This window comes from Aromatoleum sp. (assembly GCF_036675785.1).
Lineage (GTDB): Bacteria > Pseudomonadota > Gammaproteobacteria > Burkholderiales > Rhodocyclaceae > Aromatoleum.
On the sequence record NZ_JAKFEF010000059.1, the window covers coordinates 1 to 55,025 of the forward strand.

Below are 55,025 nucleotides of genomic sequence, written 5' to 3' on the forward strand. Positions count from 1 at the left end.
GGTATCGAAAGTCAAGGCCAGCAACAGCAGGAAGAAAAATACCGTCCCGCCGTAGAAGATGTTGCGAGCCATCGCCTTTGTGAAGGTGCCGCTCATGGTTTTCCCCTCATTGTTTTGTCATGCTTCCGAGTAGTTGATGGATAACCCGAAGGTTAGGCGCATTCTGAGGAGCACATACAGGGGGCTCCATGATTTGAATCAATTTCGAGGAAATGCCGGCCGCACGGCGGGTAAGCGATTTCCCTTGTGCTATCAAGGGCTTTCGCTCGATGCCGGGATCGCGGGTGGTGGCGGCGCCTACGGTGGCTGCCGTTTCTGCGCGCGGCGGGCCACGACTTTCGGATGATGACCTTCCATTCTCAGAGGTTATTCTTACGCCGTCCGGTTCGGTTGGCCGAGCCCGCGAAGATCATCGTCATGGAAGGGCGCGGGGGCCGAAGCCGCCGGAAGTCGCCCGGCAACCGCCCCCGCGTGCAGCGCAGCTCAGCTCAGTAGCGCCGGCTGAAGATCAGGCCGCTGCCCCAGTCCGGGCTCGCGTGGCTGAATCCCTTCACGGCGTAGAACTGCAGTTTCCACGACGGGTCGAGAGTCTGGCTGACGAACAGCGCCATCTCGCTGATTTCGTCGCCGCGCGACGTGACCTTCTGGCGCCAGTCGTAGGCGGCGCCGATCGTTGTCGCGGGCGCGAGCTTCGCCGCGAGTCCGACCGAGCCGTAGATCGGGTTGCGGAAGCTCGCCCCCGACGGATCGCCGAATTTCTTCCAGCCGAGCGTGCCGAAGGCCGTCACGCCGCCCAAGGCCTTGGCCGCGTCGAGCTGGATCGCATAGTCCGTCTTGCCGGTGCCGAGGCACTCGTCCTCGTCGGCCGTCGGCAGCTTGACCTTGCCGACGACGTCGAGCAGCATGGCGCCGCCCCCGGTTCCGTCGAGCAGCGCGTAGCTCGCGGCGCCGACGACGTCGCCGAGGCCGCTTTCGGTCTTGCGGCTTGGCACGGTCGCGTTGCCGCAGGGCAGCGGCTCGCCGTCGGGCCCCACGGACGGGTTCGTGATCCGCAGGTATGGGACCGTCAGCTTCAGTCCGAGCCGCCCATCCTCGTACTTGCCGACCACCGGCACGTACCACGTCTCGCTCGTTTCGTTCGTGCCATAGTCGCCGCTCGAGTAGTCCATCCCGACCGACGCGCCGAATTCGCCGGCGGCGGCGGGAAGCGCGAGCGCGAGCGCGGCGAGAAGGGCGACAGGCAGCGCTTCGATCTTCTTCATCCATGCCTCCCTGATTGTTGCAGCGCGAATTCTTCCGCTCTCACCGGCGCTTCGCTACGGCCCGGCCGCTCGACTTTTTCGGGACGCTCGACTTTCTCCGGTCGCTCGACTTTCTCCGGTCGCTCGACCTTCTCCGGTCGCTCGACCTTCTCAGGCCGATCCACCTTTTCCGGCCGTTCCACCTTCTCCGGCCGTTCCACTTTCTCGGGGCGCTCCAGTTTCTCGGGGCGCTCGACGCGCTCGACTTTGTCCGGCCGCTCAATCCTCTCCGCCCGCTCGACCCTCTCCGGTCGCACGATCGTTTCCGGCCGCTCAACCTTGTCGACGCGCTCGACCTTCTCCGGGCGCACCACGGGTTCCGGCCGGTGCTCGCGGTCCGGCGGGGCGACCCGGTCGGCGCCTCCGCCCGTCTCGCCCCGGCCGGTCTTCCCGCCGGCATCGTCGCGAGCGCGCTTGTCATGCCCGCCGGACCGTCTTCCGTCCTGCGGCCGCTCGTTCCCGCCACCCGGTCCGCTGCCCGGCGTGTTGTCGCTGCCGGACGCGTCAGGTGGTGACGACCGGCGCTGCGCGGCCTTGTCGTCACCCGGGGCGCTGTCGCCCGGATCGCTGCCGCCCATCCCGCGGCGGTCTCCGGCGTTGCCGCCGTCGAGCCTGTCGGAAACGAATTCGACGCGCGTCGCCTCGACTGCGCGCGCGCCGGCGAATGTGCCGGTGATGCGCACGCGCTGGTCCGGTGCGAGATCGGGCGCCTGCCCGCCGGTGAAGCGTGCGCCGGGCGCGAGCGTCACCGAAAAGCCGCCGACGGCGAGGCGGTTGCCCCGTCGCTCCGAGACGAGGCCTTCGACGATCACGTCGCGGACGCGGCCGGCGAACGGAAGGTCCGGATCCGGCCGAAGGGTCGTGACGTCGAGCGTCGAGCCGGTCCAGCGGCCGCGCACGAGGACGACCTTCCCGCGCGCATTCGAAAGCATCGGACCGCTGCCGGCGAGCGCGAGCGCGTGCAGCGACCCGCTTTGCCCGAGCGTGCCGACCGCGCTGGCCGACGTGAGACCGGCCGCTCGTTCGACGCGCGTCGCAACGACTTCGCCCTGCGCGTCGCGCAGGCCGCTCACGCTTACGCTGTCTCCCTCGCGCAAGCCGTCGTCGACGCGGGCGCCGGGTGCGAGCCGCACGGTTTGCCCCATCACGCGCAGCGACCCCGAGCCGGGCGCCTGCGTCAGCGGTCCTTCGTAGGCGTGCAGGATATCGACACTGCGTGCTTCGAAGCCGCGCGCCGAGCGGCCCGCCTCGATCGCGACGACCTGGCCGACGGCGAGCCGTGCGACGTCGGCCCGAATGCCGTTTTCCGCGAGCGGCACCGCGTCGTCGTAATGCACTTCGACGCCGTTCACGCACACGGAGGCGAAACCGGTAATTGTGCCGACGATTCCCGTTCCGCCGATCCCGCCTTCGCCGCCCGGGGCCCCCGTCCCGCCGACGCCTCCGCGCGCGGCATTACCCGTGCCGCCAACGCCGCCCTCCAGTCGGCTGATCCGCGTCGCCGCAGCGGTTCCGGGGGCGACCGACGACCGGCCGGTTGCGTCGGGCGCCGCGCGGCCGAAAGCACCCGGGACTCCTCCGCGCGCCGGCTCGCGGAGGGCGCTGCCGGTCCCGCCGATGCCGCCTATCTCCAGCCCGCGGCCGGTGCCGCCGACCCCGCCGTCCTGCGGCGTCCCGGCGTCGTTCGGGTTCGCCTCGACGCAGACTTGCGCGGCGGCGGCGAGCGCAGCGGGCGCGGCGAGCCCGAGCGCGAGCGACAACCCGAGGCCGCGAAGCGCGTGGAGCAGGCGGCCGGGGACGAGGGCGCGGATCATCAGCGTTCGCTTGCCGTGACGGCCGCCTCGCGCGCCGGCTCGGTGTAGAAGAAAAGCCCGATCGTGACGCGCTGGCGCGCAGACGGCGCCGTCGTGTCGCGGGCTTCGAGCGCGGACGCGAGCTCGTTGAAGCGCATCAGCGCTTCCATTCCTTCCGTCGCGACGACCGCGCGGATCTCGTCGACGCCGGCGGGCGAGAGCCCGTCGTAATGCACGCTGCGTTCGAAAAAGGGCGGCCCGTCGACGGTCAGGTTGTGGACCGCCGCGCAGGCGTGGTCGTGAATGTTGTGGCCGAAATACGCCGCCTTTTCGTCGAAGCCCTTCTGCGGGACGAACGCTCTCGTCTGCAGATGCACGCGGTCCTGGTCGTCCATGCGCACGACGCCGAGGCGCAGCCACTCGTCGAGTACGACGCGGGCGCGGATGTCCTTGCTTGCGCTGGCGACCAGCGTGTCGAAGGACCGCTCGCCGCCGACGCTCGCGAGGCGGGGCAGCGGCGCGGGACGGCCCGGACTGTCGCAGAACGGGGCGCGGTTCATCCACATGCTGACCAGATGCGCGCCGAGCGTGAGCGCCTCCGGCAGCGCAAGGGCGAGGTCGGGGGCGGCCTCGCGCAGGCGGCGCACGTCCTTGCGATGGACGCCGGTGATCAGGCTGATGCGGCTGTCGGTCGGCGGCTTGTCGTCGAGCCGGAATTCACCGGTCGCGACCTCGACGAATACGCCCTTCATCATGTCGGAGAAATACGTGTACGTCACGCCCTTCCTGAGCATCAGGCGCACCAGCGGCCGCATCACGCGCCGGAGCGCCTGAAGCAGGGACGCGGGTGGGGTCGGCGAGTGCATTTGTCGGAATCCTTTCGGCCGCAATGTTCATACTATCGCCGCACCGTGAAGAATTCCACGCCGGCGCTCGCTGCCTTCGCAGACATCACGCCCGCTCAGCCCGTCAACCGCTCCCCGCGCGCTCGGCCCGTCATTTTCATAGCGTTCTCCCCGGTCGTTGGCGGGAAAAGTTCCCACGACGATCGAGCCTAGGTTCGCGCAATACGAGGATCAAGCGGGTTTTCGGGCGACTTTGTTTCCGCATGTAGGGCCGCTCGACGGTCGCGGCAGCGGCTCGGGCCGGCGCCTCTCGCGCCCGGTGCCTCCCGCGCCGGAAAACAGCGGTCTTGCGCAATGGCGGCGCATAAAGAAAGAGCCCGGCCGGCTTTCCCGGTCGGGCTCTCGAGGATGTCGAGTTCGCGCGTCAGTCGACGGCGACTGGGATCCCGCCGATCTTCGCCTGCCACTCCTTCGGGCCGGTCTCATGCACGCTCGTGCCGTTCGAGTCGACGGCGACGGTGACCGGCATGTCCTGCACGTCGAACTCGTAGATCGCTTCCATGCCGAGATCGGCGAAGCCGACGACCTTCGCGGTCTTGATCGCTTTCGCGACGAGGTAGGCCGCGCCCCCGACCGCCATCAGGTAGGCCGACTTGTTGTCGCGGATCGCGTCGATCGCCGCCGGGCCGCGCTCGGCCTTGCCGACCATCGAGATCAGCCCGGTCTGCTCGAGCATCATGCGCGTGAACTTGTCCATCCGCGTCGCGGTGGTCGGGCCGGCGGGGCCGACGACTTCGTCGCGCACCGGGTCGACCGGGCCGACGTAGTAGATCACGCGGTTGGTGAAGTCGACCGGCAACTTCTCGCCCTTCGCGAGCATGTCCTGGATGCGCTTGTGCGCGGCGTCGCGGCCGGTCAGCATCTTGCCGTTCAGGAGCAGCACCTGCCCCGGCTTCCACGACGCGACTTCTTCCTTCGTCAGCGTGTCGAGGTTCACGCGTGTCGCGACCTTCGTGTCGGCCTGCCAGGTCACGTCCGGCCAGTCCTCGAGCTTCGGCGGCTCGAGCTTCGCCGGGCCGGACCCGTCGAGTTCAAAATGGACGTGACGCGTCGCTGCGCAGTTCGGGATCATCGCGACCGGCAGGCTCGCGGCGTGCGTCGGGTAGTCGAGGATCTTGACGTCTAGCACCGTCGTGAGGCCGCCAAGGCCCTGCGCGCCGATGCCGAGCGCGTTGACCTTGTCCATCAGTTCGAGGCGCAGTTCCTCGACGCGCGTGAGCGCGGCGCCGGAGGAGGCTTTTGCGCGCAGCTCTTGGATGTCGACCGGCGCCATCAGCGATTCCTTCGCGAGCAGCATCGCCTTCTCCGGCGTGCCGCCGATACCGATGCCGAGGATGCCCGGCGGACACCAGCCCGCGCCCATCGTCGGCAGCGTCTTCAGCACCCAGTCGACGATCGAGTCGGACGGGTTCAGCGCGTAGAACTTCGACTTGTTCTCCGAGCCGCCGCCCTTGGCCGCACAGGTGACTTCGACGTGGTCGCCCGGGACGATCTCGTAATGCACGACCGCCGGGGTGTTGTCCTTCGAATTCTGGCGCTTGCCGGCCGGGTCGAGCAGAACGGACGCGCGCAGCTTGTTGTCGACGTTCGTGTAGGCGCGGCGCACGCCCTCGTTGACCATCTCCTGGACGCTCATCTTTGCGTCCCACTGCACGTTCATGCCGACCTTGAGGAACACCACGGCGATGCCGGTGTCCTGGCAGATGGGGCGGTGGCCTTCGGCGCACATGCGCGAGTTCGTCAGGATCTGCGCGATCGCGTCCTTCGCCGCCGGGTTTTCCTCGCGCTCCCACGCTTCGCCCAGAGCCTTGATGTAGTCGAGCGGATGGTAGCAGCTGATGTACTGGAAGGCATCCGCGACGGACTGGATCAGGTCTTCTTCGCGAATCACGGTCATGGGGCTTCTCCAAGGTTGGGCGGAACAATGGGGCGTAATTCTAGCAGCCGCCGCCCGTCGCCGCTGCCCCGCGGCGCGTCGGGCGGTCCTTCCTCCGTGCGCCCGATGCTGCGAGGGCCGCTGTAAGTCGTGTGTAAGATAGCTATCCTTAAATGCACACCCGGATCGCGAACCCCTTCGCGAATGAAAAACAGGCTGGAACCAACCGGCCGCCCGCGACGGGCAGCTTCAATTCAGAACAGTTGAGGAGAGGTCAGTATGTCGAACGAGCAACAGCAAACCCGCATGTACATGCCGTCGGAAGAGATGGTCAAGAACGCCGCGGTGTCCGGGATGGATGCCTACCGCGCGCTGTGCAAGGAAGCGGAAGACGACTACGCGGGCTACTGGGCGCGCAACGCCCGCGAATTGATCGAATGGAAGAAGCCCTTCACCCAGGTTCTCGACGAAAGCAATGCGCCGTTCTTCAAGTGGTTCGCCGACGGCCAGCTCAACGTCTCGTACAACTGCCTCGATCGCAACGTCAATAACGGCCTCGGCGACAAGGTCGCGATCATCTTCGAAGCCGACAACGGCGAAGTCACCCGCGTCACGTACAAGGATCTGCTGGCGCGCGTCAGCAAGTTCGCGAACGCGCTGCGCGGCATGGGCGTCAGGAAGGGCGACCGCATCGTCATCTACCTGCCGATGTCGATCGAAGGCGTCGTCGCGATGCAGGCCTGCGCCCGCATCGGCGCGACCCACTCGATCGTGTTCGGCGGCTTCTCGGCGCAGGCGCTGCGCGACCGCATCAACGACGCGGGCGCCGTCGCGCTGATCACCTCCGACGGCCAGCACCGCGGCGGCAAGGCGCTGCCGCTAAAGCCGATCGCCGACGAGGCGCTTGCGATGGGCGGCTGCGACTCGATCAAGAACGTCATCGTCGTCAAGCGCACCGGCGCGGCGACCGCGATGGAGCAGGGCCGCGACCAGTGGTTCCACGACGTCTGCGCGAACCAGTCCGAGACCTGCGAGCCGGAATGGGTCGACGCCGAGCACCCGCTGTTCCTCCTCTACACCTCGGGTTCGACCGGCAAGCCGAAAGGCGTCCAGCACTCGACCGGCGGCTACCTGCTGCACGCGATCATGTCGATGAAGTACACCTTCGACATCAAGCCGGACGACATCTTCTGGTGCACCGCCGACATCGGCTGGGTGACCGGCCACACCTACATCACTTACGGCCCGCTCGCCTGCGGCACGACCGAGATCGTGTTCGAAGGCGTGCCGACCTACCCCGATGCCGGCCGCTTCTGGAAGATGATCCAGGACCACAAGGTCACCGTGTTCTACACGGCGCCGACGGCGATCCGCTCGCTGATCAAGGCCGCGGACAACAAGCCGGAGGTGCATCCGAAGCAGTACGACCTGTCGTCGCTGCGCATCCTCGGTTCGGTCGGCGAGCCGATCAACCCGGCAGCGTGGGAGTGGTACTACGAGAACGTCGGCGGCGGGCGTTGCCCGATCGTCGATACCTTCTGGCAGACCGAAACCGGCGCGCACATGATCACCCCGCTGCCGGGCGCGACGCCGCTCGTGCCGGGCTCCTGCACGCTGCCGTTCCCCGGCATCATCGCCGCCGTCGTCGATGAAACCGGGACCGAAGTGCCGAACGGCCAGGGCGGCATCCTCGTCGTCAAGCGCCCGTGGCCGTCGATGATCCGCACCATCTGGGGCGACCCGGAGCGCTTCAAGAAGTCGTACTACCCGGACGACTTCAAGGGCAAGCTGTATCTCGCCGGCGACGGCGCGATCCGCGATAAGGACAGCGGCTACTTCACGATCACCGGCCGTATCGACGACGTGCTGAACGTCTCCGGCCACCGGATGGGCACGATGGAGATCGAGTCGGCGCTGGTCGCGCACGAGAAGGTCGCGGAGGCCGCGGTCGTCGGCCGTCCCGACGACGTGACCGGCGAGGCGATCGTCGCGTTCGTGGTGCTGAAGGGTGAGCGCCCGACCGGCGAGGACGCGAAGGCCATCATCAAGGAACTGCAGAACTGGGTCGGCCGCGAAATCGGGCCGATTGCGAAGCCCAAGGACATCCGCTTCGGCGAGAACCTGCCGAAGACCCGTTCGGGCAAGATCATGCGCCGGCTGCTGCGTCAGCTGGCGAAGGGGGAGGAGATCACCCAGGACACGTCGACCCTCGAGAATCCGGCGATCCTGGACCAACTCGGCCAAGCGGCGAGCTGACCCCTTTCGGGGCACGGAGCCCGCAGAGGCTCCGGCTCCGAGCAGTACAAACGGAGCGAGGCACGGCTTTGCCGACAGACGGGAGGAGGAGAAGGCGCACGCGAGTGCGCCTTCTTTTTTTGCCCGTGCCGCGAAGCGGCGGCGGCACAGGGCCGGCGGGCGGGGTCGCTATAATCCTTTCCCCTGTCATCCTCGGGAGCGCGTGATGCGCAAGGGACTTGCCGCGCAGCGCTTGGTCGCCGTGTTTCTGACGGGCGTGCTGCTGTTCAACTATCCGGTGCTATCGCTGTTCGACCGGCCCGCAGGCTGGTTCGGACTGCCGATGCTGTGGGTGTTCCTGTTCGTGACCTGGGCCGCGTTGCTTGCCGTCGTCGCGTGGATCGTCGAACGTGGCGCGCGCTGAGGACGTCGAATGCTGACTGGCCCGCTCGTCGTCGGTGTTTCGTTCGCGTACCTGCTGCTGCTGTTCGCCGTCGCGTATTTCGCCGACCGACGGGCCGAAGCGGGTCGCTCGGTGATCGCGAACCCGTGGACCTACGCGCTTTCGATGGCGGTCTATTGCACCGCGTGGACGTATTTCGGCAGTGTCGGGCGCGCGGCATCCGGCGGCGTGTGGTTCCTGCCGATTTACCTCGGGCCGACGCTCGCTATGACGTTGTCGTGGGTCGTGATGCTGAAGATGATCCGCATCGCGAAGACCTACCGCATCACGTCGATTGCCGACTTCATCGCCAGCCGCTACGGCAAGAGCCATCTTCTCGGCGGCCTCGTCACCGTCATCGCGGTGATCGGGATGGTGCCGTACATCGCGCTGCAGCTGAAGGCGGTGTCGAGCGGCTACGCGGTGCTGACGGGCGACCGCGATGAAGGTTTCTTCCCGATGCCGGCGGACAATTGGGTGCAGGACGGCACGCTCTACGTCGCGCTGACGCTCGCGGTGTTCACCGTGCTGTTCGGCACGCGCCACCTCGACGCGACCGAGCGGCATGAAGGGATGGTCGCCGCGATCGCGTTCGAGTCCGTGGTCAAGCTCGTCGCGTTCCTCGTCGTCGGCGCGTTCGTCACGTGGGGCGTGTATGGCGGCTTCGGCGACCTGTTCGCGCGCGCGTCCGCCGATCCGGATCTCGCCGGGCTGCTCCGGATCGGCAGCGCGAGCAGCGCCGGCTACGGCGGCTGGTTCGCGCTGACGCTGCTCGCGATGCTGTCGGTGATCTTCCTGCCGCGCCAGTTCCAGGTCACGGTCGTCGAGAACGTGAACGAGCAGCACCTGCGCCGCGCGACCTGGCTGTTCCCGGCGTACCTGCTGCTGATCAACATCTTCGTGCTGCCGATCGCGCTCGGCGGACTGCTGTATTTCGGCCGCGGCGCGGTCGACCCCGACACCTTCGTGCTGTCGCTGCCGCTCGCGCAGGGACAGACGGGACTCGCGCTGCTCGCGTTCGTCGGCGGATTGTCCGCAGCCACCGGCATGGTCATCGTCGAGACGATCGCGGTGTCGACGATGGTCTGCAACGACCTCGTGATGCCGGTGCTGCTGCATAGCCGCTGGTTCACGCGGCGCGCCCACCCTGATCTCACCGGACTGCTGCTCGGCATCCGGCGCGGCGCGATCGTCGGCGTGCTGCTGCTCGGCTACCTGTATTTCCGCCTCGCGGGCGAAGCCTACGCGCTCGCAAGCATCGGGCTGATCAGCTTCGCGGCGGTCGCGCAGTTCGCGCCGGCGATGCTCGGCGGCATGTACTGGCGCGGCGGCACGCGCGACGGTGCGCTCGCCGGGCTCCTCGCCGGCTTCGTCGTCTGGGCCTACACGCTGATGCTGCCGTCGGTCGCGAAATCCGGCTGGCTCGACGCGGCCTTTCTCGAACACGGGCTCTTCGGCATTGCGCTGCTGAAGCCCGAGCAGCTTTTCGGCCTCGCCGGCCTCGACAACATCAGCCACGCGCTGTTCTGGAGCCTCGCGGCGAACATCGGCTGTTACGTCTTCGTCTCGCTGCTGCGCGCGCCGACCGGGCAGGAGGCGAGTCAGGCGACGCTGTTCGTCGACGTGTTCCGGCGCGGGCGGACGGCGCCGGCGACGTTCTGGCGCGGCTCCGTGGAAGTCCGCGACCTGCTGCCGCTCGTCGCGCGTTTCCTCGGCGCGGCCCGCGCCGAACGGGCCTTCGCCGAGTTCGCGCGCGAGCGGGGCGTCGCCCGCGTCGAAGACCTGAAGGGCGACGCCGGCCTCGTGCAGTTCGCCGAGACCCAGCTCGCCGGCGCGATCGGCAGCGCGTCGGCGCGGGTGATGGTCGCGTCCGTCGCGCAGGAGGAGCCGCTCGGGCTCGACGAGGTCATGAACATCCTCGACGAGGCATCGCAGGTCCGCGCGTATTCGCACGAACTCGAGGAAAAATCGCGCGCGCTCGAAGCGGCGACCGCCGAACTGCGCGCGGCGAACGAGCGCCTGACGGAGCTCGACCGGCTCAAGGACGACTTCATGTCGTCGGTGTCGCATGAACTGCGCACGCCGCTGACGTCGATCCGCGCGTTCTCCGAAATGCTGCTCGATGATCCAAAGATCGACCTTGCGGACCGCTCCCGCTTTCTCGGCATCGTCGTGTCCGAAACCGAGCGGCTGACGCGGCTCGTCAACCAGGTGCTGGATCTCGCGAAGATCGAATCGGGCCACGCCGAATGGCACAACACCGATATCGACCTGCGGGCACTCGTGGAGCACGCGGTCGACACGACGGCGCAGCTCTTCCGCGACCGCGGGGCGACGGTCGAGCTCGTGCTGCCCGCCGAGGCGCCGCACGTGCTGGCGGACCACGACCGCCTCGTTCAGGTCGTGCTCAACCTGCTATCGAACGCGGCGAAATTCGTTCCCGGGAGCGGCGGGCGGGTAAAGGTCGTTCTGAGCCGCGACGCCGATCAGGCGCGCGTCGACGTGACCGACAACGGCCCGGGCATCGACGCCGCGCTGCATGCGGTGATTTTCGAGAAGTTCCGCCAGGGCGGCGACGAGCGTTCGCGGCCGCAGGGCACCGGCCTCGGTCTGCCGATCAGCCGCCAGATCATCGAGCATTTCGGCGGTCGGCTGTGGGTGACGTCGACCCCCGGCGCGGGGGCGACATTTTCCTTCATTCTGCCGCTCCCCACGGCCGAAACGCGGCGCCAATGACGGGCGCCCGATGACTTAGAATGTCGGGGGAGAGAGGAAAGCATGACCAAAAAAATATTGATCGCCGACGATGAGCAAAACATCGTCATTTCGCTCGAGTTCCTGATGAAACGGGAGGGGTATTCGGTTTCGATCGCGAACGACGGCGAGGAAGCGGTCGCGATGATCCGTTCGGAACAACCGGACCTCGTGCTGCTCGACGTGATGATGCCGAAGAAGAGCGGCTTCGAGGTGTGCCAGGAAATCAAGGCCGATCCGCGGCTGCAATCGGTTCGGATCCTCATGTTGACTGCGAAGGGTCGCGACACCGAGGTGGCGAAGGGGCTTGCGCTCGGTGCCGACGGCTACATGACGAAGCCGTTTTCGACGAAGGAGCTCGTGGAGCGGGTCCGCAACATGCTGGCAGCGGAGTGATCGATGGTCGCTCGCACCCGTTTCGTGCTCGCGGTGATCGTTCTCGGCCTGCTGATGACGGGGCCGTTCGTCGTCACCGCGTTGCTCGTGTGGCTAGAAGCCAAGGGGCCGACGCACGCGCTGCTGATCGAGGCCGTCGCGCCGCACTTGCCGCTCGGCGCGCTGATGACGCTGCTGGGCTTCGCGGTCGGCGTGGCGATCGTGCGCAACCTGTTCCGCCAGTACGTGCAGGGTTTGCTGCGCATGGCGGAGAACCTCAGCCTGATGCTGGTCGCGAACCGCGAGTTCCGCGTCAAGGAGAGCGGTCCGCCGGAGGTGCGCGCGCTCGCCCGCCACGCCAACGCACTTGCCGAGCAGCGGGACGCGCTGCTGCAGGACGTCGAGGCACAGATCGCGCGTGCGAAGGACTCGGTCGAGGAGGAGAAAAACCGGCTCGCGGCCCTGATGTCCGAACTCACGCAAAGCGTCGTCGTCTGCAATCTGGACGGGCGCATCCTGCTCTACAACCACCGGGCGCGCGCGCAGTTCCGCGCGCTGTCCGACGCACCGGGGGTCGCCGACGGCGGCGAGCTGATCGGTCTGGGCCGGTCGATCTACGGCGTGTTCGAGCGCAACCTGATCGCGCACGCGCTCGAGACCATCGAACATCGCCTGCAGCGCAGCAAAACGCAGGCGGTCGCGAACTTCGTGACGACGACGCGCGCCGGCCAGTTGCTGCGCGTGCAGATGGCGCCGGTGCTGTCGGTCGGCCAGGAGGGCGGGGGCGCACGCAGCGTCACCGGCTTCATCCTGATGCTGGACAACATCACGCGCACGTTCGAAACCGAATCGCGCCGCGACCAGATGCTGCATTCGCTCACCGAGGGCAACCGCGCCGCGCTCGCGAACGTCCGTGCCGCCGCGGAGATGCTCGAATACCCCGACCTGCAGGACGAATTGCGCGCCCGCTTCCGCAAGGTGATCCGCGACGACGTCGCCGCAATGAGCGTCCGGCTTGACCGGACCGCAAGCGAATTCGCCGATTCGCTGAAGGCGCGCTGGCCGCTCGAGGAAATGCTCGGCGCCGACCTTATCGCCGCAGCGCAACGCCGCATCGAACAGGTCGTGAGGTTGCCGACGAAGCTCGAGGACGTCGACGAATCCCTGTGGGTGAAGGTCGACAGCTTCTCGCTGATGCAGGCGCTCACCTATCTCGCGAACCGCCTGTCGGACGAGTTCGAGGTGCGCGAGGTGCGCTTCCGGCTGACGGGCGCGGGGCGTCTCGTGCATCTGGATCTGATCTGGTCCGGACAGGCGATGAGCACCGAAACGGTGATGAGCTGGGAGCTGGAGCCGATGCGCATCGGCGACGAGAACAGCCCGCTGACGGTGCGCGATGTCATCGAGCGCCACGACGGCGAGATGTGGCTCGAGCGCGAGAAGGTCCGGCATCGCGCGTTCTTCCGCATCCTGCTGCCGGCGGCCGTACCGCGGGAGCCGGCCGAGGCGCCGCTCCCGGTCGAGGGCGAGGGGCGGCCCGAGTATTACGATTTCGACCTTTTCAAATGGTCGGAGAGGTCGCACCCGCTCGACGAGCGCCTGCTCAGCGAGCTCGCCTACACCGTTTTCGACACCGAGACGACGGGGCTCAACCCGTCGAACGGCGACGAGATCATCCAGATCGGGGCGACGCGCATCGTCAATGGCAAGTTGCGGCGCCAGGAGTCCTTCGAGCAGCTCGTCGATCCGCGGCGGCATCTGCCGGAGGAGTCGATCCGCATCCACGGGATCACGCCCGACATGCTGTCCGGTCAGCCGCCGATCGCGAAAGTGCTGCCCGCCTTCCATGCGTTCGCGGCCGACACCGTGCTGATCGCGCACAATGCCGCGTTCGACATGCGCTTCCTGCAACTGAAGGAAGATCTCACCGGCATCCGCTTCGACCAGCCGGTGCTCGACACCCTGCTGCTGTCGGCGGTGATCCATCCGAACCAGGAGTCGCACCGGCTCGAGGCGATCGCCGAACGGCTGAACGTCCCCGTGCAAGGCCGCCACACCGCGCTCGGCGATGCGACCGTCACCGCCGAAGTGTTCCTGAAACTGATCCCGCTGCTCGCCGAGAAGGGCATCCGCACCCTGCGCGACGCTCGCCAGGCGGCCGAGAAGTCGTACTACGCGCGGGTGAATTATTGAGACCGGCGGCGATTTCGAGGCGCGGCGTTCTTCGGTCGGGCCGGCGTCCGGGAAGCCGATGAAATGACGACTCCCGCGCTGTTCTCGCGCCGCCTGCGCCGCTATTACTCGTGGTATACGGTCGGCTTCATGATCTTCGTCGGGCTGCTCGCGCTCGGCGAACACTTCGGCCTGTCCGCGGGGGTGATCGGCCACATCTTCCTGTTCGCGACGATCGCGATCTACGCCGGCATCGGCGTGATGAGCCGCACGTCGGACGTGTCGGAGTATTACGTCGCCGGGCGGCGCGTGCCGGCGGTGTTCAACGGCATGGCGACCGCGGCCGACTGGATGAGCGCCGCGTCGTACATCGGCCTCGCCGGGACGCTGTATTTCGCCGGCTTCGAAGGGCTCGCGTTCGTGACCGGCTGGACCGGCGGCTTCGTCCTCGTCGCGCTGCTGCTCGCGCCATACCTGCGCAAGTTCGGCCAATACACGATCCCGGATTTCCTCGGCGCGCGCTACGAGGGGAACGTCGCGCGGCTCGTCGGCCTCGGCGCGACCGTGCTCGCGAGCTTCGTCTATCTTGTCGCGCAGATCTACGGCGTCGGCCTGATCACGAGCCGCTTCGTCAGCGTCGAGTTCGAGATCGGGCTCTTCGTCGGCCTCGCGGGCATCCTCGTGTGCTCGTTCCTCGGCGGCATGCGCGCGGTCACCTGGACGCAGGTCGCCCAGTACGTGATCCTGATCTTCGCGTACCTCGTTCCGGTCGTGATCCTGTCGTACAAGGTCACCGGCGTGCCGATCCCGCCCGCGGTCTACGGCAGCGTGCTCGACAAGCTGTCGGAGAAGGAAGCGGATCTTTTCGTCGAGCCGAGGGAAGTCCAGGCGCGCGCGCTATTCGCCCAGCGCGCGTTCGAATACGAGCGGAAGATCGCGGCGCTCCCCGATTCGCTCGACGCGGAACGGCGCATCCTGGTCGAGCGCCTCAACGACCTGCGGCTCGGCAACGCGCCGGCGCGCGACATCGCACACCTGGAACGTGCGCTTCGCGATCTGCCGAAAACGCCGCGGCAGGCGAGGGAAGTGTGGGAGCGCGCGCGCGTCGCCGCGATCGAACGCTCGCGCGCGCCCCCCCGCCACGCCGAAGCGCACCCCGGCGAGACGCCCGAGGCGCGCCGCGACGCGCGGAACAACTTCCTGACGCTCGTGTTCGTCCTGATGGTCGGCACCGCCGCGCTGCCGCACATCCTCGTGCGTTACTACACGACGCCGACCGTCGTCGAGGCGCGCAAGTCGGTGTTCTGGTCGCTATTCTTCATCTTCCTGCTCTACGTCACCGCGCCGGCTTACGCGGTCTTCGCGAAATGGGAGGTGTACAACAACGTCATCGGCTCGAGCCTTTCGTACCTGCCCGACTGGGTCGCGTCCTGGGGCAAGGTCGGCATGGTCGCGATCGAGGACATCAACAGCGACGGCTTCCTGCAACTGGCCGAGCTGAGCCTCAACACCGACGTCATCCTGCTGGCGACGCCGGAAATCGCCGGTCTGCCGTACGTCGTCTCCGGCCTCGTCGCTGCCGGCGGGCTCGCGGCCGCGCTGTCGACCGCCGACGGATTGCTGCTCACGATCTCGAATGCGCTGTCGCACGACTTCTACTACAAGGTCATCAACCCGAGCGCCTCGACGCAACGCCGGCTGGTGATCTCGAAGTCGCAACTGCTCGTCGTCGCGGTCGTCGCCGCGTGGGTCGCATCGATGCGCCCGGACAACATCCTGTTCATGGTCGGCCTCGCGTTCTCGATCGCCGCCGCGGCGTTCTTCCCCGCGCTCGTGCTCGGCATCTTCTGGAAACGCGCGAACCGCCCCGGCGCCGTCGCCGGCATGCTGATCGGCCTCGGCGTCACCGTCTATTACGCGGTCCGCACCCACCCCTTCTTCGGCGGATCGATGGAGCAGGCGTGGTTCGGCATCAACCCGATCTCGAGCGGCGTCTTCGGCGTGCCGCTCGGATTCGCGACGATCGTCGTCGTCAGCCTCCTCACCCGGCCGCCGCCGCAGGAGATCCAGGACCTCGTCGACTTCGTCCGCTACCCGCGGCTACCCGCCGACGAAGCCGCACTACCCTCCGGGTCGTCGGCCCCGGGGGCGTGAACGCAGCGGGCGGCAGTGGGGTGGAACACCGGCGAGAACGGGCGCCCGCAGTCGGCGCGCCGACCCCCGCGCAGGTCGTGCAGCGTCCGAAAGCCGCAGCGGAAGCCGGGGCAGCGGAAGCCGGGGCTTCCGCGATCAACCCTTTCTGCTACAATGCGCGGCTTCCACGGAGAGGTGGATGAGTGGTTTAAGTCGCACGCCTGGAAAGCGTGTTCAGGGTAATACCCTGACGCGGGTTCGAATCCCGCCCTCTCCGCCAGACACCTGAAAAGGCCATACCCACGAGTCGAAACAGCGACTTGACGGATATGGCCTTTTTCTCATTTATCACAGCTCTTACCACACGTGCTCGCTAAGCTTCGGCCGGAAAACTTGGCAAAAATGCGAGAGATATTCCCCCCGTGATCATTGCGCCTCCGATCCCCGCGAAGCGTTTACGCTGAGGGGGATCGACTTTTTTCGCCGCTCACGGGACATGGATCTTCGACGCAGCGCGAAACCGGCTCCTGCTGCAGGCAAGAATGGCATCCGGCGCGCCGCTTTCCCCACGCCACGGCGTCAAGACATCGGGTAGCATTCCGAATGGTTGGCCGTCGTCGGGTGGCGAGTCGCGGCGGCCGCGCGCAGGGAGATGACCCATGGCGACACCGCAGCAGCAAACCCAAGGCATGCTGGACGTGCTGATCCGGGCCGGCCTGATCGCCGTGTTGGCTGTTTTCTGTTACCGGGTGTTCCGCCCCTTTCTCGACCTGATGCTGTGGTCGCTGATCCTGGCCGTCACCCTCTATCCGCTGCACCGCCGCCTGAAGGCGTACATGGGGGGCAGCGATGCGCGCGCCGCCACGCTGTTGGTGCTGATCGCCCTGGTGCTGCTGCTGGTGCCCATCTTCATGTTCGCCGAGTCGTTGGCCGAGTCCGCCCGGAACAGCATCGCCGCGGTCAGGAGCGGCGCCTGGCGCGTGCCGCCGCCGGTCGAATCGGTGGCGAGCTGGCCCGTGATCGGCAACGCGGTGTATGGCTTCTGGGAGCAGGCGGCGACCAACCTCACCGGCGCGCTGCAGAAGTTCGCGCCGGATTTGAAGGAGATGTCGCTGAACCTGCTCGCGAAGCTGGCCAGCATGGGCGCCAGCATGCTGATCTTCTTCGGCGCCATCATCGTCGCCGGCATCATAATGGCCTACGGCGAGGCCGGCAGCCGGAATGCGGTGCTCATCGCCACGCGGCTCGCCGGCCCGGACAGGGGTGCTGGGCTCGCCGCGCTGTGTACCGCCACCATCCGCGCGGTGGCCCAGGGGGTGGTCGGCATCGCCTTCATCCAGATGCTGCTGATCGGGATCGGCTTCATCGCCATGGGGATTCCCGGTGCCGGCCTGCTGGCGCTGGCGGTGCTGCTGCTGGGCATCATGCAGTTGCCGGTGACGCTGATCACGCTGCCGGTGATCGGCGTCGTCTTCGCCACCCGAGGCGTCACCTCCGCCACCATCACCTTCGCCATCTACAGCCTCATCGCCGGCCTGTCCGACAACGTCCTCAAGCCCTTGCTGCTCGGCCGCGGCGTCGATGTGCCGATGCCGGTGGTGCTGATCGGCGCCCTCGGCGGCATGGTAGTCAGCGGGATCATCGGCCTGTTCATCGGCCCGGTGCTGCTGGCGGTCGGCTACAACCTGTTCTGGCAGTGGGTGGACGACCAGCCGCTGCCGCCCGTGGACGACCACCCGCACGACGCCTGACGGGGGTGGCATGCCGCAGCTGATGCGCCAGGCGCTGATGCTCGCCGCGATCGGGCTGGTCGGCTGCGTGCGCCTGGGGCCGGAATTCGAATCGCCACGCGAGGCCTGGGTCGAGGAGTGGCGCAGCGCGGCGCTGGAGCAGCTCGGCGAGCTGCGGCCGCAACCGGACAGTCGGCGGTGGTGGCGCCTGTTCGACGACCCGGTGCTCGACCGCCTGATCGCCGAGGCCGACGCCGGCAACCCCGCCTTGCGGATCGCCGGCCTGCGCGTGCTCGAAGCGCGCGCCCAGCTCGGCATCGCCTACAGCGGTCGCTATCCGCAACTGCAGCAGGCCACTGCCGATGCCTTCTATCTGGATCGCAACGAGTCGGGCGGCGACCGCCCGCTCGACCGCCACCTGTGGCAGTACAGCGCCGGCTTCGACATCGGCTGGGAACTGGACTTCTGGGGACGCTTCAGCCGCGCGATCGAGGCGGCCGACGCCAGTTACTTTGCCGCCCGGGCCAATTACGCGGACGCCCTGGTGCTGCTGCGCTCGCAGATGGCGGAAACCTATTTCGCGCTGCGCACCACCGAGGCGCGCCTGCGCATCGCCCGCGACAACGCACGCCGGCAGCAGCGCAGCTACGAGATCACCGAGCGCCTGTTCCGCAGCGGCAACAGCGACGAGCTTGACCTGCAGCAGGCCAAGACCCAGTACCTCGGCACCCTCGGCAGCATCCCTGAACTCGAGAGCCTTGTGCGGCGCACGCGTAATGCGCTGGCCGTGCTGCTCGGCCGCCCGCCGGAGCCGTTGCTGGAACTGGCCGAGACCGATGGCCCGATCCCGCTGCTGGATCAAGCCCTGCTCGAGGACGTGCCCGCCAACCTGCTTCTGCGCCGCCCCGACGTGCGCGCCGCCGAACTGCAGGTGGCGGCCCAGTCGGCGCGGGTCGGCGTGGCGGTGACCGACCTCTACCCTGCGATCAGCCTGCTCGGCAGCATCGTCTGGTCGGGCAGTTCGGTGGACGGCAGCTCGCAGAGCCGCGACCTGCTCGGCGGCCCCAGCCTGCGCTGGAACCTGTTCGACCATGGCAGCATCAAGGGCAACATCCGCGTGCAGGATGCCCGCCTGCAGCAACTGATCGAGGTCTATCGCGACAGCGTGCGCCAGGCCGCCCGCGAGGCCGACGACGCCGCCACCGGACTGCTCAAGGCGCTCGAGCGCGAGCGCATCCTGCGCGAGGCCGCGGTTGCCGCCGAGCGCTCGCTGGACCTGGCGACCGTCCAGTACCGCGAAGGCTACACGGATTTTCAGCGTGTGCTCGACGCCCAGCGTGCGCTGTTCCTCCAGCAGGACAACTATCTTCTCACCCGCAGCAGTGCGGCGAGCAGCCTGATCGCCCTGTATAAGGCCCTCGGCGGCGGCTGGCAGCGCAGCGACGGTGTGCTCGATCCCGCCACCCGCGAGCAGATGCGCGAGCGCACCGACTGGGGCGACCTGCTCGACGAGGCGGCGCCGACGCTCCCTCAACCGGACAGTGGAAGCCCCGTTAATGAGCGCTAAGACCCAGCCCGCCGATCCGGCCCGGCGCGGCACCCGCGTGGTGGCGGTATTGATCGTCCTCACCCTGGTCTGGTACCTGCTGGCCGATCGCTTCACGCCCTATACCCAGCAGGCCCGGGTGCAGGCCTACGTGGTGCCGGTGGCTGCCGAAGTTTCTGGCCGGGTCAGCCGCGTCGAGGTGCAGAACAACCAGCGCGTCGAGGCCGGCCAGCTGCTGTTCGCCGTCGACGACCGGCAGTACCGGATTGCCGCCGAGCGTGCCCGCGCCGACTTCGAGTCGATGCGCCGGCAGATCGGCGCCAGCACCGCCGGCATCGAATCGGCACTCGCCTCGTTGCGCGCAGCCCACGCCAACGAACTGAAGGCGCGACAGGATCGTGATCGCCTCGAGCGCCTGTACGGCGAGGATCCGGGGACGATTTCCCTGCGCCGGCTGGAAGTCGCCCGCGCCACCCACGAGCAGGCGAGCAGCCAGATCGCCGCCGCCATCGCCGAGGTGCAGCGCGCCCGCGAGCAGGAAGGCGGCAGCGGCGAGGACAACGCCAAGCTTCGCAGCGCTGCCACCGCCCTGGAGAAGGCCGAGCTGGACCTCGCCAACACCCAGGTGCGCGCGGCTGCGGCCGGTCTGATCACCGACCTCCGCACCGAGGTGGGCCTGTTCGCCGCCGCCGGCAGCCCGGTGATGACCCTGCTCGCCATCGAGGACGTCTGGATCGCCGCCGAATTCACCGAGAACAACCTCGGCAATCTCGAGCCGGGTAGCCCGGTCCGCATCGTCCTCGATGCGCTGCCGGGACGGGTGTTCGAGGGTCGGGTGCACAGCATCGGCCGCGGCGTCAGCGCCGGCCAGGTTCCGCCGGCCGGCAGCCTGCCCAACGTGGAGAACAGCCGCGACTGGCTGCGCGCGGCGCAGCGCTTCCCGGTGCAGGTCGAACTGCTGCCCGGCCAGCTCGACGATTTCAGCCAGATCCGCGTCGGCGGCCAGGCCGAGGTGATGGCCTATCCGACGCAAGGCAACCCGCTCAACCCGCTCGGCCGCCTCTACCTGAGGCTGATGAGCTGGTTGTCCTACGCCTACTGAGCCAGCCGTGCGCGCTCCCGATCCCCGCCCGCAACGCGCGCTGCGTTTGGCCGGCGGCACCGCGCTGGCGCTGGCCGCCGGCTTCGCGCTGGCGCCGCCGCTGCCCTATGTGGCGCCGCTGCTCGCGCTCTTCCTGCTGGCCCAGCGCAATCAGGCGCTGCCGCTGAAGGCGGCGATCGGGCTGCCGCTGCTGGTGATGCTGACCACCGGCTGCGGCCTGCTGCTGATCCCGCCGCTGCAGCATGCGCCGGTGAGCGGCCTGCTGCTGATCGCGCTCTGCCTTTTCCATTGCTTCCGCTACAACCGGCGCGGCGGCAACGCCCTGCTCGGCACCTTCATGATCGTCGGCCTGACCCTGATCGCTGCCGCCGGTGCCAGCTCCTTCGCGCTGGCCGTGACGGTCATCGAGGCGCTGGCCAAGGGTCTGCTGCTCGCGGTGCTGGCCGCCAGCATCGCCCACGCGATCTTTCCCGAGCCCGCCGCGGTCGTCGTGCCTCCGCCCCCCGCCGCGGAAAGTGCGTTCGATGCCGGCTGGGTCGCGCTGCGCGCCACGCTGGTGGTGATGCCGGCGCTGCTCGTCGCACTGATCGATCCCAGCCGCTACCTGCCGTTGATCATGAAGTCGGTCAGCCTCGGCCAGCAGGTGTGCAGCCGCGACACCCGCGATGCCGGCCGCGAACTCGTCGGCGCCACCTTGCTCGGCGGCGCACTGGCAATGCTCTTCTGGAGCCTGCTCGGCATCCAGCCCAAGCTGTGGATGTTCTTCCTGTGGACGCTGCTGTTCGTCCTGCTGCTCGCGCGGCGCCTCTACCGCCTGCTGCCCGGCCGCGCCTCGCCCGGCTTCTGGCTGAACTGCATGGCCACGCTGGTGCTGCTGCTCGGCCAGTCGGTGGAGGACAGTGCCGCCGGCAAGGATGTCTATCGCGCCTTCGCGATCCGCCTGGCGCTCTTTATCGGTGTCGCCCTTTACGCCTGGCTGGCCGTGTCCCTGATCGACCGCTGGCGGGCGCACTCGATCGCGCGGCGCGCCCGCAAGGCGTGATGCTCACGCCCGTGACCGCCGCGCGCGGGCCGTAGTAACCGTGGGTTAGCGGCCGCGCATTGCGGGATCTAAATTGATGGTGACGCTAGCCCGTTCGATCAACGAGCGTGGAGTCGAGCGGATCGCCTGCGGGAGCTCCGCAACCGATGCCGGATCGACCAACGTAGATGGGAAGAGAAGGAGCTGTCACCGATGCCCAAGACGAAGAAAAACCATGCTCTGCTCACGCTGGTGGCTGCGATCGGGGTGGCGGGCACAATGCCCGCCCTCGCCGGGATGCCCGCTCTGGCCGGCAGCTCCGCAAAGGCCGACACCGCGGAGACCGCTGTCGGCAATCCGGCCGGGATGGCGCGGCTCGGGGCGCAGGCCACCACGCTGCGTGGCGCCGTCGCGCAGGGGATGGGCGACTTCGAGGTGGACGAAGGCCGAACCACGGTCGCGGGTGGCGATCCGGACGACAGCTCTTCGCCCGTGCTGATTCCACAGGCTTTCCATGTGCGCCGGCTCAGCGAGCGCGTCCACGCCGGCATCTCGCTGACCGTGCCTAGCGGCTTCGGGTCCGACTACGGCTCGGACTGGGCCGGTCGCTACTACACCGACAACTATTCGCTCGTGTATGTGGCGCTGACGCCGGCGGTTTCCTATCGGCTGAACGATGAGTGGTCACTCGGCGCCGCGATCGGGATTAACTACACCCTTTCCGAGAGCGAGGTGGCTATCAATTCGCTCGGCGGCCCGGACGGCAGGCTGAAGGCCGAGCTCGATGGCGTCGGCAGCAACGTCACGCTGTCGGCGCTGTGGGAGATGGACAAGCGCACCCGTTTCGGCCTGGCCTACACGAGCGAGGCGACCGCCGATCTGGAGGGCGACCTCAAGTACAGGAACGCGGGGCCGGTGCTGGGACAGCTTCTCCAGCAGGGTCGCCTGGCCGACGACGTCGAGATCGAGAATACGCTACCACAGCGGATCAACGCCGGCCTCTATCACGAACTGGCCTCAGGCGCCTTCGTCACCCTCGACGTCATGTGGGTGGATTTCTCGAAGTTCGGCACCTCCTCGATATCGCTCGAGGGCACCGAGCTCGACATCGACGAAAGCGGGGCCTTCCAGGATTTCTGGGGCGTCTCGCTCGGCTACAGCTTTCCCGCCCGCAATGGGCGGCGCTACTCCGTCGGCGCGCTCTACGTCACCGCGCCGGCGGACGACGACGAGCGCAGCCTCGCTCTGCCGCTGGACCGGATTTGGGGCATCGGCGGCGGCGTGCAGTTCGCCCGCCCTGACGGCACCCTGCTGGATATCAACCTCAACCTGATCAATTACGGCAAGGGCGAAGTCGATACCGGCCCCGCGCCGGTGCGCGGGCGCGTGGTGGGCGAAACGGAGAATCCCTATCTGCTGGTGCTGGACGTGGCCTACCACTTTTGATCTCGCTGCGGCGGCCGAATCGGCGGCCGGCGGGCGCAACGTGATCTTCTTCGCCGGGGTGGAGGGGACGCGCGAGACCTCGCTCGGTTCATCGCCGCACATCGAAGCCCTGGCCATCCTCGGGTATCGGACCAAAGTCTAATGGCGAGTTGCTGCCCGTAGCCACTAATCTGCATTCTGTGAGGCTGTGCTAAACGGTCCCCGATGGCGTGCGGGCAGCGCAGTGGAAATATCGACTTCGAGCGAGCCCGAGAAGTCCGCTGTTCAGGAAACTGCAGCACCACTTACGCTGCGGGATATTGATGACATGTCGGTCCCGAACCTCATAGCCTGCCACGAATGCGATCTGCTTCAGCGCGAGGTGCCGCTGCCGCTGCATGGCGCGGCACGCTGTATGCGCTGCGGCGCAACGCTTTACCGCAATGTGCCGGACAGTGTCGACCGCACGCTCGCCTACACGCTTGCTGCAACGGTCATGTTCGTGCTGGCGAACGCATTTCCCATCGTCGGACTCGATGCTCAAGGCAACCACACGTCGACCACGCTCTTCGGCACGGTGCGCACATTGCATGCTCAAGACATGAGCAGCGTCGCGGCCCTTGTGTTTTTCACCACGATGCTCATGCCCTCGCTGCAGCTGGGCGCGATGCTCTACATGCTGCTTCCGCTTAAGCTTGGGCGCGTGCCGCGCTTCCTGCCGACGATGTTCCGGATGGTGGAGATCGCGCGCACGTGGGGCATGGTCGAGGTCTTCCTCCTTGGCACGCTGGTCTCCCTGGCCAAGCTCGCGCACCTTGCGAGCCTCGTGCCCGACATCGCCTTATGGTCGTTCGCCGCGCTGATGGTGCTGCTCGCGGCCTCGGCATCGTCGTTCGATGAGCGAAGCTTTTGGGAGCGGGTAAGAGCGGAGAGTGTCCGATGAAGGCGGCTCCGCTTACCGCTTGGCAGGCAGGGCTGATGCCCTGCCATGCCTGCGGCCTCCTGAACCGGCCCGCGACGCGCGCGCACGACCTCGCGTGCGTCCGCTGCGGGGCACACCTGCACCACCGCAAGCCCGACAGCATTGCGCGCACCTGGGCCTTCCTCATTGCCGCCTGCATCCTTTACATCCCCGCCAATGTGCTGCCCGTGATGGAGACGGGCTCGCTGTTCGGCGCTCAGAGCGACACGATCATGAGCGGGGTGATCTACCTCTGGGTGTCGGGCTCGTGGCCGCTCGCGGCGCTGATCTTCTTTGCCAGCATCATGGTGCCGCTCGCCAAGATCCTCGCGCTGCTCGTCCTGGTGGTTTCCGTTCAGCGGCGCTCGGCATGGGCGCCCCATCAGCGCGCACGACTCTACCGCGTCACGGAGTTCGTCGGCCGCTGGTCGATGATCGACATCTTCGTCGTCGCCATCCTGGCTGCGCTGGTGCAGTTCCAGGCGCTGGCCACGATCAGGGCGGGTAGCGGCGCGACCGCCTTCGGTGCGGTGGTGGTGCTGACGATGTTTGCCGCGCAGGCGTTCGATCCGCGCATGATCTGGGATGCGATGAGGGACGGTCATGAGTGAGCCAACGAATGGTTCGGAGGTGCCGGAACTCCCGGAAGCGGTGGCTGCATCCAGGCGGCGCCGCGGGCCCCAGTTGGTCTGGATCATTCCGCTCGTGGCGGCGCTGATAGGAGGATGGCTCGCCGTCAAGACATTGCTCGAGCGCGGGCCGATCATCACCGTCAGCTTCACGACGGGAGAAGGTCTGGAGGCCGGCAAGACCAAGATCAAGTACAAGGATGTCGAGATCGGCGTGGTGAAGAGTGTTGCCTTGGCGAAAAACCGCGCCGGCGTCGTGGCGACCGCCGAGCTCGCCCAGCAGGCCGAGAGTCTGCTGGTGGAAGACACGCGTCTCTGGGTCGTGCGGCCACGCATTTCCGGCGCAAGTGTGTCGGGTTTGGCCACACTGCTGGGGGGCTCGTATATCAGCATCGACGTGGGCCAGTCGGCGCAATCGCGGCGCGACTTCGTCGGCCTCGAGACGCCACCCGTCGTCACCATGGACGTGCCGGGCAGACATTTCATGCTGCGCGCCGAGGACCTCGGGTCCCGCGAAGTGGGTTCCCCGATCTATTTCCGCCGTATCCAGGTCGGGCAGCTCGTCTCCTATGACCTGGACAAGGATGGTAGCGGCGTGACGTTGAAGGTTTTCGTCCAGGCGCCCTACGATCAGTTCGTCACCGAGAACACGCGCTTCTGGGACGCCGGCGGTGTGGACGTCAAGCTGGACGCGACGGGATTCAGGGTGGATACCCAGTCGCTGGTATCCATCCTGGTGGGCGGCATCGCCTTCCAGACGCCGGAGAATCCTGTGGTTCCGGTACGCGCTGCGGAGAACGCCACCTTCAGCCTGTATGCGAACCGCGAGCTGGCCTTGAAGAATCCGGATGTGGTCGCGGAGACCTACACACTGGTATTCAGGGATTCGGTGCGGGGACTCTCCGTGGGGGCGCCCGTGGACTTCCGGGGCATCGTGATCGGCGAGGTCACGGCGATTGATGTGGATTTCGATCCGGAGACGAAGTCGTTCAGCATGCCGGTCGAATTCCGTTTTTACCCGGAGCGCCTGCGGGGCAGAATGCGCGAAGGTGCCGTCGCACCCCGAGATGTCATCAGCGGCGCCAAGGAGCGCCTCAACTTCATGGTCGAGCGCGGCCTGCGCGCCCAGCTGCGCACGGGCAGTCTCCTGACCGGGGCTCTGTACGTCGCGGTGGATTTCTTCCCCGATGCGCCGAAGGCCGAGATGAAATGGACCGAGGAGCCGGTCGAGTTCCCCACGGTTCCAGGAGCCTTCACGGAATTGCAGGCGCGTCTGACACGTATCGTGGCCAAGCTGGAGAACGTGCCCCTCGAGGCCATCGGCGCGGATCTGCGCCGGACCTTGAAAACCCTCGACCAGACATTGCAGAGCTCCAATCAACTGGTCAAGCGTGTGGACCAAGAGCTGACCCCCGAACTGCGCACGACCCTTGAAGGAGCGCGCCGCAGTCTCGCTGCGGTCGAGTTCACGATGGCGAGTGAAGCCCCTCTCCAGCAAGACGTGCGGGAGACCCTGCGCGACCTGTCCAAGGCATCGGACTCGCTGCGCGCTCTGGCCGACTACCTGGAACGCCATCCGGAGTCCCTGATCCGCGGCAAGAGGGAGGACACGCCATGAAACCGCGTCGCGTCGCGGGAGCTGCCGCGGTGACCTTGCTCGCCGTGGCCCTGGCCGGCTGCGGCACTACCCCGAAAACGAGCTACTACACACTGGCCCCCGGCCCGGTGCAGCCGGACGCTGCGCAAAGTGCTGCCCAATACACGGTTGCAGTCGGACCCGTGACGCTGCCTGATGCGGTCGACCGGCCCCAACTCGTCGTGCGCGTAGCGACCAACCAGGTCGCACTGCTGGACCAGCACCGCTGGGCCGAACCGCTCAAGAGCGAGATTCCGCGCGTGATCGCCGGCAATCTGACGCAGCTGCTCGGAATGGCACGCGTTTGGGCCTACCCCCAGAATACCGGCAGCGACGCGGACTACCGGGTGCGGGTGGACATCGTGAGCTTCGAATCGGCTCCCGGCGACAGCGTGACTCTGGGCGCCCTTTGGGCGGTGGAGCGCAAAGCCGCCGGTGAAGTGAGAGCGGGCCGTTCGGTGATACAGCTGCCGGCGATGGGGCCGGACTACGCGGCCGTCGTGGCCGCCCACGGTCGTGCCCTCGCGAGCCTGAGCGAGGAACTGGGCGAGGTCATTCGCGCCATGCATGCAGGGAACCATTGAGGGCGAGGAAATGCGAGCCGAGCTGTGTCCGGGCAGTTGATCGGTTGAAGACCGAACACCAGGAGGAATCCGATGAAGCTCCGTGTAGGCCTGTGTACAGGCGTCGTATTCGTTGCCCTGGCACCGGTGACAGTCCTGGCGCAAGAGCCGATTGTCTACCCTGCCAAAGGGCAGTCACCCGAGCAGCAGCAGAAGGATGACGGCGAGTGCTACGTCTGGGCGAAGAACAACACGGGCGTCGATCCCGCGACGCCTGCCGCCGAGTCTTCTGCGCCATCCCGGCGCGGCGGCGAGCGTGTCAGAGGGGCGGCGCGCGGGGCGGTCGGGGGGGCGGCGATAGGTGCGATCGCCGGCGACACCGAAAAGGGCGCCGGCGTCGGCGCCGTGATGGGCACCATGGCCGGAGGCCGCCAGGCGCGCCAGAACCAGGCGGGCCAGCAGCAGGCCCAGAATCAAGGTCAACAGCAGCTCGACGCCTACCATCGGGCCTACCAAGCCTGCATGGAAGGCCGTGGCTATACGATCAGGTGATGCAGGGGAGAATATGGAAGCGAAAACCTTGCGCTGGACTCTTCTTGCTACCGCCGTCCTGGTTTCGGTGCCCGGCTTTGCCGGTGACTTCGACGGCTCGAAGAACCTGATCTGCGCCTCCGTGGAGGTGAGGGACTGCATGCCCGGCATGGGGTGCCTGCAGGGGACGCCCGGTGACACCGGTGCCCCCGCGTTCATGCGCATCGACTTCAACAAGAAGACGGTAAGCGGTCCCAGGCGCACATCGCCCATCGAGGCTTTGGAAAACGAGGAACACCAGCTCCTGCTGCGCGGCAGGGAGCTCGGCCATGGCTGGATCATGGCGCTCGACCGGGAGAGCGGCAGGATGGCAGTCTCGCTCGTCGACCGCAGCGGCGCGTTCGTCATCTTCGGTTCCTGCACACCCCTCTGAGCAAAGTCGGACCAATGCGATGCACGTGCCGGGAGATGTCCTTGGAACCGTCGTCGCCATGCGCCCGTGGTGCCTGCGCGCGCGTCGGTTTCGACTGGCCGGCGGGGTCGCGCTCGGCCTCCTTCTTGTTCTCTGCCTGCCGTCGCCCTGCGCCTGGGCGCAGACGCCGAAATGGCTGACCTCCGGCTCCCAGGCGACCGAACAACGAGCATCGGCCACGGAACCCTCGCTCAAGGAGCAAATGGCCGCCGTGCACGAACGGCTGGATGCACTGCGCAAACGACTCGCGGAGTCGCCGCCCGCCGAGTCCAATGCACCGTTGCCCGCCCGCGTGACCAGCGAAGAATGGACGGAAGTCCGGCATCTCTTGGGCGGCATGGAGATCCAGTACCACAAGCATCTGGATTCGCTGCGTGCGCTCGAGGAGGTTCGCCGGTCACAGCAGGAACTGAAGCAGGAAGGCGAGCGTTGGCAAAGGTTCACGGAGCCGCCGCCTTATCCGGTCAGCTTTGTCGACGACCTGTGGAACCAGGTTCGTGCCAAGGACCGCGAGATCCAGGTGGGCCGCGTCGATCTCGAGTTCATCGAGAGCCTGCTCGACGACGCGCGCGCACAGTTGAAGCCTGTCCGCCAAGCGCTGCGCCAGGCCGACGAGCGGCTTGCAGCGGCGCGTGGAACCGGGGAGGTGGTCCGCGCGCGCTGGCTCAGGGATCTCGCGGAACTGCGCAGTCGCCACGCTGAGGCGACGGTCGCAGCGCTGGAAAGCGAACGCCAACGCAAGACCGAGGCGCTGGCCTATCGGCTCGGCGAACGGGATCTGCTTCAGCGCAAGGCCTTGACTGCGCTCCGGCTGTCTCCCCTTTCGGAGGGGGATCGCGATGCCAAGCTGGCGGTGCTCGCGGATGAGCAGCGCGAGATCCGGGCCGAGATCGAGAGGATGGCCACGGAAGAGAAGAAGACACAAGACCAGCTCCATGCGGCACGGGAGGAGTTGCGCGAGCGCAGCGCACGTCGCCCGCCGGCGGAGGGGCAGGGCGCGCGCGACGACCTCGCCCCGCTTCAGCAGAAGCTCGACACGCTCAAGGTCGAAGCGGATCTGGCGAATTTCGTCCTCCGAATGCTCCGCTTGCTCCATCAGGCCAACGGCATCCAAGTGCAGACGTGGGAGCGGCGGTATCGGCTCGAGCAGGAGAAAAGCACCAAGGCCATCGACGACGCCGTGGCGAGTAGCACACAGAGCCTCGATCGCGTCAGGCTGCTCCGGGCGCACGTGCTCTCGGAGTTCGACCTGATGCAAAGACGCCTGGATTTTCAGCGGAGGCGGCTCGCGGCGTGGCAGCCTGGGGATGGAGAGAGGAGCCTCGCAGAGCGCGAGTTGGGCGCCTACGAGCGTGGGGAGGTCTTCCTGCGGCGCGTCTTGGCGAAGGCGGACGAAGTCGACGCGCTGCTGAGCAACTGGCAGGAAGGGATGCGCCTGCAGCGCGAGGCGTCGTCGCTCGTCGAGCGGATGCGTGGCCTGATCGCAACCTTTGCCGAGGTTGCCGGCCAGTTCTGGAACTTCGAGCTGGTCGCCGTGGAGGACAGGATCATCGTCGAGGGACGGGAGCTGGTGGGCAAGCGCAGCGTCACTCTCGGCAAGATACTCCAGGTTGTTCTGATCGTGGTCGTGGGGTTGTGGCTCACCGTGTATCTGGCCGCCCGTGGGCGACGGATCATGCTGCGGCTTTATCCGGGAAACGAGAGCCGCGCGCTGCTCATTCACCGGGTGCTCGTCCTGCTGGCGGGTGTGGGGCTGATCGTGTTCGCACTGGGGACCGTAAACATTCCCCTGACGGTGTTCGCATTCCTCGGCGGGGCGCTTGCCATCGCCGCGGGCTTTGGTGCCCAGAACATTCTCAACAACTTCATCAGCGGCCTGATCCTTCTGATCGAGCGCCCGATCAAGTTGAACGACATCGTGGAAGTGGAGGGAATCCGCGGGCACGTCACGAACATCGGCAGCCGCTGCTGCCACGTCCGTCGCTTCGACGGCATCGATATGCTCATCCCCAACAGCAGCTTCCTGGAAAAGAGCGTTACCAACTGGACCCTCTCCGACCCGAGACTGCGATTCACCGTCAACCTGCGCGCTGCCTACGGCTCAACCATCCGCGAGGTGGTGGCGTTGATCAAGCTGGGAGTCGAGCACCACCCCCGGGTCCTGAAGGATCCTGCACCGGAAATCTATCTTCAGAATTTCGGCGAGAGCGCGTTCGAATTCCGCGTCGACGTGTGGGTGGATATCGCAGTCGAATCCAACTGGCAAAGGGTGGTGAGCGACCTACGTGTTCGCATCGACGAGCTCTTCCGCGAGGCGGGCATCGTCATCGCGTTCCCGCAGCGGGACATCCACCTGGACGTCGTTCAGCCCATCAAGATCGAGATGCCGCAGGCGCGGTCCGAGCCGGTCGAGCCCTCTCCCCGCGTACGCTGAGGCGCCCGATTGCCGCGAGGATCGCCCGCGCTGCGCCTACGCTGCGGTGGATTCTGCAATGATGCTGATCTATCTTGCTGTGTACGGGCTACACCGCATATCCCACAGGTTAGAAAGCCATGGTCCAACTTGGCCGCAGGCTGTTCGCGTCAGCAGGGCAGGGTAGCGCGCCACCGGATTGGCCTGGGGCCTCGGCCGTCGGGTGTCTGGATCTCGTTTCCCTGCTATCGGCCAGGTTCGCCGGTATTTCCGCCGATCGGGTGGATGCCGAGATCGAAGCCGGGTTGCGGCAGGTCCTCGAGTTCTTCGAAGTGGACTTGTGCGTGTTGTTCGAGGTCTCCGCCGAGGGGACGAAGATCTCCGCAGCTCACCTTGTCGGAAATCCGGGCCTGTCCATGCCGCTCACGCTGAGTGTGTGCGAGCTGTTTCCCTGGAGCGTCCAAAGCGTAATACGAAGTGTAGGGGCGCTTCGTCTGCATCCGCCGGACGCGCTTCCGGCGGATGCGACGAAGGACCGGGCGAGCTGCGAACACTGGGCCTTGAAGTCGATGTTGTTGATACCGCTGAGGGCTGCTGGCGTCGTGCGGAGCATCATTGCCGTAGCCGGGGCTCAACGCGAGCGGGAATTGCCTGAAGAGTGCATTCCATGGTTGCGGTTGCTCGGCGATATCTTCATGAATGCCCTGGACCGAAGGGCCATGGAGGAGGCGCAGAAGAAGACGGAGAAAGCCTTGCGCGAAAGCGAGCAACGCCTTGCTCTTACTCAGCGCGTCGCCCGGCTCGGAACCCTGGAATGGGACACCGCGTCCGGCAGGATTACAGCCTCCGAGGAGGCTTGCCGCATCTTCGGCATAGCGTCCAACGAATATGCCAATCCCCGATTGGGGAGGGTCATTCATCCCGATGACCGGAGTGCCTTGCAGGAGGCGATCGGCCGAACCCTGAGTAACGGCAATGCCCGATTCTGCTTGGAGTACCGGATCGTGCGCCCGGACGGAACCGAGCGCATCATCCAGGACCAGGGCGAAGTGACTGACCTGTCGGACGCCGCTCCCGCCAAGGTCATCCGTACAGTCCAAGACGTCACGGAGTCGCGCCAGGGGGAGCGCGAATTGCAGCGCCTGCGCAGCCAGTTGTGGCATACCGACCGGGTCGTGCACGTCGGCGCACTGACGGCCTCGCTTGCCCACGAGCTGAACCAGCCCCTTGCCGCCGTTCTCTGCAACGCGCAGGCAGGGCTGCGCTTTCTCGCCGGGGGTGCCCCGGACCTCGAGGAGCTGGGCGACATCCTGCAGGACGTCGTACGCGACACCAAGCGCGCGGGGGCGGTCATCAGTGGATTGCGCACGATGGTGCGGCGACAGGAGATCGAGCGAACGAGGATTGACCTTGCAGAATCGCTCAGGGAGGTGCTCGAGTTGCTGCACGGCGAGTTCGTGACGCATCAAGTCGAAGTGGCGGCACAGTTCGACGCAAACTGCGCCGTGCTGGCGGACAACACACAGATTCAGCAGGTGACGCTCAACCTGGTGATGAATGCCATCGATGCCATGCGTGAGCAGTCCGCGGAGCAGCGGCGGTGTCTGCACGTATCGCTCTCCTATAGCGGTGAAGGCGCTGTGCGCGTGGCCGTACGGGATTCCGGTGGGGGCATGCCCCGCGAAAAGCTCTCGACCGTGTTCGATGCATTCTGGACGACGAAGCCGCAGGGAATGGGACTGGGGCTTGCCGTATGCCGCGCCATTGTCGAAGCCCACGGCGGCACCATCTGGGCGGAGGCCAACCGCGACCGGGGCGTTACCTTCATATTCGAGCTGCCGGCGGCACCCAGGCTGGCCGCGGGCGACGCGGCCGGCTTGGCCGAAGCCGCCGGCTGAAGAGAGCGTGCACCCCATGATCAAGAGCCAGGCAACTGTGTTTGTCGTCGAGGACGAGGAGCCCGTGCGCCGCAGTCTCGAGCGGCTGATGCGCGCGGCGGGATGGAAGGCCGAGACCTTTGCCACGGCTTACGAGTTCCTGGAACGATCGCCGCGATCCGAAACGGGGTGCGTGTTGCTCGACGTCGAGATGCCCGAAATCGGCGGACCCGAGTTGCACGATCGGATGTTGGAGCGGGAATTCACGTTACCCGTCGTGTTCCTCACCGGACATGGCGACGTCCCGACGAGCGTGCAGGCGATGAAAAAGGGCGCCGTCGATTTTCTGCTCAAGCCAGTCGACGACCAGGTATTGCTGGACACGATCCAGCGGGCGGTGGAGCAGCACGCCGCCGAGCAAGCCCGGCAGCGGGAGCGGCAGGACATCGCGGAGCGTCTGGAGCGGCTCTCGGCAAGGGAGCGGGAGGTGATGGGGTACGTGATCCAGGGTCGATTGAACAAGCAGATCGCGGGCGATCTGGGAATTGCGGAGAAGACCGTCAAGGTCCATCGCGGCCGGATCATGGAGAAAATGGGCGTGCGTTCCGCCGTCGTGCTGGCCCACCTTTGCGACGCAATCGGAGGAGAGGGCCTGTACCGCTCTCCTCCCGTCCGGCATCCCCAATCGGACCAACGTCCGATTTGAGGATCGGGGGCGCGCGTGACCTTCGCACCCGGCGTGTCCCCCAGCCCTTGTCCGCATAATTGCAAATGTCATTGAGCGTGTGCTCGTCCACGTGTTCCGTGGCCCGGGGGCAGGCTACACGGCAATCGCGTGACCCGCGTGCGACACGTCCGCGGGCGCGATGGCCGCAGAATCGCAGAATCAGTGTTGTTCCGCCCTGGTCCATCCCGGGCCCGGGTCGAAACGGCTCATTTGCATTGCGCGCTTTGCCGTTGCCCTGCCGAGGTCGGCCTGGAAGACGACGCCGTCGTGGTTGACGATGAAGCTCATGATGCCCGTCTCGCCGTAGCGCACCGGCCAGGCCACCAGCGCATGGCCGCCGATCATGCGGCCGCCGACGATGTAGTTGGTGGCGCCGCCCGGGGCGTCCGGGCCCTGCGCGGTGAGGATGCGATAGCGGTAGCCGTGGTAGCCCTCGCCCTCGCGCGCGCCCTCCGCCTGCGCCCGGGCGACGAGCGGCCCCAACGGGCTCGACGGCTCGCCGTCGGCGGTCGGCCAGTAGAGGCCGTCGCGGTGGCCGGGGCTGCTGAGCAGGCGGCGGGCGTAATCGGCCACGCCGTTGCTATCGTGGTCGATCTCCGCATATTCCTGCTGGGCGTCGCAGTATGCGAGGGCGACCTGGATCGCCGAGAGCTCGTTTCGGCCGATCGCGCGCGCGCGGATCTCGCGCACGCCGGCCAGGGTATCGAAGCGCCAGCCATCCGCGCCCTTCACCAGTGGCACCGGCAGGGTCCAGCCGTCGTCGCCGACCTCCAGCAGGGCGCGCGCGTCGCCGTCGGCGACGACGCGGTGCGAACGTGACCAGGCGGCAGCGAAGCGTTCGCGGATCTCCTCGCCCGCAGGCGGGATCAGCGTGCGGAAATCCTCGCCGAGCAGGTCCCGCAGGCGGGCCTCGTCCTGCTTCTCGATGGCGTCGGCGAGCACAGCCGCGAGCACCTCGGGCGAAGGATGGGAGCGCTGCACCGCGGCCGCGGGCAGCGGGACGGCCGCCAGCAGCACTGCGGCGAACAGGAACGGGGTGAAATTCGTCGGGCGGCGCGAGGCAGGGAGGAAGTTTTTCATGGTGTTCTCTTTCGCTGTCGGCATCGGTGGAAGGGGGAGCGCGGGGCTCGGCTTCAGCGGCGTCCGCCGCCGCCACCTCGGCCGCCGCCGCCGCGTCCTCCGCCGAAACCGCCCCCGCCACCGCCACCGAAGCTGCCCCCGCTGCTGCGCGCGGCCATCGTCTGCTGGCTGGCGCGGCCGCGGGCGGCATCACGCTGCACCCGCGGACCGTCGCCGACACCGTCGAGCGCGCTCGAACGCGGCGACGCCTGTCGCCCGGCGCCGGTTTGTCGGGCCTGCGCACCGTCACGCGTGCGCTCGGCCGGCCGCGCCTGCGCGGTGGCGCGCTCGCTCGAGCGGTCCGCCGCGCCTGCGCGATCGCCTATGCCCCCGCGATCGCCCGCACCCCCGCGATCGCCCGCACCTCCACGATCGCCCGCACCTCCACGATCGCCCACGCCTCCGCGATCGCCCACGCCTCCGCGATCGCCCACGCCTCCGCGATCGCCCACGCCTCCGCGATCGCCCACGCCTCCGCGATCGCCCACGCCTCCCCGATCGCCCACGCCTCCCCGATCGCCCACGCCTCCCCGATCGCCCACGCCTCCACGATCGCCCACGCCCCCGCGATCCCGATCCGCCACGCCCGCCCGATCCCCGGTCCGCCCGCGGTACTGCTGGCGGTCAGCCGCGCCAGGCAGATCGCGGCCGTAGCGCTCGCGGCTGGCCGGGTCGCGATAGGCGACGCCGCCGCGCCGCTGTGGGTCGTGCCGCCAAGTGTTGCGGTCGCCGCTGCGATTCACGTTGGTGAAATTGCGGTCGATGTTGGTCGCCCGGTTGATGTCGATGTCGACGTCGCCGTTGTTCCAGTCGCAGTCGCTGAAGATCGCGCCGACGGCGGCCACCCCCAGCCCCCAGGCGATGCCGGTGGCAAACGCGCCGCCGGGGTAGTAATAGGCCGGCGGCGGGTAATACACCGGCGGGTAGGACGGGTAGGCCCAGGCGCCGTACACCACGGTGGGGTTGTAGGCCGGCACATAGACCACTTCCGGGCTGGCCGGCTGGACCACGATCGTCTGACCCTGGGTGCTCACCGTCTGTTGCGGCGTCGATTCGAGGTTGCCCGCCGCCTGCGCCTGGCGCCGCAGGCGCTGGACCGAGGCGAGCACGTCCTGCTGCTGGGCGAGGAAGGCGTCACCCAGCCGCTGCGTCCAGTCGATCTGCGCGCTCATCGTCTCCAGCACCTGCGGAAAGGCGACCAGCGACTTCACGCTGACGTCCCAGGTCTCGCCCCCCACCGCCTGCACCGCCGCGTCGCCCTTCGTGTCGGGATGCGCCTTCGACCAGTTGGCCGCCTTCACGACGTCGAGCGGATAGGTCGCCGCCATCAGCACCTGCATCAGCAGCGGGTCGGGATAGAGCGCGATCGGCGCCAGCATCTGATCGAGCTCCTCGGACTTGAACGGTGTCGGCGTGCCTTGGGCGTGCGCGCCGGTCGCCGCGAGCAATGCGGTCGCGAGCAACCAGGTCGCGAGCCGTCTGACGATGATCCACATGAGCCCTCTCCTCGTCGGTCGCGCCGGTCGGCGCAGGATCGCATCGTTCCACACGCTCGCCGGCGGCCCGCCCCTCACGTAGGAGCGGCGGCAGCCGCGATCAGAACATCGACAAGCGCCCGGGACAGCATTTCGCGGCGTTCGCCGCTCCTGCAATGAGATCGCCCGATCGCCCCCTCAGCGCGGCGGCGCGCCGGATCTCGGCAGCGCGCCGGGGCCGATGCGCTCGGCGCCGGTGGCGCAGGCGGGGACCGACCACACGACGTCGAGTCCAACCCTCGCCGCGACGTGACTCGAATGCGAACCTCGATTCATATACATCGTAGTCCGCCGCATTGCCGTTTGCCGCGGTCGACACCTCGGCTCCGGGCAGCCGCGTCAGGTCGGCGGCGATCACGCGCGGGATCTCGCTCTTCACCGGCTCGACCCGGTTTGGCGCCAGCCGCGGATGACGAGGATGAACCGCTCGACACCGAATGGCGTGCCCGAGCTTGAGTTCACGCACTGGAAGTGCGGGCCCTCAACGAGTTGAGAGGCTTGTCCAGGCTGAACGACATCGTCCTAGGGAAGCGAATCGGCGCCAGAATGGTGGGCAATTGAAAGCTGGGGCAGGCCCTCACGTTCGCCCGCCAACTCCCGAATGAGCACCTCCGCCTGGGGCCATTCGCCAAAACCGGCCGCGGGATTGAGGTGGCCGACAGCACCGATGTTCTCCAAGCGGCTCCCCCAAGCGTTCGCGAATTCGCAGACGCGCTCGAATCGACCGAGCGGGTCGTCGGTGCTCGCTGCAACGATGCTGGGGAAGGGCAGCGGGTCGCGCGGGATCGGCAGCCAGCCGTTTTCGCGCAGGGCGTCGGCCGTCGGGTAACCCGCCGGGAAGGGGGATTCGAGGTCGGCCGGGGCGGCGAGCAGCGCGCCCAGGATCGGGCGCTGATGCTGCTGCGCCCAATGCACCGTGATCATCACGCCGGCGCTGTGCGCGACGAGGATTACCGGACCGTCGATGTCGGCGAGCGCGCGGTCGAGCGCAGCCACGCGCGCGTCGCGGCTAAGCTTGTCGTGCTCGAGCGGCGCCACCGAGCGGACCTTCTTGTGCTCGCCGAGGAGCTTCTGTTCGAGCAGGGTCTGCCAGTGCTCCGCGACATGGTCGCGCAGCCCGGGAACGATCAGGATCGTCGGGGAGGTCGTCATCGTTGTGGTTCTCGTCGTTAGCCGGCGATCGAATACTCCTCTTCGCGCTGGATCTATCGAAGGGCCGTGGCCGGGCTTCGACGAGTCCGGCGGAAGGGTATTCGGGTGGCCGGCTGATGGTGGTTGAAGAATCAGCGCTGCATCGCCTCGATGCGCTTCAAGTCGTCGGCGTAGTGGCGCCTGCCGATCGCGAACGCGGCGATCGCGCCGAAGGCGACGAGCGGGACGAGCTGCATCGCCGCCATCAGGTCGAGCCGGTCGGCGACGAGGCCGGTGACGAACGGGCCGGGGGCGAGGCCGAGCAGGTTGTTCGCAAGCGTCAGCGTCGCGAACGCGGTCGCGTGGATGGACGGGTGCGTCAAGTTCGCGACCATCGCGCCGGCGGGGCCGGTCGTGCCGGCGACCATCGCCATGCCGGCGCCGATCATGACCAGTTGCGCAGGGCCGGGCGGCAGCTGGAACGCGACGAGCAGCAGCGACGCCGAGATCAGCGAGTACGCCATCGCGATCGCCCATTTGCGCGCAGGCGCCGGACGGCTCAGGCGGTCGGTGGCGATGCCGCACAGGACCATGCCGATCGCGCCGACGAGGATGAAGACCGCGGCGCCGACGCCGGCCTTGTCGGTCGGCAACGCGTAGTAACGGTTCAGGAAGCTCGGCAGCCACGCGAGCATCGCCGCCATGATGAAGAGCTGCAGCCCGCTCCCGACGTAGGCCGCGATCACCGACACCGACGAGAAAAGCCCGGAAAAAATCTCGCGCAGCCCGGGCCGCTCGGGCGTCTTCGCGACGCGCCGCGAGCCCTCGGGCGGGCAGAGCCGGTCCTCGCGCACGATCAGCGCATAGAGAACGACGAGCGCGAGCCCGAACGCGGCCATCGCGCCGAACGCCCAGCGCCAACCGAGCTGCGCCGCGATGACGCCGCCGAACGCCATGCCGATGACGGAGCCGACCGGCCCGCCGGCCATGAACGCGCTGCTCAAGGTCGAGCGCAGGTGCGCCGGGAAGATGCTGAGGATCAGCGCGATGCCGACGCTGCCGTAGGCCGCCTCGCCAACGCCGACGAAGAAGCGCGCGGCGAACATCTGGTTGTAATTCGCGGCGATCGCGCAGCCGAGCGTCGCGACGCTCCACAGCGTCGCCATCAGCGTGACGCTCTTGACGCGCCCCCAGCGGTCGGCGACGACCGACAGCGGGAAGGTCAGCAGCCCGACGAGCAGCGCGACAATGCTCGACAGCGAACCGAGCTGCGTGTCGGTGAGCGACCATTCGGCTTTCAACACCGGGAAGACCGCGTTGAGCACCTGGCGCGACATGTAGTCGGACAGCAGCAGTCCGAAGGTCAGCGCGAAGACGATCCATGCGTAAGTGCGCGGTTTCGTGCGCGCGGCGGCCGGGGCTTCCGGCAAGACCTCTGCGATATAGACGGCCAAGGTTGTCTCCTCTCGTGGGTGGCCGTTCCGGCGCCTTATTGGAGCGCCGGCCGGCAGTCGTTGTTCTTATAACCGACAATCACCGTGCGCCCTAAGCCCGTCGAAGGGCGTTGGCAGGGTTTCGACACGCCCGTCCTGAGCGAAGTCGAAGGATTCAGCCCGAACGGTGTTGGATTGCCGGGTTAACGGGTTTCATCGTGGCGAGGCGCCGCTCGTGCGCCTCGCCTGATTGCAGGGTAGTCCCCCGCGTCGCGAATTACGCGGCGTGCTGCAGAAAGCCGATCTGGCCCGGTTTGCGGTTCGGCGCAAAGCCGTTTTTCGCCAGCGTCTCGTCGGCGTCCTTGTAGAAGGTGCCGATCTTGTAGATCTCGCGGGCCTCCTTGCCGTTGGCGACGTCGCGGCCGAATTCGCGCGACAGGCGCACGAGCTGCTCGATCTGCTCGACGCTGCCCATCTTGCGGTCGCGGCGCTGGGTCCAGATGTTGTCCTCGATGCCGCAGCGCACGTGCAGGCCCATCGCGATCGCCATCATGTTGAGCGGCAGTACGTTCAACATCGACGTCTCCAGCGTCAGCACCGAGCCGTCCGGGCACGCGCGCACGAAGTTCGCGAGGTTGTAGATGTTCGGTGCGTCGAAGCCGCCGCCGATCGCAACCCAGGTCAGGATCAGCGGCACGTTGCAGACGTTGCGCCGCATCATGCGCTCGACCGTTTCGAGCTGCGAGATCGTCGCGAGCTGGAAGTGCGTCTGGATGCCCTTGGCGGACAGGCGGCGGATGTGTTCCTCGACCCAGCCCGGGCCGGCCGGAATCGTCATCTCGCGGTAGGCTTGGTACATCGCCGGATCGGCGAGCGAGGTGCCGGCGACGTCGGCCTCGCACATCTGCTCGACGACGTTCATCTGGTTCGAGTTGATCGCGATCGTCACCTGGTCGGGCGTTGGGGTCAGTTCGGCCAGCATGTGGCGGGTGTCGTCGGACAGCCACTTCGCGGCGTCGCCGTCGTTCTCCGGGGCGAAGGAGATCGAGCCGCCGACCTGGATGATCATCTCGGGCACGCGGGCGCGGATGCCGGCGATCAGCTCGTTGAACTTCGACAGGCGCTTCGAACCCTTGCCGTCGAGCTCGCGCACGTGCAGGTGAAGGACGGTGGCGCCGGCGTTGTAGCAATCGACGGCCTTCTGGATCTGCTCTTCCATCGTCACCGGAATGTCGTCCGGGAAGTCGGCGGGCATCCATTCGGGGCCATACGGGGCGGCGGTGATGACGAGCTTCTGCTGGTTTTCGGGGAACAGCGATCCGTCCAGGAAATTCATTTTGGGTGCTCCTTCGGGGTGATCTTTATCGGGTGGTGGGGGTTCGGTTCAGCGGACGGGCATGCCTTCGAGGCCGTAGGGCACGTCGCCGATGATTCCGGCGCGTTCCATCTTGCGGTGGCAGGGTGCGTAGTCCATGACGGCGTAGTGCTGGGTGCTGCGGTTGTCCCAGATCGCCATGCTGTTGGGCTTCCAGCGCCAGCGCACCTGGTACTCCGGGACGAAGGCCTGGCGGATCAGGTACTGCAGCAGCTCGGCCGCGCCGGGCGCGTAGTCCTGGCCGTAGCGCACGTTCTCCGGCGTGTGGAAGTTCGTCAGGTGGGTCGTGAAGGCATTGACGAACAGCACCTTCTCGCCGGTTTCCGGATGCACGCGGACGACCGGATGCTCGGGGTCGGGGTACTGCGCTTTCAGCGCGAGGCGCTTCTCGATCGGCATCGCCGCGCCGAAGCTCGCCTCGATGCTGTGGCGCGCGCGCAGGTGCGCGATCTTCGCCTTGATGTCCTCGGGCAGCTTCTCGTACGCGAGCACCATGTTCGCCCACATCGTGTCGCCACCGACCGGCGGGCACTCGACGCAGCGCAGCACGCAGCCCATCGGCGGCGCCTCGCGCCACGTCGCGTCGGTGTGCCACGCGTTCTCGTAGCGGTCCATCGGCTGGTCGGGCGTCTTGTAGATCTGCACGAGGCCGGGATGCTCGGGGTGGCTGCCGGCGACCGGGTGGTCTTCGAGCGTGCCGAAGCGCTCGGCGAAAGCGACGTGTTCGCTGCGGGTGATGTCCTGATCGCGCAGGAAGAGCACCTTGTACTGCAGCAGCAGCGCCTTGATCTCGGCGAAGAGCCCCGCGTCGCGCGACGCGTCGCCGAGGTTCACGTTGATGAGCTCGGCGCCGATGCTCGCGGTCAGCGGCTCGGCCTTCACCGAGTCATGCAGCACGCCCGGCCGCACGATGGCGGGCGCTGCGCGTCTTTCATGGGTCGTCTGGGTCATGAGACTGTCTCCAATGGGTCCGTAATTTTGGTTTTCTCTCTGCGGGACTTCTTCTTGTATGGATTCGATCAGACGATGAAGACCGACGAGCCGGTGGTCCTGCCGGCTTCGAGGTCGTGGTGCGCCTGAACCGCGTCCCGCAGCGCATAGCGCTGGTTGATCTCGATCCGGATGCGGCCGGCCGCGACGTGATCGAAGAGCTCGCCGGCGAGCGCGTCGCGTTCTTCCGGCGTGGCAATGTAGTCGGCGAGCGCCGGGCGCGTGAGGTACAGCGAGCCCTTCATCGCGAGCAGCTGCGGGTTGAAGGCGTCGATCGGGCCGGACGCGGTGCCGAAGCACACCATCAGGCCGCGGCGCTTGAGCGAGGCGAGCGAGCCCTCGAAAGTCGTCTTGCCGACGCTGTCGAACACCACCGAAACGCCGACGCCGTTGGTGATCTCGCGCACGCGCGCCGCGACGTCCTCGCGGCGGTAGAAGATCACGTGGTCGCAGCCGTGGGCGCGCGCGACCGCCGCCTTCTCCTCGGTCGACACCGTGCCGATCACGGTGAGACCCAACAGCTTCGCCCATTGGGCGACGATCAGCCCGACGCCGCCGGCGGCCGCGTGCAGCAGGATCGTGTCGCCCGGGGCGAGCGGCCAGATGCGGCGCATCAGGTAGGCAGAGGTCAGCCCGCGCATCGTCATCGCCGCCGCGGTCTCGCACGAGATCGCATCCGGCAGCCTGATCAGCGGCGCGGCCGCGACGAGGCGCGCGGTGCTGTAGGCGCCGAGCGTGTTCACGAAGCCGGTGTAGGTCACGCGGTCGCCTTCGGCGACGTTCGTCACGCCTTCGCCGACCGCCTCGACGACGCCCGCCGCCTCGACGCCGAGGCCGTTGGGCAGCGGCACCGGATAGAGGCCGGTGCGGAAATAGGTGTCGGCGAAGTTCAGCCCGACCGCCTCGTGGCGCAGGCGGACCTGGCCGGGGCCGGGCGCGCCGACTTCGACGGATTCCCAGCGCATCACTTCGGGTGCGCCGGTCTCATGGATACGGATGGCATTGGCCATGGGGTTCTCCTCTGCGGTGCGGATCGCGAGCCGCTGTCTGTTTGAAGTAAAGCTCTTATTCGTTCGATGTGCCGGTCGGCGCGAGATTGACGATGCGCGAGAACAGGCGCCGGAACTCGGCGTCGGTGTCGCCGCCGAAGCGCGGGTCGCGGTTCTCGGTGAACGCGGCGTTGATCTCGTCCCAGTCGGCCGGCGTCAGGAAACGCTGCGCGGCGGGCAGGATCACGCCTTCCTCGCGGCCCATGTGCTCCCAGATGAAGAGCGCATAGCGGCTCACCTCGTCCTTGACCTCTGCGATGTCGGCTTTGCCTGCCAGATGGCGCTCGAGGGTCGCCGCGAGTTCGTCGACGAGCCGCTGGTCGTGCTCGTGCTGGCGCTCGAGCTCGTCGAGCTCGGCGTTGCACTGCGACGTGCGCTCGCGCAGCCTGCGGAACAGGTATTCCTCTTCCTTCGGGTGGTGCAGCGCGACGGGGAAGGTCCTGATGTAGTGGATCATCGCCCGCATCAGCGCCTCTCGCGGCACGTCCCGCTGGCCGTCGTCGCGTTCCAGCAGGTGAAGCCACGCGTGCAGTACCGCGGCGAGCGAGCGGTGCTCGTCGCGGATGATCCCGATCGCCTGCGAGGTCGCCGGCGGGTTCGACGTCGCCGCGACCAGCACCGGCATCCCGGCGTTGACCAGCACCTTCAGCGTCTGCGAGCCGAGCATCATGCCGAGGCCGCTGCGCCGCCCGTGCGACGCCATGTAGATCAGGTCGCAGCCGGCTTGGCGCGCCGCGTCGATGATCGCGCGGTACGGCGAGTCGTTCACTGCCGTTGCCGACCCGCACGGCACACCCAGCGCCCGCGCGGCCGACTCGGCCTTCGCGAGCAGCTCGCGGGCGCGGCCTTCGTACGTATACGCGAAGTCGGCGGGCGACGTCAGGCGCACCGCCTCGGCGTCGCCGGAGAGCGCCGCGGTGTGGTTGGGCTGGGCGTGGAAGAAGGTGATGCGCGCGCCGAGCGTGCGGGCAAACTCGACCGCGTTGCTGATGCTCTGGGTCGCGAGATCGGTGCCGTCGATGGGAACGAGCAGATGACAATACATGGTGGGCGGCTCCTCAGGCTGCGTTCCCGGTCCCGACGAAAACCCTGCCGTCGGCGACCCGGACCGGATAGCGGGTGACCGACAGCGTCGGCGCGACGACGAGCGCGCCCGTCGTCACGTCGTACTTCCATCCGTGCGCGGGGCAGGCGACGACGCGGCCGCACAGCTTCCCGCCGGCGAGCGCGGCGCCGGAATGGCGGCACGCGTTGTCGAGCGCATGGACGGTGCCGTCGACGTTGAAGAGCGCAACATCGCGGTCGCCCGCGCGGACCGCCCGGGATGTGCCGGGGGCGATGCTCTCCAGCGCGCAAACATCTTCGAAGTCCATCCACTTCTCCTCGTTTTGGGGGTGACACGGAAGCGATGGTAGAGAGGGGGTGCAACGATCTTCCCCCTCGAAATTGGGGGGGAGGGTGGGGCGCTGCGGTCCGCGCCTATAATGACCGGCAGGTGCGGCGCCGTCGGCATGCGCGCGAAACGCCGGACCGCGCGGGGCAGGGCACGTATCCCCGCCGTCGCCGTCCAATGCAGAACGAATCCAATTCGAATCCAGAACCGGTCGGGACCTTCATGACTTCTGCAACGGCCGCGTCGGCGATGCCGGAACTCGTGCTGATGACTACCCCGCCGCGCGCGCCGCGGCATCTGCTCGCGCGCCCGCGACTCGGGCTCGACGAGGAGCGTTTCCGCGACCGCCAGGTGATCGTCGTCCGGGCGCCGTCGGGCTTCGGCAAGACTTCGCTGCTCGCGCAATGGCGCCGCGAACTCCTCGCCGGCGGCGCGGCGGTCGCGTGGCTCTCCGCCGACGAGCGGGCCGACCCGCAGCGCTTCGTCCAATGCCTCGTCCAAGCGGTGCGCGCCGGCTGCGGGCGCCCGGCGTTCGGCCGCACGCTGGTCGAAGGCGCGGGCGTGTCGGTCGGCGAGCTCGAAGGCGTCACCGCGTGGCTCGCCGAGGTCGCGCAGACTTCGCTCGATCTCGTGCTGATGGTCGACGAGGCCGAGCGCCTGCCTGTCGCGTCGCTCGGCCTGCTCGCTTACGTGCTGCACAACGCGCCGCCGAACCTGCGTCTCGTCGTCGCGACGCGCAGCGGCCTCGACGAAGAGATGGCCGACCTCTGCACTTACGGCAACGGCGCGGTCGCCGACGCCGAGCTGCTGCGCTTCCGGCTCGACGAGACGCTCGACATCGTGCGCCCCCGCTTCGGCACGAAGGTCGACGCCGACACCGTCGCGCGGCTCCACGAGATGGTCGAAGGCTGGCCGCTTGGCGTGCAGGTCGCGCTCTCCGCGCTCGAACGCGGCGGGGAGCCGCGGGCGATCGTCGACGCGATGTCGCCGAGCGCGGGCAACCCGCAGGAACAGTTAGTCGGGCGCCTGCTCGCCGACCTCACGCCCGAGGACGCCGAGTTCCTCACGCGCGTCGCCACCGTCGACCTGCTGCACCCCGCACTCTGCGCCGCACTCAGCGGAGCCGAGGACGCGGGCGAGCGCCTCGCGCGGCTGATCCGCGACACGCCCATCTTCGTCGTTGGCGACGACCGCGAGTGGTGCCGCCTGCACACGCTCGTGCGCGACGCGCTGCGGCTGCGGCTCGCCGCGCTGCCCCCCGCCGACCAGGCCGGGCTGCATCTTTCCGCGATGCGGTGGTTCGAGCAGCGCGGCATGCTCGAAGAGGCGGCGCGTCACGCGCTCGCGGCCGGGCAGCGCGAAGTCGCCTACGGGCTCGCCGAGCAGTGCCTCTACGACGCGGCGATGCAGGGGCACACCGGCACCGTGCTCGAATGGGCCGAGCTCGTGCCCGAGGACGAGCTCGCCCGCCGGCCGCGACTGCGGCTCACGGTGGCGTGGGTGCTGGCGCTGAGCGAACGCCACGGGGAGGCCGAGCGCCTCGTCGCGCGCATCCTGGAAGACCCGGCGATCGACGACGAGCTGCGCTACGAGTGTGCGCTTATCGGCTGCGGCGCGGCCTATTACGCCGACGAGCCGGACCGCTTCGTCGCGCTGTTTGCGCCATGGGCCGACGCGCCCCGGCTACAGGAGCCGCATCTGCTGCGGATGCACGCGAACCGCCTCGCGGCGCTCGCGATCCTGCGCGGTGACCCGGCGCTCGCGCGGCGGCAGCTGCAGCAGCTCGGCCGCAAGGACGCCGGGCGCGCCCACGCCTATTCGGCGCGCTGGAGCGAATTCATCACCGGCTTGAGCTACCTGTGGGAAGGGCAGACGCGGCTCGCCAAGGACGTGCTGCGGCCTGAGCTCGCGAGCGCCGACGAGTCGCTCGGCCGCCGCCATCCGCTCTCCTGCATGCTCGCCGCGCTGCTCGCCGCGGCGTGCTACGAGAGCGACCGCGTCGACGAGGCGGCGGCGCTGCTCGCAAACCGCCTCGACGTGCTCGAACGCGCCGGCACGCCCGACACGGCGCTGGTTGCCTACCGCACGGCGGCGCGCGTCGCCGCCGCGCAGGGCGTCGAGCATCGCGCGCTCGATTTACTTGAGACGCTCTTCGCGATCGGCGCCGCCCGCCACATGCCGCGCCTGTGCGTCGTCAGCCTCGCCGAGCAGGCGCGGATGCATGCCGGCCGCTTCCGCTCCGAGACCTGCCGCGTGCTCGCGCAACGCATCGACGAGATCGTCACGCGCGAGGAAGCGGGGCGCGGCCCGCTATGGCGCCGGATGGTCGAGTTGCCGCGCGCGATGGTGCACGCCAACGCCGCGATCGCCGCGCAGGACTGGAAGGCCGCGCGCGCCGCGCTCGAACGCGCCGCGCCACTCGCCGATGCGATGAAGCTCGGCCGCGTCGGCATCGAGACGATGGCGCTGCGCGCCTACGTCCTCGACCGCAACGCCGAGCACGGCCGGGACTTGCTGCGCGAAGCGATGGACCTCGCGCACACCTACGGTCTCGTCCGCGTCTTCGTCGACGCCCACCCCGCGCTCGCCGACTGGGCCCGCAACCAGTCGGCCGACGCTCCCGGCCACCCGGACCCCGCCCGCAGCATCGCCGTCTCTCGCGTCCTGCGCCCGGCCGCCCCCCCGCCCGCGCCGGGCGCCGCCACCCCGCGCGCCGTCCCGAGCACCGTCCTCACGCCGAAAGAGCGGGAGGTGCTGGAGTTCCTCGCACGCAACCTCTCGAACAAGGAGGTCGCCCAGGCGATGGGCGTCGGCGAGGAGACCGTCAAATGGCACCTGAAGAACCTGTTCGCGAAGCTGGATGCGGCGAACAGGAAGCATGTGGTGAGGAGGGCGCAGTTGTTGGGGTTGTTGGAAGGGGGAGAGTGATCGCCACTCTTGGTGACAGGGGGATCAGACCTAGGTTGCGGTTACGTTGCGCTGAATGCCGGAACGTTGCGGGGCGGCTCATCCAGCACTCGCTCGTCATCGGCATGGCGGTCCACGATCCATGCGCCGCCGGCGAACTCCGTAGCTAAGCGGACCAGTCCCGCTTCGTGCCATCTCAGCCCCCTTTCGCCGGAGCGATGTTCTGGTTGATGTGGAAGAGGTTGTCCGGGTCATAGGTCGCCTTCACTGCCGCGAGCCGCGCGTAGTTGGCGCCATAGTTGGCGGGCGCACGGTAATCGTCGTCGCCGGACATGAAGTTGACGTAGCCCCCCTCGCTGCCCGAGTGGAGATGAATCGCGGCGTAGTAGTCCTTCACCCACTTGATGTTGGCCGCGTTGTCGGCCGGGTCCGACCAGATTCCCACGATCACCGGGGCAAAGCTCTTGTCGCGGTGGCCGAACGCGGTTTCGTTGGCCCCGACCCGTTGTGCCGCACCGTTGATCGGATGCAGATGCATGCTCGAGCTGATCGTCGGCGTCTTCCTACCATGCGCGATGTGGGCGGCGATCGCCGCGTCGGTGAGCTCGGCGATGAAGTCCGCTTTCCAGTAGTGCTGCATGCCCTTCGGGACGAGCCCGTCGAAGGCGCTTTGCAGGGCCGGGAAGGGCATGACGTCGACCTGCTCGGCCTTCACTTCGGCCGCGCCGCGCAGGGGCTTCAGTACTCGCTCGGCTTCGTCGTGGGGACCGTTCCAGCACGTGACGAGAACACAAAACAGATCCCCGACCCGGTCGGCCGGGATGAACGGCAGCGGCGGGGCGATCTGCCAGCCGAAGAAGCAGCCGAGCTGCTCGGGCGCGGTCGCAATGAATTCGCGGTAGCACTGCAGGACCGCCGCGGCATCGTCGAACTCGTAGAACAGCGGGCCGCCCACGATGTCGCCGACCTCGTGGAGCTGAAACTCGAAGCCCGTGACGACGCCGAAGTTGCCGCCGCCGCCGCGCAGGGCCCAGAACAAGTCCTCGTTCTGGTAGTCGCTCGCGGTGACCTGCCGGCCATCGGCGAGCACAACGTCGGCCGACAGCAGGTTGTCGATGGAGAGCCCGACGCCGCGGGTCAGGTAACCGATGCCGCCGCCCAGCGTGAGGCCGCCGACCCCGGTCGTCGAGATGATTCCGCCTGGCGCGGCCAGGCCGAAGGGATAGGTCGCATGGTCGACATCGCCCCAGGTCGCGCCGCCCCCGACGCGGGCAACCTTCTTGACCGGGTCGACCCGCACGTATTTCATCCTCGACAGATCGATGACCAGGCCGTCATCGACCGTGCCGAAGCCGGGCACGCTGTGACCCCCGCCGCGAATGGCCAGGTCGAGGCCGGCGTCTCGGCCGGCGGCAACCACGGCCATCACGTCGGCCGAATCCACGCACTGGATGACCGCGCGGGGTCTGCAGTCGTGCATGGCGTTGTAGACAGCGCGAGCGTCGTCGTAGCCGGAATCCGACGGGGTGATGACGCGGCCGCGCACCGTTTCGGTCAATGCCTTGATTGTGTCGCTCATGGCGTGTTCCTCCGCTTGGGTTTGGCCATGCGCGAAGGATGCGCCCTCGGGCGTTACGAAAGCGTTCCCTCCTTAGCCGGACCTGCGCAGCAAGTCTGCTGTTGCCCGGAACGCCGGGAGGTCATTGCCAGATGGAAGGGACTCGACGAGCTCCCGAAGTTCCTCACGCAGGGTTGCGTCGGGAAATCGACTGGCGAAGGCGTGCAGCGCCCGAAGCTGCAGCCAGCCCGCGCCATCCGCGCGGGCGGTGTCGACGGCATGGCGCAGCGAAGCGGCGGCGGTTTCGGTGTCCCCGCTGCGATACGCGAGCTCGCCGTCGACGCGCCACAGCTCGGCCTCGAGATAGCGTTGGTTGCAGCGGTGTGACCACGCAAGCCCCTCGCGTGTTGCGGCACGTCCCTCGCGGAACTCGCCGAGCATGCCGCGCGCCCGGGCGAGGAGAAGTAGGGTGTAGGTGAGATGCAGGGTCTCGCCTTCAGTGCGCGAGCGCGCGACCGAGCGCAGGATCTTGTCGATGCCGGCGACCGATCCCTCGCACACGTCCAGCCAGCCTCGCAGGGCTTCCAGCACGACCGTCAGGTAGCGGTCCGAAAAGCGCTTCCATAGACGGTTGGCATCCCCGAGGAGCTCGGCGAGGCGGGCGAGGTCTTCGGATTCGGCCGCCACGATCGCCGCGTAGGTGGTCACGTACCCCAAAGTCATCAGATGATCGAGCTCGGCGGCGATCGCGAGCGCAGATCGGGCGATCTCGTCGGCCCGGCCGGCATCGCCGGCCCACAACGCGACCCACGCGAGCCGCACGAGGCAGACCGCTTTGGGGTCCTGGGCGTACAAGCTCAGATGCTCGCCGCGACGGGTGACATCATAGGCTTCGAGCGCGCTATCGAGATGGTGGCGGGCCGTGGCGAGGTCGCCCCGCCAGAACGCGCTCACACCGAGGAGATAGCGGCCTTCCGTCCGCGCGATCGGGTCGTGGCTCTCATGCTCGACGAGGGCGCGGGCGAGTTCATCGCAATCGTCGAAGCGGCAGCCCTGTAGCCGGGCGAGGCCGAGGCCGCGGAGGATCGGCGGGGCCACGGATCGGTGAAGCTTGCGGCAAAGCGAAAGGGCTCGCTCGTAGAGTTGGTGCACAGCCTTGGCGCCGTAACCGTCGAGGGCAACGAGCGGGGATCCGAGGGCGATCCGGAACTCGAGTTCGAGCGCATCGCGGTCTGCTGATGGTGGCAGGTCGGCGAGCAGTGCGAGCGCGCGCCGAAACTGGGTGACCGCTTCTTCGAGGGCCGACACCGCCACCGCTCGCGTCCCCGCCACGCGGTAGGCGTCGATGGCCGCCTCGATCATTCCGGCCTGGTCGTAGTGTGCGGCGAGTAGCGGGCTGGCGGCATCGATGTCGGCGTGGAACTCGACCGTGATCGCCTCGGCGACGGCCCGGTGGAGTTCGCGTCGACGCGCCGGGCTGACCATCTCCAGCGCGACAGCCCGAAGCTTGTCGTGACTGAAATCGTACGTGAATCCCTGATCGCGGATGATCCGTCGCCGCCAGAGTTCGTCGACGTCATCGACGAGCTCGCGCTCGCCGGTCCCGGTGGTCGCGGCCAGCAGACCGATCGAGAAGGGCCGACCGATGACGGCTGCCACCTCGGCGAGTCGCTGCGCGCCGTCGGTCAGTTGACCCAGTCGGGCGTTCAGCACCGCCCGCATCGTCGGGGTGAGCACGGCCTGACTTCCATCAGACGAGAGCCCGGCGCGAAGCGCTTCGATGACGAAGAGCGGATTACCCTCGGTCTCCCGCCAGAGTCGTGCCGCCAGCTTCGGGTCGAGCGTGTCTTCGCCGCGCAGCCGGGCAGCGAGCGTAGCCGTGGTGGCTTCGTCGAGGCGGTCGAGTGCCACGGTGGTCACGGCCCGGTCGTGGCCCAGGGCGTCGACGAGTCCGGCGATGGGATGATGCGGCGGGATCTCCTCCCAGCGGACGGTGCCGAGGATGAGGATCGGTGCGGTCCGTTCGGCACGGACCACGAAACCGATCAACTCAATGGTCTCGGCGTCACACCACTGAAGATCGTCGATGATCAGCAAGCGGGGGCGGTCGCCGGCGACGATTGCCCGGCTCACCGCGTCGAACAAGCGATGGCGCTGAGCCGGGTCGCCCGACCGGCTCGGTCCGGGTGGCCGGGAAGCGTCGCGGAGTTCGGGCAGGAGACGAGCGAGCTCCGCCCGCCAGACCGCGTCGAGCGTGTCGATATAGCGTCGGAGGGCATCCGATCGGAGCAGGTCCACGACGGGACCCCAGGCCAGCCTGCCCGCAGCCTCGTAGGCACGCGCAGATGCCACCGGGTATCCCTCTGCCCGAACGCGGCGGCCGAGTTCCAGCGCGAGTCGAGATTTTCCGACCCCCGGTTCGCCGGTCACCAGCACGAGATGGGCACCGCCTCCCCGCGCGGTGTTCCATGCCGCGGTGAGCTGGCTCCATTCGAGCTCGCGGCCGACGAAAGGCGATTCGGCGACGGGTGCGAAGCCCTTGCCGTGTCCTTCGTCGCGGCTGACCGGGCCGGCCTGGAGCTCACGGTACAGAGCCCCGATCGCCTCGCCCGGGGCCACCCCGAGCTCGCGTTCGAGTGCCTGCGCATGGCGGTGGTAGGCTCGTAGCGCCGCGGCCCGGTCGCCAAGCGCGAGGTGGGCTTCCATCTGCATTCGAACGGCCGCTTCGTCGGTCGGCTCCAGCTCGAGGATGCGCTGGGCATGCCTGATTGCGGCTTCGTGATCGCTGCGGTTCGCGGCCTCTTCCGTCAGCCGCACGAGGGCCCGATGCGCCTCGGCACGAAGTCTGGCTCGCTCGTCCAGGACCCAGTCGTCGTAACAGGCGGGAAGGAGATCGCCCGAATAGAGGCGCGTGGCGAGCTCGAAATCGCCGGACGCGACTGCGTCGCGGAACCTCAGCACGTCCACTTGGCTCGGCCCGGTCGAAATCCACCGCACGGCTTCGTGGTCGATCTCGACGAACTCGGCGACGTCGGGGAGGAAATGGCGGAAGTCGTGGAGCAGCTTTCTGAGGTTGGTGCGCGCCTGAGCTTCGTTGGAGTCGGGCCAGAGCTCGAGCGCGAGTCGGGAGCGGTGGTGGGGGCCTCTCCGTGCCGCGATCAATGCCAGAAACCGTTGGAGGCGAAGCGAGTCGAAGGCGCGAAGACGGCGGCCATCGAGGATGATCTCGACTGCACCAAGAAGTCGGACCTCCAAGCGCGTCGGCGCTTCGCCACCGATCCCGCTCGTGTCACGCGGCATATGGTTCCTCTGCTTGCGGCTCGGCTCTGAAGCCTGCGGTGAGCTTCACCTGTGTCGATAACGAGCCGGACGGCAGCTCGTTGGTTTCCGACTGTGCTTCGGGGGCCGGAACCGTCGATTGTGTCGTGATGCTCACGTATCGTTCTAGGCCAAAATCTCGCCGTCGGGAGTACGCGAATTCTGAAGCTAAGCTTTTTCCGAGAGAGCCGCCGTTCAGCCAAGTACCTGACAAACGAACGCGAATATCGCCTTACGGGTCGGCAGTGTCGGCGAGGCGATTTGCGGTCATTCATCGCCGATCTTCAGCCTTGTGCTTGCTGACCCGCTCCCCCCTCGAAACAGGGGGGAACTTCCGCGATCGCTCTGGCTAGTCTCCGTCCGTCACGAACGGTCCTCGCCCTTGACGACCCGGCTTCGCCCGTTGCACCCGTAGCGAAACAACCAAGATGGAGACTCCCCCATGCCCGCCAACACCATCACTCCCACCCCCTCGGCCTACACCTACCCCCTGCTCGTCAAGCAGCTCCTCCTCAACTCGGTCGCCCTCCACCCCGACCAGCAGATCACCTATCGCGGCGAGCAGCGCTTCACATACCGCGAATTCCGCCAGCGCATCGGCAAGCTCGCGTCGGCGCTGGCGTCGCTCGGCGTGCGGCATGGCTCGACGGTGGCGGTGATGGACTGGGACAGCCATCGCTATCTCGAGAGCTATTTCGCGATCCCGATGATGGGCGCGACCATGTTCACGGTGAACGTGCGCCTGTCGCCGCAGCAGATCGCCTACACGCTGAACGACGCGGAGGCCGAGGTCGTGCTGGTGCATGCGGACTTCGTGCCGGTGCTGGAGCAGTTGAAGCCGGAGCTGAAGACTGTGCGGCGCATCGTCGTGATGGCGGACGGGCAGGCGGTGCCGGCGTCGACGCTGTCGTTCGACGGCGAGTACGAGGCGCTGGTCGGCGAGGCGTCGGCGGATTTCGAGTTCCAGGATTTCGACGAGAACACGAAGGCGGCGACGTTCTACACGACCGGCACGACCGGCGACCCGAAGGGCGTGTTCTACAGCCATCGCCAGATCGTGCTCCACGCGCTTTCCACGGCAATGGCGTTGTCGGCGCAGCGCGACGGGCAGCGGCTGCACCGCGAGGACGTGTATATGCCGATCACGCCGATGTTCCACGTGCTCGCGTGGGGCGTTCCCTACATCGCGGTGCTGCTCGGGCTGAAGACGGTGCTGCCGGGACGCTACGTGCCGGACCTGCTGCTGAAATTGAAGCGCGACGAGAAGGTGACGTTCTCGCACTGCGTGCCGACGATCCTGCAGATGCTGCTGCAGTCGCCGGTCGGGGCGGATATGGATCTGTCCGACTGGAAGGTGATCATCGGCGGCTCGGCGCTGTCGCCGGTGCTGTGCCGGGCGGCGGTGGAGCGGGGGATCGACGTGTTCGCCGGCTACGGCATGTCGGAGACCGGTCCGGTCGTCGCGCTCGCGCAGCTTTCGTCGGCTGACGCGACCGACGACCTCGACGAGGAGGTGCGCCTGCGCTGCATGACGGGGCGGCCGGTGCCGATGGTCGATTTCCGCGTCGTCGATGCCGACATGAACGACGTGACGCGCGACGGCACGAGCCAGGGCGAGATCGTGCTGCGCGCGCCGTTTTTGACGCAGGGCTATTTCAAGAAACCGGAGGCGTCCGAGGAGCTGTGGGAGGGCGGCTATCTGCACACGCAGGACGTCGCGGTCGTGCGGCCGGACGGTTTTGTGCAGATCGTCGATCGCATCAAGGACGTCATCAAGACCGGCGGCGAGTGGGTGTCGTCGATCGAGGTCGAGAGCCTGATCGCCGAGGTGCCGGGCGTGCAGGAGTCCGCCGTCGTCGGCGTGCGCGACGAGAAGTGGGGCGAGCGGCCGAAGGCCTTCGTCGTCTGCAAGCCTGGCGCGAGCGTCGAGGTCGAGGCGATCCGCGGCAGGCTGATGGCCCAGGTCGAGTCGAACCGCATCAGTAAGTACGCGGTGCCCGACGCAAGCCACGTCGTGTTCGTCGACGAGATCCCGAAAACCAGCGTCGGCAAGATCAACAAGAAGGTGCTGCGGGAGCGGTCGGCCTGATCGGAGGCAGCGGACTTCGATGCCGCGGGCGAGGTCGCGGCGCAGCCTGCTCCGGAGTGAGTCAGGGTCTCAGCCCTGCGGATGCCATGCCGACTGCTGCTCCCACTCGCCGAAGGCATTCGCCGGAATCGGCTTGCTGATGAAGTAGCCCTGCGCGGTGTCGCAGCCGAGCGTCGCGAGGCGCTGCCACACCGCCTCGGTCTCGACGCCTTCGGCGACGACTTCGAGGCCGAGGTTGTGGCCGAGGTCGATCGTCGATTGAACGATGATCGCGGAGTCCTCGTTGGCGAGCATGTTCAAGACGAAGGACTGGTCGATCTTCAGCGAATCGACCGGCAGCTTCTGCAGGTAGGCGAGGCTCGAATAGCCGGTGCCGAAGTCGTCGACGAAGAGCTCGACGCCAAGCGCCTTCAGCCGCGTCAGCGTCTCGACCGCGCCTTCGGGCTCCTGCATCAGCACGCTTTCGGTGAGCTCGAACTGGATCAGCTCGGGCGGGATGCCCCAGGTCGCGAACAGCCCCTTGATGCGGTCGAGGAGCCGCGGGTCGCGCAGGTCGTACGCGGAGAGGTTCACCGACAGCGGCAGGCGGGTGCCGGTCTCCTCCCACGCGTAGCTCTGCCGGAACGCGGCTTCGAGCACCCAGTGCGTGAGCGGCGTGATCAGCCCGCCGTGTTCTGCGGTCTTGATGAATTCGCCGGTCGATAACATCCCGTAGCGCGGATGCTCCCAGCGCACGAGCGCTTCGGCGCCGCAGATTCGGCGCGACTCGAAATCCACTTTCGGTTGGCAGTACAGGCGCAGCTCGTTCTTCGCGATCGCGCCGCGCAGCTCGCCCATCAGCGAGAGGCGACGCGAGAACTCGCGGTCGGGGTTGCCCGAATAGAGCGTGTAGCCGGCCGCCGACTGCTTCGCCTGCGCGGCGGCGGCGCTCGCGCGGCGCAGCAGCGCGTCGGGCTCCGCGCCGTGGCCGGGGAAGAGCGCGATGCCGATGCAGGCCCGCGCATCGACCGCGAACTCGAGCAGCTCGACCGGCTCGCGCAGCACGTCGAGCAACTGGTGCGCGAACCGCGTCGCATGTTCGGCCGACGTGTCGGGCAGCAGGATAGCGAACTCGTCGTCGGCGACGCGCGCGGCCATCTGCGGCTCGCGAACGAGCGGGGTCAGGTGCGCGGCGACGACCTGCAGGAAGCGGTCGGTCTCCTTGTAGCCGAGCGTCTCGTTGATCTCCTGGAACTGCCCCAGCTTGACGACCAGCAGCGCGAGCGACCGATGCTGCGGTCTCGCATCGTGCAGCGCGTCGCCGAGCCGCTCGCACAGCGAGACGCGATTGGGCAGTCCCGTCAGCCGGTCATAGAACGCCATCCGGGCAATCGTCCGCTCGGCTTCGCGGTGCTGGGCGCGCATGCGCAGGTTCGAGATGCCATACGAGAGGTCGTCGGCGAGCTCGCCGAGCAGGTCGGCCTCGGCTTCGTCGAATGCGTCCGGCTCGCTCGCGAGGATGCATAGCGCGCCGATCACGTCGTCATCGACGCGCAGCGGGAACGCGCTCGCCGCCGCATAACCGGCCGCGAGCGCCCGGTCGCGGACCGACGTGTAGGTCCCCTCCGTCAGGAGATGCCGACCGATCGACGCCTTGCCGCTGCGGATCGCCATCGAAACCGCCCACTGGCCGGTCGCGCTGTCGCTCTCGGCCCACGTCAGGGGAAGCGCTTCGAGCACCCCGGCATCCATGCCCACGCAGGCCATCACGCGGATGCCCTTGTCCTCGCCATGCTCGGCATAGCCGACCGAAGCGACGCGGTAGCCGCCGACCTCGACGATCACCCGACACATTTCCCGAAGCAGCTCGCCCTCGCCGGTTGCGCGCAGCAGCGTGCGGTTGCCGGCGCTCAGCGTGCGGTGCGCCCGCATCGCGCGTTCGACCTCGGGTGCGTCGCGCCGCTCGCGCTCGCGCCGTGCCACCGGATCCGGACGGCTCGACCGGGCAGATTCTCCCTCTGGCTTCATGGTGCGGCCTCGATGTCGGCAACTCTGAGTTTCAGTGTAGGGGGCGCAGATGCGGGTAGCCAAAGACATTCCGGTCGCCGGACGGATCGTCTGCGTGGCCGCGGCCCCGGGCGCGATGGGGTCGGGTCGATCGGGCCGGCGAGAGGGCTTCTGTGCGGGGACGTCGGTGCGAAGGGGGAGGGGGCGCCTCCCCCTCCTACCCCCCGTTGCTGGGGGGAGGGCCGCGGCGAGGGTCCGGACAATACGCCTCATCCGGTGATCGACGCCGGAACAACGAACAACACAAACACGACGAGAGGCAGAAGAGATGGGCAGTAGGAGACAGGGTTCCGGATTGTTGCGCAAGCGCACGGCGCTCGCCGTCGCCGCGGCGACGGTTGCGATGGCCGGGGATGCGCTGGCGTTCGAGTTCGACACCGGCAACCCGGATCTGCAGGTGCGCTGGGACAACACCGTGCGCTACAACCTCGCGACGCGCGTCGAGGGCCGCGACAACAAGCTC

The 55,025-nt window shown here is 67.7% G+C and carries 40 protein-coding genes, 1 tRNA gene and 1 pseudogene; 24 read left to right on the forward strand and 18 right to left on the reverse strand.

The window, feature by feature from the left end; translation table 11 throughout:
• From V6M37_RS12090 to V6M37_RS12110, 5 genes and pseudogenes are all read right to left on the reverse strand, one after another.
• Positions 1-96 (reverse strand): annotated as a pseudogene (locus V6M37_RS12090) (cytochrome c); the annotation flags it as partial.
• Positions 97-488: 392 nt separating this feature from the next.
• Entirely contained in the window at positions 489-1,262 is a 774-nt protein-coding gene (locus V6M37_RS12095; protein WP_332673594.1) for a hypothetical protein, read from the reverse strand.
• A complete protein-coding gene (locus tag V6M37_RS12100) occupies positions 1,259-3,115 on the reverse strand; it encodes a DUF5666 domain-containing protein (protein ID WP_332673596.1) in 1,857 nt (618 codons plus the stop codon). Before V6M37_RS12100 ends, V6M37_RS12095 begins: the two co-directional genes overlap by 4 nt.
• On the reverse strand, positions 3,115-3,960 hold the full coding sequence (locus tag V6M37_RS12105) for a DUF6502 family protein (protein ID WP_332673598.1): 846 nt from the start codon (positions 3,958-3,960) through the stop codon (positions 3,115-3,117). The genes V6M37_RS12100 and V6M37_RS12105 overlap by 1 nt, the downstream gene beginning before the upstream one ends.
• A gap of 403 nt (positions 3,961-4,363) precedes the next feature.
• Positions 4,364-5,896 carry a fumarate hydratase gene (locus V6M37_RS12110; protein ID WP_332673599.1) on the reverse strand — a complete coding sequence of 511 codons (1,533 nt, stop codon included), beginning with the start codon at positions 5,894-5,896 and terminating at the stop codon, positions 4,364-4,366.
• Positions 5,897-6,154: 258 nt separating this feature from the next.
• Between V6M37_RS12110 and acs the strand changes: the two genes are divergently transcribed.
• From acs to V6M37_RS12215, 21 genes are all read left to right on the forward strand, one after another.
• Positions 6,155-8,131, forward strand: a complete 1,977-nt coding sequence (acs, locus tag V6M37_RS12115; RefSeq protein WP_332673602.1) for an acetate--CoA ligase — start codon at positions 6,155-6,157, stop codon at positions 8,129-8,131.
• A gap of 205 nt (positions 8,132-8,336) precedes the next feature.
• Positions 8,337-8,534 (forward strand): hypothetical protein, encoded by a 198-nt coding sequence (locus tag V6M37_RS12120; protein WP_332673604.1) that lies wholly within the window; start codon positions 8,337-8,339, stop codon positions 8,532-8,534.
• Between the two features lie 9 nt (positions 8,535-8,543).
• Positions 8,544-11,288 (forward strand): sensor histidine kinase, encoded by a 2,745-nt coding sequence (locus tag V6M37_RS12125; RefSeq protein WP_332673605.1) that lies wholly within the window; start codon positions 8,544-8,546, stop codon positions 11,286-11,288.
• A gap of 42 nt (positions 11,289-11,330) precedes the next feature.
• On the forward strand, positions 11,331-11,702 hold the full coding sequence (locus tag V6M37_RS12130) for a response regulator transcription factor (RefSeq protein WP_332673606.1): 372 nt from the start codon (positions 11,331-11,333) through the stop codon (positions 11,700-11,702).
• 3 nt (positions 11,703-11,705) lie between these two features.
• The gene (locus tag V6M37_RS12135) at positions 11,706-13,874 is read left to right on the forward strand and encodes an exonuclease domain-containing protein (RefSeq protein ID WP_332673609.1); all 2,169 of its coding nucleotides are present in this window, start codon (positions 11,706-11,708) and stop codon (positions 13,872-13,874) included.
• 63 nt (positions 13,875-13,937) lie between these two features.
• The gene (locus V6M37_RS12140; protein WP_332673611.1) at positions 13,938-16,007 is read left to right on the forward strand and encodes a sodium:solute symporter family protein; all 2,070 of its coding nucleotides are present in this window, start codon (positions 13,938-13,940) and stop codon (positions 16,005-16,007) included.
• 168 nt (positions 16,008-16,175) lie between these two features.
• Positions 16,176-16,266: transfer RNA gene (locus tag V6M37_RS12145), tRNA-Ser, on the forward strand.
• A 379-nt stretch (positions 16,267-16,645) separates the two neighbouring features.
• Entirely contained in the window at positions 16,646-17,737 is a 1,092-nt protein-coding gene (locus tag V6M37_RS12150; protein ID WP_332673613.1) for an AI-2E family transporter, read from the forward strand.
• 10 nt (positions 17,738-17,747) lie between these two features.
• Complete coding sequence (locus V6M37_RS12155; protein ID WP_332673615.1) at positions 17,748-19,283, forward strand: TolC family protein; 1,536 nt, start codon at positions 17,748-17,750, stop codon at positions 19,281-19,283.
• Positions 19,273-20,364, forward strand: coding sequence for an HlyD family secretion protein (locus V6M37_RS12160; RefSeq protein ID WP_332673617.1), 1,092 nt, complete (start codon positions 19,273-19,275; stop codon positions 20,362-20,364). Before V6M37_RS12155 ends, V6M37_RS12160 begins: the two co-directional genes overlap by 11 nt.
• 7 nt (positions 20,365-20,371) lie before the next feature.
• Positions 20,372-21,406, forward strand: a complete 1,035-nt coding sequence (locus V6M37_RS12165; RefSeq protein ID WP_332673619.1) for a DUF2955 domain-containing protein — start codon at positions 20,372-20,374, stop codon at positions 21,404-21,406.
• 192 nt (positions 21,407-21,598) lie between these two features.
• On the forward strand, positions 21,599-22,831 hold the full coding sequence (locus tag V6M37_RS12170; RefSeq protein ID WP_332673622.1) for an OmpP1/FadL family transporter: 1,233 nt from the start codon (positions 21,599-21,601) through the stop codon (positions 22,829-22,831).
• 223 nt (positions 22,832-23,054) lie between these two features.
• Positions 23,055-23,753, forward strand: coding sequence for a paraquat-inducible protein A (locus tag V6M37_RS12175; RefSeq protein WP_332673623.1), 699 nt, complete (start codon positions 23,055-23,057; stop codon positions 23,751-23,753).
• Positions 23,750-24,382, forward strand: coding sequence for a paraquat-inducible protein A (locus V6M37_RS12180; RefSeq protein WP_332673626.1), 633 nt, complete (start codon positions 23,750-23,752; stop codon positions 24,380-24,382). The genes V6M37_RS12175 and V6M37_RS12180 overlap by 4 nt, the downstream gene beginning before the upstream one ends.
• Entirely contained in the window at positions 24,375-26,018 is a 1,644-nt protein-coding gene (locus V6M37_RS12185) for a PqiB family protein (protein ID WP_332673628.1), read from the forward strand. The genes V6M37_RS12180 and V6M37_RS12185 overlap by 8 nt, the downstream gene beginning before the upstream one ends.
• Positions 26,015-26,620 (forward strand): PqiC family protein, encoded by a 606-nt coding sequence (locus V6M37_RS12190; protein ID WP_332673631.1) that lies wholly within the window; start codon positions 26,015-26,017, stop codon positions 26,618-26,620. Before V6M37_RS12185 ends, V6M37_RS12190 begins: the two co-directional genes overlap by 4 nt.
• A gap of 72 nt (positions 26,621-26,692) precedes the next feature.
• A complete protein-coding gene (locus V6M37_RS12195) occupies positions 26,693-27,151 on the forward strand; it encodes a glycine zipper family protein (RefSeq protein WP_332673634.1) in 459 nt (152 codons plus the stop codon).
• Positions 27,152-27,164: 13 nt separating this feature from the next.
• Positions 27,165-27,563, forward strand: coding sequence for a hypothetical protein (locus tag V6M37_RS12200; RefSeq protein ID WP_332673637.1), 399 nt, complete (start codon positions 27,165-27,167; stop codon positions 27,561-27,563).
• Positions 27,564-27,582: 19 nt separating this feature from the next.
• A complete protein-coding gene (locus tag V6M37_RS12205; protein WP_332673639.1) occupies positions 27,583-30,036 on the forward strand; it encodes a mechanosensitive ion channel domain-containing protein in 2,454 nt (817 codons plus the stop codon).
• A gap of 119 nt (positions 30,037-30,155) precedes the next feature.
• Entirely contained in the window at positions 30,156-31,913 is a 1,758-nt protein-coding gene (locus V6M37_RS12210; RefSeq protein ID WP_332673641.1) for an ATP-binding protein, read from the forward strand.
• Positions 31,914-31,929: 16 nt separating this feature from the next.
• Positions 31,930-32,598 carry a response regulator transcription factor gene (locus V6M37_RS12215; RefSeq protein WP_332673644.1) on the forward strand — a complete coding sequence of 223 codons (669 nt, stop codon included), beginning with the start codon at positions 31,930-31,932 and terminating at the stop codon, positions 32,596-32,598.
• A 180-nt stretch (positions 32,599-32,778) separates the two neighbouring features.
• On the opposite strand, the gene V6M37_RS12220 is transcribed toward V6M37_RS12215, so the two are convergent.
• The 10 genes from V6M37_RS12220 to V6M37_RS12265 all read right to left on the reverse strand — a co-directional run bounded on the left by V6M37_RS12220 (position 32,779) and on the right by V6M37_RS12265 (position 42,624).
• Complete coding sequence (locus V6M37_RS12220; RefSeq protein WP_332673646.1) at positions 32,779-33,699, reverse strand: DUF2950 domain-containing protein; 921 nt, start codon at positions 33,697-33,699, stop codon at positions 32,779-32,781.
• A gap of 53 nt (positions 33,700-33,752) precedes the next feature.
• Positions 33,753-35,234, reverse strand: coding sequence for a DUF3300 domain-containing protein (locus tag V6M37_RS12225; protein WP_332673647.1), 1,482 nt, complete (start codon positions 35,232-35,234; stop codon positions 33,753-33,755).
• Between the two features lie 100 nt (positions 35,235-35,334).
• Positions 35,335-35,652, reverse strand: coding sequence for a hypothetical protein (locus V6M37_RS12230; RefSeq protein WP_332673649.1), 318 nt, complete (start codon positions 35,650-35,652; stop codon positions 35,335-35,337).
• 143 nt (positions 35,653-35,795) lie between these two features.
• Positions 35,796-36,425 carry an RBBP9/YdeN family alpha/beta hydrolase gene (locus V6M37_RS12235; protein ID WP_332673651.1) on the reverse strand — a complete coding sequence of 210 codons (630 nt, stop codon included), beginning with the start codon at positions 36,423-36,425 and terminating at the stop codon, positions 35,796-35,798.
• Between the two features lie 131 nt (positions 36,426-36,556).
• Entirely contained in the window at positions 36,557-37,858 is a 1,302-nt protein-coding gene (locus V6M37_RS12240) for an MFS transporter (RefSeq protein WP_332673653.1), read from the reverse strand.
• A gap of 256 nt (positions 37,859-38,114) precedes the next feature.
• The gene (locus tag V6M37_RS12245; RefSeq protein ID WP_332673654.1) at positions 38,115-39,173 is read right to left on the reverse strand and encodes a 3-keto-5-aminohexanoate cleavage protein; all 1,059 of its coding nucleotides are present in this window, start codon (positions 39,171-39,173) and stop codon (positions 38,115-38,117) included.
• Positions 39,174-39,221: 48 nt separating this feature from the next.
• The gene (locus V6M37_RS12250) at positions 39,222-40,163 is read right to left on the reverse strand and encodes a TauD/TfdA dioxygenase family protein (RefSeq protein ID WP_332673656.1); all 942 of its coding nucleotides are present in this window, start codon (positions 40,161-40,163) and stop codon (positions 39,222-39,224) included.
• A 68-nt stretch (positions 40,164-40,231) separates the two neighbouring features.
• Positions 40,232-41,212 carry a quinone oxidoreductase family protein gene (locus tag V6M37_RS12255; RefSeq protein ID WP_332673659.1) on the reverse strand — a complete coding sequence of 327 codons (981 nt, stop codon included), beginning with the start codon at positions 41,210-41,212 and terminating at the stop codon, positions 40,232-40,234.
• Between the two features lie 55 nt (positions 41,213-41,267).
• Positions 41,268-42,296 carry a universal stress protein gene (locus V6M37_RS12260; protein WP_332673661.1) on the reverse strand — a complete coding sequence of 343 codons (1,029 nt, stop codon included), beginning with the start codon at positions 42,294-42,296 and terminating at the stop codon, positions 41,268-41,270.
• A 13-nt stretch (positions 42,297-42,309) separates the two neighbouring features.
• Entirely contained in the window at positions 42,310-42,624 is a 315-nt protein-coding gene (locus V6M37_RS12265) for a Rieske (2Fe-2S) protein (protein ID WP_332673663.1), read from the reverse strand.
• Positions 42,625-42,866: 242 nt separating this feature from the next.
• Here V6M37_RS12265 and V6M37_RS12270 point away from each other — a divergent pair, with 242 nt between their 5' ends.
• Entirely contained in the window at positions 42,867-45,572 is a 2,706-nt protein-coding gene (locus V6M37_RS12270) for a LuxR C-terminal-related transcriptional regulator (RefSeq protein WP_332673665.1), read from the forward strand.
• A gap of 175 nt (positions 45,573-45,747) precedes the next feature.
• Here V6M37_RS12270 and V6M37_RS12275 read toward each other — a convergent pair whose 3' ends face one another.
• Both V6M37_RS12275 and V6M37_RS12280 read right to left on the reverse strand, forming a co-directional pair.
• Positions 45,748-47,097, reverse strand: a complete 1,350-nt coding sequence (locus V6M37_RS12275) for an FAD-binding oxidoreductase (protein WP_332673667.1) — start codon at positions 47,095-47,097, stop codon at positions 45,748-45,750.
• Between the two features lie 105 nt (positions 47,098-47,202).
• A complete protein-coding gene (locus V6M37_RS12280; RefSeq protein WP_332673670.1) occupies positions 47,203-50,409 on the reverse strand; it encodes an ATP-binding protein in 3,207 nt (1,068 codons plus the stop codon).
• Positions 50,410-50,869: 460 nt separating this feature from the next.
• Between V6M37_RS12280 and V6M37_RS12285 the strand changes: the two genes are divergently transcribed.
• Positions 50,870-52,516 (forward strand): fatty acid--CoA ligase, encoded by a 1,647-nt coding sequence (locus tag V6M37_RS12285; RefSeq protein WP_332673672.1) that lies wholly within the window; start codon positions 50,870-50,872, stop codon positions 52,514-52,516.
• 69 nt (positions 52,517-52,585) lie between these two features.
• On the opposite strand, the gene V6M37_RS12290 is transcribed toward V6M37_RS12285, so the two are convergent.
• On the reverse strand, positions 52,586-54,523 hold the full coding sequence (locus tag V6M37_RS12290) for a putative bifunctional diguanylate cyclase/phosphodiesterase (RefSeq protein ID WP_332673673.1): 1,938 nt from the start codon (positions 54,521-54,523) through the stop codon (positions 52,586-52,588).
• Between the two features lie 307 nt (positions 54,524-54,830).
• Here V6M37_RS12290 and V6M37_RS12295 point away from each other — a divergent pair.
• Positions 54,831-55,025 (forward strand): DUF1302 family protein (locus tag V6M37_RS12295; RefSeq protein ID WP_332673675.1); only part of this gene is annotated, 195 nt, incomplete at its 3' end.

Excerpts from the sequence above, each read along its gene's own strand:
- V6M37_RS12125 (WP_332673605.1), top strand. The coding sequence starts at position 8,544 with ATGCTGACTGGCCCGCTCGTCGTCGGTGTTTCGTTCGCGTACCTGCTG.
- V6M37_RS12195 (WP_332673634.1), top strand. The coding sequence starts at position 26,693 with ATGAAGCTCCGTGTAGGCCTGTGTACAGGCGTCGTATTCGTTGCCCTG.
- V6M37_RS12150 (WP_332673613.1), top strand. The coding sequence starts at position 16,646 with ATGGCGACACCGCAGCAGCAAACCCAAGGCATGCTGGACGTGCTGATC.
- V6M37_RS12280 (WP_332673670.1), bottom strand. The coding sequence starts at position 50,409 with ATGCCGCGTGACACGAGCGGGATCGGTGGCGAAGCGCCGACGCGCTTG.
- V6M37_RS12110 (WP_332673599.1), bottom strand. The coding sequence starts at position 5,896 with ATGACCGTGATTCGCGAAGAAGACCTGATCCAGTCCGTCGCGGATGCC.
- V6M37_RS12180 (WP_332673626.1), top strand. The coding sequence starts at position 23,750 with ATGAAGGCGGCTCCGCTTACCGCTTGGCAGGCAGGGCTGATGCCCTGC.
- V6M37_RS12235 (WP_332673651.1), bottom strand. The coding sequence starts at position 36,425 with ATGACGACCTCCCCGACGATCCTGATCGTTCCCGGGCTGCGCGACCAT.
- V6M37_RS12225 (WP_332673647.1), bottom strand. The coding sequence starts at position 35,234 with ATGTGGATCATCGTCAGACGGCTCGCGACCTGGTTGCTCGCGACCGCA.
- V6M37_RS12140 (WP_332673611.1), top strand. The coding sequence starts at position 13,938 with ATGACGACTCCCGCGCTGTTCTCGCGCCGCCTGCGCCGCTATTACTCG.
- V6M37_RS12135 (WP_332673609.1), top strand. The coding sequence starts at position 11,706 with ATGGTCGCTCGCACCCGTTTCGTGCTCGCGGTGATCGTTCTCGGCCTG.
- V6M37_RS12095 (WP_332673594.1), bottom strand. The coding sequence starts at position 1,262 with ATGAAGAAGATCGAAGCGCTGCCTGTCGCCCTTCTCGCCGCGCTCGCG.
- V6M37_RS12220 (WP_332673646.1), bottom strand. The coding sequence starts at position 33,699 with ATGAAAAACTTCCTCCCTGCCTCGCGCCGCCCGACGAATTTCACCCCG.
- V6M37_RS12265 (WP_332673663.1), bottom strand. The coding sequence starts at position 42,624 with ATGGACTTCGAAGATGTTTGCGCGCTGGAGAGCATCGCCCCCGGCACA.
- V6M37_RS12270 (WP_332673665.1), top strand. The coding sequence starts at position 42,867 with ATGACTTCTGCAACGGCCGCGTCGGCGATGCCGGAACTCGTGCTGATG.
- V6M37_RS12290 (WP_332673673.1), bottom strand. The coding sequence starts at position 54,523 with ATGAAGCCAGAGGGAGAATCTGCCCGGTCGAGCCGTCCGGATCCGGTG.
- V6M37_RS12215 (WP_332673644.1), top strand. The coding sequence starts at position 31,930 with ATGATCAAGAGCCAGGCAACTGTGTTTGTCGTCGAGGACGAGGAGCCC.
- V6M37_RS12185 (WP_332673628.1), top strand. The coding sequence starts at position 24,375 with ATGAGTGAGCCAACGAATGGTTCGGAGGTGCCGGAACTCCCGGAAGCG.
- V6M37_RS12205 (WP_332673639.1), top strand. The coding sequence starts at position 27,583 with ATGCACGTGCCGGGAGATGTCCTTGGAACCGTCGTCGCCATGCGCCCG.
- acs (WP_332673602.1), top strand. The coding sequence starts at position 6,155 with ATGTCGAACGAGCAACAGCAAACCCGCATGTACATGCCGTCGGAAGAG.
- V6M37_RS12200 (WP_332673637.1), top strand. The coding sequence starts at position 27,165 with ATGGAAGCGAAAACCTTGCGCTGGACTCTTCTTGCTACCGCCGTCCTG.
- V6M37_RS12250 (WP_332673656.1), bottom strand. The coding sequence starts at position 40,163 with ATGACCCAGACGACCCATGAAAGACGCGCAGCGCCCGCCATCGTGCGG.
- V6M37_RS12260 (WP_332673661.1), bottom strand. The coding sequence starts at position 42,296 with ATGTATTGTCATCTGCTCGTTCCCATCGACGGCACCGATCTCGCGACC.
- V6M37_RS12130 (WP_332673606.1), top strand. The coding sequence starts at position 11,331 with ATGACCAAAAAAATATTGATCGCCGACGATGAGCAAAACATCGTCATT.
- V6M37_RS12210 (WP_332673641.1), top strand. The coding sequence starts at position 30,156 with ATGGTCCAACTTGGCCGCAGGCTGTTCGCGTCAGCAGGGCAGGGTAGC.
- V6M37_RS12285 (WP_332673672.1), top strand. The coding sequence starts at position 50,870 with ATGCCCGCCAACACCATCACTCCCACCCCCTCGGCCTACACCTACCCC.
- V6M37_RS12155 (WP_332673615.1), top strand. The coding sequence starts at position 17,748 with ATGCCGCAGCTGATGCGCCAGGCGCTGATGCTCGCCGCGATCGGGCTG.
- V6M37_RS12160 (WP_332673617.1), top strand. The coding sequence starts at position 19,273 with ATGAGCGCTAAGACCCAGCCCGCCGATCCGGCCCGGCGCGGCACCCGC.
- V6M37_RS12255 (WP_332673659.1), bottom strand. The coding sequence starts at position 41,212 with ATGGCCAATGCCATCCGTATCCATGAGACCGGCGCACCCGAAGTGATG.
- V6M37_RS12170 (WP_332673622.1), top strand. The coding sequence starts at position 21,599 with ATGCCCAAGACGAAGAAAAACCATGCTCTGCTCACGCTGGTGGCTGCG.
- V6M37_RS12245 (WP_332673654.1), bottom strand. The coding sequence starts at position 39,173 with ATGAATTTCCTGGACGGATCGCTGTTCCCCGAAAACCAGCAGAAGCTC.
- V6M37_RS12105 (WP_332673598.1), bottom strand. The coding sequence starts at position 3,960 with ATGCACTCGCCGACCCCACCCGCGTCCCTGCTTCAGGCGCTCCGGCGC.
- V6M37_RS12100 (WP_332673596.1), bottom strand. The coding sequence starts at position 3,115 with ATGATCCGCGCCCTCGTCCCCGGCCGCCTGCTCCACGCGCTTCGCGGC.
- V6M37_RS12190 (WP_332673631.1), top strand. The coding sequence starts at position 26,015 with ATGAAACCGCGTCGCGTCGCGGGAGCTGCCGCGGTGACCTTGCTCGCC.
- V6M37_RS12120 (WP_332673604.1), top strand. The coding sequence starts at position 8,337 with ATGCGCAAGGGACTTGCCGCGCAGCGCTTGGTCGCCGTGTTTCTGACG.